A 56,407-nucleotide genomic window follows, 5' to 3' on the forward strand; every position below is an offset into this window, starting at 1 on the left:
GAGATGCTCATGAGCTGGGACATGATGAAGCGGCGTCTGCGCGAAGGCGTGGAGTTCTTCCGCTTCCTGCGCGCGCACGAGGCATGATGGACCGCGCGCGCGCGAAGGGGCGAACGGGCGGCATCGTTGCGATGGCCGTGATCGCGATCGCCGTCGTTCTGGCGGCGATCGAAATGGTTCATCTGGAGTTGCCGGGCTTCGCGCACGTGATTCCCGCTGTGCTTGCCTTCGTGTGCGCGCTATGCGCCGTGGTCGGCATTGTTTATACCTGTACGGCCAGCGCGCTGGTCGGCCGCTTCTTCGCGCGCGAAGTGGCGGTGCCGCGCGAGTTTCCGGCGGTCACGCTCGCCAAGCCGCTGCACGGCGACGAATGGCAACTGGAGCAGCATCTCGCGAGTTTCTTCGAGCAGGACTATCCTGGACAAGTCCAGTATCTCTTCGGTGTTCACGACTCCTGCGACGAAGCGCTACGCGCCGTCGATCGCTTGCGCGTGCGTTATCCCGATGCGAACATCACGGTCGTGGCCGATGCGCGACTCTACGGGCCCAACCGCAAGATCGCGAATCTCGTGAACATGCTCGAACAGGCCGAGCATGACGTGCTGTGCTTCGCCGATAGCGACGTGCACGTCGATCGAGACTATCTTCGCCATGTCGTCGGGGCGTTGCAGCAGCCCGGCGTCGGGCTCGTCACGACCGTTTATCGCGGCCTGTGCGCGCCCGGCTTCTGGCCGCGCGTGGCGGCGTCGCTCACCAACTATCATTTCCTGCCCGGCGTCGTCACGGGGCTCGCGATCGGTCGCGCGCGGCCGTGCTTCGGCCAGTCCATCGCCATGACGCGGGAGATGCTGGAGCGCATCGGCGGGCTTGCGCAGTTCTCGCATCATCTCGCCGAAGACCATGCGGTGGGCGAAGCGGTGCGCCGCGCCGGCGCCGAGGTTTCGATTCCGCCCATCCTCGTGCGCCACGCCTGCGTGGAAAACACCTTTACCAAGCTGTTCGCGCACGAGCTGCGCTGGAGCCGCACTGTTCGCGCGGCGGATCGCTCGGGGCATCTCGGCGCGGTGCTCATGCATCCGTTTGCGCTCGCCATGCTTGCCGTGGCGTTCTCGGGCGGCGCGACGCCCGCGTGGATTCTCGCCGCCGTCGCGCTGTCCGCTCGCGCGTGGCTCATCTGGCAGACCGACCGGGCGACCGGCGACAAGACGAGCAGCCTGCTATCCTTGCCCCTTTGCGAAATGGTGCAGTTCGCGATCTATGTCGCGAGCTTTTGCTCGTCAGGCGTCGTCTGGCGCGGCACGCGTTTTCGCGTTGACAGGAACGGCATGCTTTCGCCGGTACACGAGACCTGAGTTTTACGGCAGATGAGGAAGACAATGAGACGGGAGCATCCATCAGAGAGCACCCGCAGATGAAGCACATGGGACGTATCGCTGCACTGTGCGGTTTTGCGATCGCCGTGTGGCTCGTATGGCGCGATCATCCCGCCGCCGTGCTGCAACTGCTGCGAGGCGCGGGCATGGGCCTCGTGCTGGCGGCCAGCGCGCATATCCTGCCGATGTGCGCGAACGCGTGGGACTGGCGCAGCCTCATTCGCCCCGCGCAGCGCCCGACCTTCGCGACCATGCTCAAGCTCGTATGGATACGCGAGTCGATCAACGGGTTGCTGCCCGTCGCGCGTATTGGCGGCGAGATCGTGTCGTTCCGGCTGATGGGGCGCGCGGGCGTGCGGCCGGCCACGGCGGTGGCGAGCCTCGTCGTGGACACGCAGCTCACGCTCATCAGCCAGCTCGTATTCGCGCTGGTCGCGGCCGGTTATCTGCTGGAGCATTCGTCGTCCGATACGGCGCGCTTCGTGGGCCGGCTCGCGTGGGCCATCGCGGCGCTCGCGCCGGTGCTGGTGCTCTTTGCGCTCGTGCAGCATGCGCGGCCCTTCGAGCGCGCGGCGCGCACGCTCAACCATCTCACGAGCGGCAAGGTGGTCGATCTGGTGGGCAAGTCCGCGCGCGTCGATCAATCGGTCAAGCTCATCTGGCGGCAGACCGGCGTGGTCGTGCGCTATCTGCTCATCTGGCAGACGCTGCAATGCCTCGGCTATGCGCTGGAAATCTGGATCGCGCTGCGCGTGCTCGGCACGGACGCGACGTTCATGGACGCGTTCGTGATCGAAGCGCTCATCCAGATGCTGAGCAGCATCGCGTTTCTGATTCCCGCCAATCTCGGCGTGCAGGAGGGTGGCTTCGTGCTGCTCGGCGGTCTGCTGGGCTTCGATGCACCCACCTGCCTCGCACTGGCCGGTGCGCGCCGTGTGCGCGATCTGCTGTTCTATTTGCCCGGCCTCCTCGCCTGGCAGGCGGCCGAATACGGTTGGCCCTCGAAGGGACGCGCAGGCGGCGTTCAGTGAAGGCGGTGCGTGCGCTTTGCATCCGAAGCGCACGCGCCCATGACTTCATCGCCTGATTTCAATAAAAGCGCTTAAACAAAGGCAGTCCCAGGAATCATGCGCGTACAGATTGCGTCCGATCTGCACCTCGATGCATTTCAATCCCGTTTTCCGCAGCGCCCGCTGCTGGAGGCGGCCGCTGGCGCTGACCTGCTCGTGCTCGCCGGGGATATTCACATCGGCGCGGGCGCTGTGGATGCCTTTGCCGACTGGCCTGTGCCGGTCGTTTATGTGAGCGGCAATCATGAAGCGTACGGAGGCGAGTACGCGCAGGTCGTGGCCGCTATCGAGCAACGCTCGGCGGGCACCCAGGTTCACTACCTTGAACGTCGCGCGATCGCTTTCGGCGACACGCGTTTTCTTGGCTGCTGCTTGTGGACCGACTACGAGCTTTATGGCGATCGCGTTCGCAGCATGGACTATGCGCGCAAGGTGAATTCGGATCACGCTGCGATTCGCGCGCGGGGCGGCGATGCATTCGGCCCTGAAGAGGCGTTGGCCGAGCATCGGCGCGCGGTGGCCTGGCTGGAGGCGGAACTGGCGAAGCCCTTCGATGGCAAGACCGTGGTGGTGACGCACCACGGCGTGTCGCCGGACTCGATTCATCCACGCTTTGATGGCCATCCGGTCAATCCGGGCTTTCTCAGCGACCTGCGCCGCCTGCTGCCGCGTGCGGATCTCTGGATCCACGGCCACGTGCACGACTCATTCGATTATCGCCATGGCAACGCGCGCGTTATCGCCAATCCGCGTGGCTATGCGTTGAATCTCGCGTCGGCGCAAGGCGCGGAGCAATTGCAATGGGAGAACGCTGCGTTCGATCCGGCGTGTGTCGTCGAGCCGTGAGTGCCACGAGGCGACGCAAAGACGTGATGCGCTGAGCAGGGAAAGCAGGGAAGGGATGACGCGTTGACCAGAACGGCTACGCGGCGGCATGCACTGGCTTGAAGCGATGCTGCCAGTGGTGCTGATGGTGCCCATGGGCAGGATCGAACTGCCGACCTCTCCCTTACCAAGGGAGTGCTCTACCACTGAGCCACATGGGCGAAAACTGACTGGAGCGGGAGACGAGTCTCGAACTCGCGACCTCAACCTTGGCAAGGTTGCGCTCTACCAACTGAGCTACTCCCGCATGCCTGGCTCCCCGACCTGGGCTCGAACCAGGGACCTACGGATTAACAGTCCGGCGCTCTACCGACTGAGCTATCGGGGAATCAAGGAGGCCGGATTGTACAGGAGAATTTTCGGATGTACAGCTTTTTCGTGACAAATCGTTTCGCCGGCGTTTTGCGAGCGTTTTGGGTGTGCCCGGGTGGGCATGGCGATGGCCTGGAATGCTTGTTGTCGAGCGGAAAGCGGGGTGAGGAGGGAGATGCGGCCGGGCATCCGAAGGTCATGCGGAATTCCAACATTATAGTGTTAATGTCAAAATTAATAGGCCATGAGTTAGATATTTGACGGTTTACGTTGTATTACCTTTGATTTGGGGCATGCAAGATGACAACGAAGCGGCTCCCGGCTCGCTTCAACGCGAAGTATCGCTACGCACTCAACGGGAGGAGTCTGCTGATGGCGGCGGCCAATGCGTCAGGATTGTCGTACGCGATCATGTGTTCGGCGTTGGCGACGAGTTCGACCGTGCAGCCCGCCTGCTCGAATTTCGCGATTTCATCGCTCGTAGCCGTATCGGAAAGGATCACGCCTTTTGTTGCGCTCAGATTCGCAAGCGCGTTGAGCCACTCGCTCGCATTGTCATCGAGTGCGGAGCGCGCCCAGTGATAAACGGCATACGGCGACGCGACGGGAAATGGCCCCAGCCAGGCGTCATTGCCGCCTTGCGCCTTCAATTGCGCCAGGAGTTGCGAAGAGCCGCCATCAACGAATTCGTCTTCGCTCATGGCCGTGAAGGACGAGAGCATGCTGACGCCGTAATCCGTCAGACCGGGTTGACACAAAATGAGCGTGTCGACCTGTGCAGGCAAGCGCTGCGCCAGTTTCAAGGCGATGAACGCGCCGGCGCTATGACCAAACAGGCTCACCTTCGCGAGTCCTTGCCCGGTCACGAATCCAGAGAGCACGTCGGCTTGCGCATCGGACGTGTATTGGCCGTCTTCCGGCTTGTCACTGAAGCCCGATCCCATGAGATCGACGAGTAGCGATCTGGGTTTTGAATAGGCAACGGAAGCAATGACCGGTGGATAGTCGCTGCTCGAAGCGCATCCCAGTCCGTGAATATAAAGAAGCGGATCGAACGTCTCCGTCGCGGCATGGAGATCGAAATAGCGCAATACGTTGCCTCGATCGTCAACACTGAATGTATTCACACGCGCTCCCTTGCAAATGGCGAAATGTTCGTGTGGCCCCACCGACTGCGCTCGCCTTGGATCTACCTATGGAGCCACACTTTCTCTATCGTAACCGGCATCCCAACCCCGAACCTTGAGGAAGAAAAGGTCATGTCCTTCGCCGATGCCGTGAACGAGGCCGCCGCCGATACCGTGAACGAACCCGCCGCCGCGCCGTCGCAACGCACCCGTGTGCGCCGCGTGGCGCAACGCGCGCACTACGACGCGGCCACGCTGCATGCGATTCTCGACGAAGCCTATGTCTGCCATGTCGCGTTCTCCGACGAGCACGGCGTGCATTGCATCCCCACCGCATGCTGGCGCGAGGGCGATCATCTCTACATTCACGGCTCGAATGGCAGCCGCATGCTGCGGCTCGCGGCCGAAGGCGCTCAGGTGTGCGTGACCGTGACGCACCTGGATGGCCTCGTGCTCGCGCGCTCGGCCTTCAATCACTCGATGAACTATCGCTCCGCCGTGATCTACGGCGTGTTCGAGACCGTGGAAGAGGCGCACAAGGCGGCTGTGCTCGACACCTTCATGGAGCACATCGCGCCGGGCCGCAGGCACGAAGTGCGCGCGGGCAATCGCAAGGAACTGGCCGCGACCACGGTCATGCGCATCGCGCTCGCGGAATCGGTCACGAAGATCCGCACGGGCGGCCCGAAGGACGACGAAGAGGATATGGACCGCGCAGTCTGGGCGGGCGTCTTGCCCTTGACGCTTGCGCCGTTGCCGCCGGTGGCCGATTCCGCCACTCCGCAGCGGGACGCTCCCGCCTACGTGGCGGCATGGGCGAACCGTGCGCAGGGCGACGAAACCGCAGGCTAAACGGCGCCTCTCGCGCTATCGGGATTGCGCCAATTTGCGCGCGTGAAATTGTCGTGCTAATTTTTCATGAAATTTAGCCGGCATTTATTCACGGACGCGCGCATGTACGCCGAATCGACTCGCCATATCGACAGCTATTACGCACGCAACTGGCCGGGCGCGCTGCCCGAACGCTCCGCGCTGGCCGGCGACCTCGATGTCGATGTGGTGGTCGTCGGCGCGGGTTTCAGTGGTTTGCACACGGCCTTGCGGCTCGCGCTGGCGGGCCGCCGCGTGGCGGTCCTGGAGGCGAGCCGCGTGGCGTGGGCCGCGTCGGGGCGCAACGGCGGCCAGGCGCTGCCCGGCTGGTCGTGCGACATGCCGCCGTTCGAGCGGGCGCTGGGCGTGGCGGGCGCACGGGCGCTGTGGGACAGCATGCGCTGGGCGGCTGGCGAAGTGCGCGAGTTGCCGGGGCGGCACGGTTTCGATATCGACTATCGGCCGGGCAGCTTGTGGGCGGCGGTGAAGGCCGCGCGGGTCGGCATGCTCGAAGCCGCGCGCGACGAGGCGGCGCACAAGTGGGGCTACGACAGGCTGCGCTTCATTCCCGAGGCCGAGATGCCCGAATGGATCGGCAGCCGCCGTTATCGCGCGGCGCTCTACGATCCCGAGGCCGGGCATCTCGATCCGCTCAAGCTCGCGTTCGGTCTTGCCGCCGCCATCGAACGCGCGGGCGGCGCGATTTTCGAACAGAGCCGCGTGCTCGCCTGGCGCGAAACGCAAAGCGGCTATACGGTGAGCACGCGCGAGGGCGCGGTGCGCGCCGCCACGCTGGTGCTCGCCTGCAACGCCTATATCGACCGGCTCGACAGCGAACTAGCGAGCCGGGTGCTGCCGGTGGGCACCTGGCAGATCGCGACGCACCGCCTCGATCCCGATCTCGCCCACTCGCTCCTGCCACGCAACAGTTGCGTGATCGACAATCAGTTCGTGCCCGACTACTTTCGCCTGAGCCCCGATCATCGACTGCTGTTTGGCGGCGCATGCACCTATCTGGGCGGCATTCCCAAGGACATCGGCGCGGCGATCCGGCCCAGTCTCGAACGCGCATTTCCGCAGTTGCGCGGCGTCGGTTTCGAGTACGCATGGGGCGGTCATATCGACATCAGCATCCGCCGCACGCCCGATGTGGGCCACGAGCGCGATCGATACTGGTTACAGGGGTTTTCCGGTCACGGCATTCTGCCCACGCTCGCGGCGGCGCGCGCCGTGGCCGATGCCATCCTCGGCGAGACGCGCTTGCTCTCGCTCTACGAGCGCCTTCATAATCCGCGCTTTCCGGGCGGCGAGCGGCTCGCCGCGCCGCTGGAGGCGCTCGGCAAGCTGTGGTATCGCCTGCGCGACGTCGTGTGACGGAGATTCCCGCATGGACAGGCAGGACGAAATAGAAGGCCTCGCGATCCTGATTCGCGACCTGCGCAAGCACAAGAAGGTGACGCTCGCGGACCTCGCGAAAAAGATCGGGCGCTCGGTCGGCTTTCTTTCGCAGGTCGAGCGCGGTCTTTCGCAACCCACGGTGGCCGACCTCACGGCTATCGGCGAGGCGCTGCAAACGCCCACCACGTACTTCTACAGCGTGAGCATGCCGCGCGCGCTGCCCTGGGTCACGCGGCCGGGCGAGCGGCGCACGCTCTACTATGGCGGCGGCATCACGGACGTGCTGGTTTCGCCGAGCATGTCCTCGGGTTTTTCGATGCTGGAGAGCCGGCTCGACCCTGGCGCGACGAGCGGAGAGCGCCCCGTGGACGACAGCGACGAGCAGGGCGGCTTCGTGCTCGAAGGCGAGCTCACGATCTGGCTGGACGATGACGAGCCGGTGACGCTGCGCCCCAACGACAGTTTCCAGTTGCCTGCGCGCCGACGTTTTCGCTATGCCAACCTCACCGAGGAACCGGCACGCGTGCTGTGGGTGTTTACGTGAGCCGGAATGCACGGCCCTGCATCAATGATCAGCATGACTGATCAATCGTGCGGTAAGCGATGAAACGCCGTTCTGCGCGCATGGGTTCAAGGTGAGACGCGCGCGCGCCGTCCCGCGTTGCTCAATCGAAAGGCGCGATCACGCTTTCGTCAGTCGCCGTGCCGCTGGCTGGCCCCCGGCCATAAGCCAGCCACGCAAAGCGCAAAAAATTGCCTTCCCAACCGGCCCGGCGTTTTTTCCGTTAAAGGCGGTTAAAGGAATCGAGATCAAAGATTACTGCCGATTTCCGCAATTGAGCGGCTTCATCTGCACGAATCATTCCCGCGCCCAATCTACCGTAAAGCCGAAGATTTGTCGTTTTTGTGCATTTTTGCCAATTTTTTACGCGGTTTTGTCTACACACTGTCTTCGTGTTGTGCTATTCATTCGCCTTTCGCCATCACTCGGGCGAAAGGCCAAACACGCGCCGGACGGGCCGCCAACGCGTTTCCATATGCAACGCGATTTGCCTGTTTCGCGCGCGTGAGGTAGGGTATGCAGGTTTTCTCAACTCAACACAGGTAGCAGATGAACAAACAGGAACTCATTGACGCAGTCGCCGCAAGCACGGGCGAGACCAAGGCAGCCACCGGCGCAGCCATCGACGCGATCCTCGACGTCGTCACGCGTGCGGTCACCTCGGGTGATTCCGTGCAGCTCGTCGGCTTCGGCTCGTTCTCGACTGGCCAGCGTGCCGCCCGCGTGGGCCGCAACCCGGCTACGGGCGCGGAGATCCAGATTGCCGCCGCGAAGACGGTGAAGTTCACCGCTGGCAAGGCATTCAAGGACGCCGTCAACGCGTCGTGATGCAAAGTCCGCCGTCATGGCGGACGCGCGAGCCGGCGGGCCACGCTGTGGGTCACACACCGTGAGTCACGCGGTGGTCGGCTTGCCGGTGCGCGCGTCGGGCGGCGCGGCCATTGGCCGTGCAGCACCGCATCACGCCAGGGCGGTGGCCCGCATTCGGGCGAGCGGCGTCGAGCCGCTCGCCTGAGTGCGAGAGACGGGAGCGCGAGGCTCCCGGCAAGTCGGCATGGTCACATGCCAGCCGGTATTTTTTTTCCCGCCTGTCTCGCGTTCTGCGAATTACGTTCTCCAAAGCAGTTGTCCAAAGCGCTTCCATGCGCCTTCACACGTCACGCGCCGTGTCGGCTTGCATCGACGCGCGGCTGCTTTCGTTGCGGCGGCGTTTGGCCTCGTACATCGCGGCGTCGGCTTCGCGCATCATGGCCTCCACGCTCTCGCCTTCTTCGCAGGTCGCAATACCGATTGAAAAGCTCAGTTTCGGACCGCCATAGAACTGGTTGTTGAGATCAACGAGTTTCGTGATGCTGTCCGCGACCATCTCGACATTGTGCTCGTCGGCTCCGGGCATCAGCACCGCGAACTCGTCGCCGCCGATGCGCGCCGCCTGATACGGCTTCTGGATCGCCTTCGCGAGCACTTCACCCGCGCGGCGCAGCAACGCATCGCCGGCTGCGTGGCCGAGCTGGTCGTTCACCGTCTTCAGGTTGTCCATGTCGACGACGATCGCGCTCACCGGGAACGGCCCCTTGCGCTGCAACCGGTTGAGTTCGTCCACATAGAACGAGCGGTTCTTGAGCTTGGTGAGCACGTCGTGCTTGCCGAGGAATTCGAGGTACGCCTCGGCCTTCTTGCGCGCCGTGATGTCGGTGAGCGCGAGCAGCACGAGATCCCACTGTGCCTCGTGACCGGGAAACACCGAGAATTGCAGGTGCACATTGAGCTCGCTGCCGTCGAGCGCATAATTCACGACCTCGCGCTGCTGAAAGAGGCGGCCCTCCCACAGATCGAGCAACTGCTCGCGGAAATGCGGGCGCATTTCGTCGCGGAACACGTCGGGCAGGCGCGAGAGCAGCGTGGCTTTATCCGGTGCGCGGAACATGCCGAGCGTGTAGTGATTCACGTCGAGCACCTCGATCTCGCTCATGCAGCGCTCGACGAATTCGGGGTGTACGTCGGTGAAGGTGCGAAAGTCGATGATGCCTTGCTCGCGCACCTCGTTGAGCAACTCGCGAATCGCCGAGAAGTTTTCGACCCACAGCGAAACGGGCGCGTGCTCGAAAACACCGAGCGCATATTGTTCGCTCGCGTGCGCGCGATGCCGCGCCTCCTCCAGCGCCGAAACGTCTTCGATCGCCACGAGCACGCGGCTCCAGTCGGCTTCGTGTCCGGGCAGGATCACGCCGCGCAGCAGGATGTCCATGCGCCGCCCGGCGAGTGTGTAGTTCACGCTCTTGCTCTCGAAGGTGGCGTTGCCGGTCCACATCTGTTCGAGCTCGCCCACGTGGGCCTGGAACATGTCGTCGCGCAGCACCTGGGAAAGATGTGCCGCGAGTTCTTCGTAGTCGCGCGCGCCGTACAGGTCGAGCGTATGCCGGTTGACCTTGAGCACGCGGATGCAGGCGGAGCACTCGGCCACGCGGCGCGGGTCTGCTTCGAGGAACTGGCGCAGGTTGGTGACGCCCGCCGCGCGCCAGCGCTCGAAGAGCGCGCGTAGCTGGCTATAGTCTTCGAGCCACAACGAAGTGGGCGTCACGTCGAAGAAGTCGAGCAGATCGACGCCCATGTTGGCGAAACTGGCTGCGTTGGCCGGGGTGCCTTGTTGCATGTCGGTTGGATGTAAGGGAGCGGTGCGCTGCGGCGTCAGGCCGTGCGGATAACCGAATCCTGGCACACCTTGGGGCCTGTGTGAGCGTCGAGGCGGCAGATGGAGCGATGTTGCAGCGGCGCGCGCAGCCGATGAAGCGTCCAGCGATCCATTCTGGATAACGGCAGATTGCGGGCGCAACTGTAGGATGGCGGCCCGCGCCGCCTGCGCTTAGGCATGAATGCGTTCATCATCGCGCGCGTCAGCGAGGAACGGCTTTAACGGCCGCATTGGCACGCTGGTACGCTGGCACGCGCGAAGCGATCGCGCGACAGTCTGGAACGACGCTTCGCCTTCAGTCGAACGTTTCGATCGAATCGACGCGCTCCGGGTAGAACGCGAGATGCGCCTTGATCGCGGCCACCGCGGGGTGCGGCATTTCGTAGCTCCAGATCGCGTTCACCGCACGCTCGCCGCCCGGCGTGATCGAGTAATAGGACGCTTCGCCCTTGTACGGGCACCAGCTCGTGTGCGGGGTGCGGGCGAACAGCGTCATGTCCGCGTCCTCGCGCGGCACATAGAACACGGCGGGATAGTTCGCCTCGCGCAGCGTGAGCGCGCGGCGCGTGTCGGCCACGACGCGCCCGCCTGCCTTCACCACCACGCGGGCGTGCGCGGGTTCTATCGTGATCGGATGATCGGGGCCGGGAATCTTGACGGTTCGGGTGTCCATGCGTGGACTCCTTTTCGCTGGGTACCGCGTGGGCTGAACCGGCGCGCCATGCGCGAGCGGCGCGGCGCCGCCGGGTGTGCGATCCAGTTTAGGCCACGGTTCGTTTTCGCGTGCGGCGCGTCGCGGCGGCGCGCGCATAGCCGAAAACGTCATATGCAATTGCCGATTAACTGGTAGGGGAATGCGCCCCTGGCTGTTCCAATGTGCGAGCACCCGCCCGACGCACGGGCGGCGGAAGCCGCGCGATAGCGCCATATGCGCCCGCGCTGCGCGTCCTTATTCACCCGCAGCAGGATCATTGATGAGTCTCGACATTTTCTGGTTCTTGCCGACCTCGGGCGACACCCGCTACCTCGGCAAATCCGATTTCGGCCGCGCGCCGACCAACGCGTATATGCGCCAGATCGCCGTGACGGCCGAAGAACTCGGCTATGACGGCCTGCTCATTCCCACCGGCAGCAGTTGCCTCGACCCGTGGGTGACGGCGGCGAGCCTCGCGCCGGTCACGCACCGAATCAAGCTGCTCGTGGCGCTGCGCACGTCGCTGGGCGGCCCGACCGCTTCGGCGCGCCAGGCGGCCACGCTCGATCAGGCGTTGAACGGCCGCCTGCTGCTCAATGTCGTGCCGGGCGGCGACGCCACCGAGCTGGCTGCCGACGGCGTGTTCCTCGGCCACGACGAGCGCTACGAAGCCGCCGACGAGTTCCTCACCATCTGGCGCGATCTGCTGCGCGGCGAGACGGTGAACTTCGAGGGCAAGCATCTGCGCGTGGAAGGCGCGCAGAACTTCCACGCGCCGGTGCAGACGCCGTATCCGCCGCTGTACTTCGGCGGCTCGTCGCCGGCCGCGCACGAGCTGGCGGCCAGGCACGTGGATGCGTATCTCACCTGGGGCGAGCCGCCCGAGGCCGTGGCGCAAAAGTTCGCCGACATTCGCGCGCGGGCGGCGCGCCACGGCCGCACGCTCAAGCTCGGCGTGCGCCTGCATGTGATCGTGCGTGAGACCAACGAAGAAGCCTGGGCCGCCGCCGACCGACTGATCAGCAAGCTCGACGACGACGACATCCGCCGCGCCCAGGAGAACTACGCGCGCATGGATTCGGTGGGCCAGCGCCGCATGGCCGAACTGCACGGCGGCCGCCGCGACAAGCTCGAAGTCAGCCCGAACCTGTGGGCCGGCGTGGGTCTGGTGCGCGGCGGCGCGGGCACGGCGCTCGTGGGCGACCCGCAGACGGTGGCGCTGCGGCTCAAGGAATACGTCGACGCGGGCGCGGACAGCTTCGTGCTTTCCGGCTATCCGCACCTGGAAGAGGCGATCCGCTTCGCCGAGCTCGTGTTCCCGCTGCTGCCGGGCAAAAAGCCGGTGACGCTGCGCGACCAGACCTTGACTGGCGGGGCGTTCGACGTGCGCGCGCACGAGCGCGGCCAGGAGGCCGTGCGCGCCTGAGCGCCTGAGCGTACGGGCGCCGCCGCCCGTGGCTCAAAGATCGAGCACGAGTTCGGGCGTGCGCGAACGCGAAACGCAGATCATCAGGCGCTGGTTCGCCGCGCGTTCGGCTTCGTCCAGCACGAAGTCGCGATGCTCGGCCGCGCCCTCGATCAGCGGCGTTTCGCAACTGCCGCACAAGCCCTCGCGGCACGCATGCGGCAACGCGTGGCCGTGGCGCTCCAGGCACGCGAGGATCGACTCGTCGGCTTCGACCGTGCAGCGCTGGCCGCTGCGCGCGAGCACCACGGTGAACGAGGCTGGCGGCGCGTCGCCGTGCGGGGCCTCGGAGGCCGCCGCGGGCGGCGCGGCGAAGCGCTCGAAATGCACGCGCTCGCGCGCGACGCCGCGGGCCTCGGCGGCTTGCGCGACGGCGTCCATCATCGCCGCGGGGCCGCAGCAGTAGACGTGCTCATGCGCGTCGATTCCGTCGAGCCACGCCTGGAGTTGAGGGCGAGCACCTTCGTCGTCCACATGCAGACGCACACGCGCGCCGAATGTGCTCAGGAATCCCAGGTAAGCCGCGCGCTCCCGCGAACGCACCGCATAGTCGAGCGACCAGCGCGCGCCAGCACGCTCGCAGGCGCGAATCATGCTCAGGATCGGCGTGATGCCGATTCCGCCCGCAATGAAGCGGTGCGCCGCGCCCTCGCGCGCGAGCGCAAACAGCGTGCGCGGCGGCGAGACCGCGAGCCGGTCGCCTTCGCGCAGGGTCTCGTGCACATGGCGCGAGCCGCCGCGCGAGGACGCGGCGAGCCCGACGCCAAGGCAGTAGCGATGCGTCTCCACAGGATCGTTGCACAACGAGTACTGGCGCGTGAGACCGTGCGCGAGCGCGACGTCCACATGCGCGCCCGCTTCGAAAGACGGCAGCGCGCCGCCGTCCGCGCGCACGAGCTCCACGCCGAGCACGCCTTCGGCCTCGCGCGAAAGGCGCTTGACGACGACTTCGATCATTGCGTCGCTCCGCTCGCGGGCGCGGCCGCCCTGGTTTCCCCCTGCTGCGCGCGCTCGGCTTCGAGCCGCTGGTTCACGGTCCAGCGGAACTGCGAGAGCGCGCTGTCGATGCCGAACGCCATCATTTTGAAATCGGGATCGAGCGAGAGATTGCGCTGCTGCGCCGTGATGATCGCGCGGTCCTCGTCGAAGGCTTCGACGATGGCGTCATGTACGGAGCGCGTGACCTCGGGCCGGTCGATCGCGAAGTTGTGCGGCTGCGCGAAAAAGTAGTGCGTGGAGGTTTCCGTCTCCGGCGTGAGCGCCTGGCAACTGCGGAACTCGGCAGCGTCCACGCGCGCGCCTTCGCGCGCGCCGGTGCCGGTAGGCGCCATGCCCGAATCCATCAGCAGGACGCCTGGAATCGTGAAGTCGTAGATGTTCCAGCGATCGACATTGCCGGGCCAGTGCTTCACGGCGGCCGCGAAGGGGGGCGCCTTGATGTCCATGGTCCAGCGCGTGACGCGCACGCCGCCTTCGATGCGCTCCACCTTCGGCTGCACGCTCGCGTAGCTTTCGGGGCCGCCCAGCGTGCCCGGATGCACGAAGGGCAGATGCGAGAAGTCGAGCAGGTTGTCGCAGATGAGCAGGTAGTTCACGTCGTAGTGGATGTAGCCGGGCAGGCAGCGCCAGGCGGGGTCGTCCACCCAGTGCGTGTCGGGAATCGTTGCGGGGTCGGCGAGCGCCGGGTCGCCCATCCAGATCCAGATCCAGCGGTGGCGCTCGACCACGGGGTAGCTCGCCACCTTCGCCTGCGGCGGAATGCGGGCCTGCGCGGGCGCTTCCACGCACACGCCGCTCGCGTCGAACTTCAGGCCGTGATAGAGGCAGCGCACGCAGTCGCCCTCGCGGCGGCCGATCGAAAGCGGCGCGCCGCGATGGCAGCAGCGGTCTTGCAACGCGACGACATGGCCGTCCGAGCCTCGATACAGCAGCACCGGCGTGCCGATGATCGTGCGGGAAAAGAGCGCTTCGTCGGTCACTTCGTGCGACCACGCCGCCACGTACCACGTGTTGCGAATGAACATGTCGTGTCTCCGGTTTCGTTGTATTGGGCGCTGACCGGCCGGCTTGCCGCCGGTGAAAACGCTTGACCCGAAGATAGATTTCGCCTCAACATGCGTCAATCCAATGAGGCTAATGCGTTGAATGCACACCATGCATGTGCGAGATCTGGACCTGAATCTGTTGAGCGTGTTCGACGCGTTGCTGCGCGAGCGCAGCGTCACGCGCGCCGCCGCCGAAGTCGGCCTCACGCAGGGCGCGATGAGCCACGCGCTGAACCGGCTGCGCGCGTATTTCGAAGACCAGTTGTTCGTGAAGACGCCCACCGGCATGGCGCCCACGGCCAAGGCTGCGATGCTCGCGCCCGCGATCATGGAAATCATGGCGAAACTGCGCGAAGACGTGGTTTCCCAGGCGCAGTTCCACCCGCAAACGGCGCGGCGCAGCTTCACGCTGTGCATGACCGATATGGGCGAGCTGGTGTTCCTGCCGCCGCTCATGCGCCAGTTGCGCAAGTTCGCGCCGCACTGCACGCTGCGCAGCGTGCAGGTGCCGCTGCCGCAGGTGAAGGACATGCTGGCTTCGGGCGAGGCCGATCTCGCACTGGGCTCCTTTCGCACCGCGCCCGACGACCTGTTCCAGCAACTGCTTTTTCTGCACGAATTCGTGACGATGGTGAGCGTGCGCAACACGGCGGTGGGCGACACGATCACGCGCGAGCAGTTCGAAACGCTGCGCCATATCGTGGTGACGCTCGCGAGCCCCGGCGGCGCGGCTTACGACGCCGCGTTCGACGAGCACGGCATTCGCCGCAACGTGTATCTCTCCACGCCGCATTTCCTCGCCGTGCCGCTGCTCATCGACCAGCATCCCGACCTGATCGCCACGGTGCCGCTCGAACTGGGCAACGTGTTCGCGAAGCTCGGCACGGTGAAGATCGTGCCGCCGCCGGTGCCGCTGCCGCCGTTCGGCCTGCGGCAGTTCTGGCACCCGAGATTTCACGAGGATCGCGCGAACATCTGGCTGCGCCGGCTGATCAAGGAGACGTTCGAGCATTACCCCGACGTGCGCACCGACTGAGCGACCCACAGGTCCGCCCGCCCACAATTTATTCCTGTGAGTGATAATTCATTTTTATGCGTGTGAGTGATATTTACGAAATATTCGCCACAGGCATATAATCGGTTTATGCCTCACAGGAATATGCCATGAAGATCATCGTCCAGACGCCCGCCGGGCTTGGCGAGATTCTGATGTCGGCGCGCAAGGCGCGCGGCCTGACCCAGGCGCAGGCGGCGGCCCATCTCGGCATCGGCCAGCCGCGCTTGTCCGCGCTCGAAACCACGGGCGCGGCCAGCCTGTCGCTCGAACAGATGCTCGCGCTCTTCGCGCTCTACGGGCTGGAGTTCTGCGTGCAGTCGCGCGAGGCCGCGGGCGCGGCTGCGCCGGAGTGGTGACGATGGGCCGCAAATCGCATTCGAGCGCGCTTTCGATCTGGGCCAACGGCGAGCGTGTGGGCACATGGGGCGTGACGGCCGCCGGCGACACGGAACTGCGCTACGACGACGCCTGGAAGCGCTCGGCCGTGGGCCGGCCGCTCTCGCTCTCGCTGCCGTTCGGCATCGGCGACGTGCCGCTGCGTGGCGAGCGCGTCCACCATTACTTCGACAACCTCCTGCCCGACAGCCCGCAAATCCGCCGCCGCATCGCGACGCGCTTTCGCACGGATACGCTGGAGGCCTTCGACCTGCTCAAGGCGATCGGGCGCGATTGCGTGGGCGCGGTGCAACTGCTCGGCGAGGACGAAGCGCCGGGGCGTATCGACCGCATCGAAGGCGCACCGCTGAGCGAAGCCGCCGTCGAGCGGCTGCTGCTCGAAACGGCGGGGGCATTGCCGGGCGGTGCGGAGGAGAGCGACGAACTGCGTATTTCGCTTGCGGGCGCGCAGGAGAAAACGGCGCTGCTGCGCCACCGCGGCAAATGGCTGCTGCCGCGCGGCGCCACGCCCACCACGCACATTCTCAAGCTGCCGCTGGGGTTGATCGGCCATCGCAAGGTGGACTTCAATACGTCGGTAGAAAACGAATGGCTTTGCCTGGCACTGCTGAGAGCCTACGGGCTGCCAGCGTCGCAGGCGCAGATCATGACGTTCGGCGCGCAGAAAGTGCTGTGCGTGGAGCGCTTCGATCGCACGCTCTCGCGCGGCGGCGCACTTCTGCGCCTGCCGCAGGAGGACTTCTGCCAGGCGCTCGGCGTGCCGCCGCACCGCAAGTACGAGGCGCACGGCGGCCCCGGCGTGCGCGAGATCGCGGGGCTGTTGCGCCAGTCGCAGCACTCGCGCGAAGACATCGAAACCTTTCTCGCAGCGCAAATCGTTTTCTGGATGCTCGCCGCGCCGGACGGCCACGCGAAGAACTTCAGCATTCGCCTGCTGCCTGCCGGGCGCTTCCAGCTCACGCCGCTCTACGACGTGATGTCGATCTGGCCCGTGGAGGGCGACGGCGGCAACCAGTGGTCGTGGCACAAGGCGTCGCTTGCGATGGCGGTGTGGGGCAAGGCGCGCCACTACCGCATGCGCGACGTGAAGCGCGCGCATTTCGACGCCACCGCGCGGCTGTGCCATTACGGACCCGATGCGGCGCCGCTCGTCGAGCGCGTGCTCGAACGCACGCCGCACGCAATCGAAGCGGTGGCGTCCGCGTTGCCCGAAGGCTTTCCCGGGCGCGTGGCCGAACGGCTCTTCGACGGCTTGCGTTTTTCGGCGGAGCGGCTCGCGGCGCAGTGATGGTGCGAGCCCGGCCCGATGGCCCGATGGCCCTATGGCCCGGCGGCTTGATGGTCCGGGCGGCGCGGCTCAGCGCACGCAGGCGGCAAGACGCGCGATGGCGGCGTCAATGCGATGGGCTTCGATCATGCCGAAGCCGAAAGCGAGGCCTTCCAGCGCGGTGCGCGGTTCACAGGCGAATCCGGCCAGCGTTTGCACACGGATTCCCGCCTGCAACGCGGCGGCACAAAGCGTTTCCCCATCCACGGGCGCACAAAGCCCGGCCGCGAGATGCAGGCCCGCGGCGGGCGCAACGGGCCGGATCAACGCGGCGCAATGGCGCGCGAGCGCGTCGAGCAGCGCGTCGCGGCGCGCGCGGTACTGCCCGCGCATCTTGCGGATGTGCCGCACCAGATGCCCTTCGCGCATGAAGGCCGCGAGCGTGTCCTGAGCGAGCAGATTGCCGTGCCAGTCGGCGCACTGCCGCGCGGCGGCGAGCGCGTCGCGCGCCCAGTCCGGCGCGACCACATAACCCATGCGCAGCCCCGGAAACAGGCACTTCGAAAACGTGCCGACATAGCAAACGCACGCGTCGCGGTCGAGTGTTTGCAGCGCGTCGAGCGGGCGGTCGTCGTGACGGAACTCGCCGTCATAGTCGTCTTCGATCACGACGGCGCCGTGCTGGCGGGCGAATGCGAGCAGGGCGCTGCGCCGCGCCGACGACATCGGGACACCTAACGGAAACTGGTGGGAGGGCGTCACGCAGATCACGCGTGCGTCGTGCGGCAAGGCGTCGACGACGATGCCTTCGGCGTCCACGGGCACGCCCGCCATGCGCGCGCCTGCCAGCGCAAACGCGCGGCGCAGCGGCGGGTAGCCGGGATCTTCCACCGCCACCACGGTCTTGCCCGGCGTGACGAGCACGCGGGCGAGCAGATCGAACGCCTGCTGCGCGCCGGAAGTCACGACGACATCGCGCGCCTCGCAGGCCACCGCGCGCGCATAAGAAACGTGGTGCGCGATCGCCTCGCGCAACCCGGCGCGGCCTTGCGCTTGAGCGTACGTCGCCGGAGCCTTCGAAAGCCCGCGCAGTGCACGCGCCGAAAGACGCCGCCAGATGTCGAAGGCAAACGCGCGCTTGTCGGGCAAACCGAGGATGAAGTCGTATTCGAAGTTCGCGCCGGGATCGAGCCGCACCAGCGCGGGCGGCGTGCGCCAGCGCGCGTTCAGGCGCGCGTCGCCGCTCGTGGCGGCTGCTCGCACGGCGACTGCGCGAGCCGATGCCGCGCCAGGCGCCGCGACATCGGCAACATAGGTGCCGCCGCCTGGCCGCGTGACGACATAGCCTTCCGAGAGCAGCAGATCGTAGGCGGCGAGCACGGTGTTGCGCGCGACGCCGCAGGCGAGAGCGAGCCTGCGGCTGGACGGCAGGCGCAGCCCAGGCGCGAAGCGCCCTTCGACGATGGCCGCGCGCAACTGGCGATGCAGGGCGCGCAATACCTCGCGCGAACCGCGCTCCGGCAGGGCGATTTCGAGCTGCAAAACTGGTTCCATCATCTTTGCCAGATCTGGTCCTGTTCCTGGGCCGCTTCCGATTCTAGCATCGGCTCACCATCCCTCCAGACAGGAGCCGCGCCATGACTTCCACCGCAACGCCAGCCGTGCAAACGGCGCATGTCAGCCCCAACGACCCGCATCCGCGCGCCCGCGCCACCATTGCGGGCGGCACGATGGCCTACGTCGACACCGGCACGGGCGAGGCGGTCGTGCTGCTGCATGGCAACCCCACCTCGTCGCGTCTGTGGCGCAATGTCATTCCCCATTTGAGCGACGCGTATCGCTGCCTCGCCCCCGACCTCATGGGCATGGGCGATTCGAGCGCCACGCCGGGCGGCGCATGCCGCTTCACCGATCATGCGCGCTATCTCGACGCGTGGTTCGACGCCGTGCTGCCAGCCGGGCGCGTCACGCTGGTATTGCACGACTGGGGCTCGGCGCTGGGCTTTAACTGGGCACGCCGCCATCCTCAGCGCGTGAATGCGATCGCCTATATGGAGGCCATCGTGCAACCGCGCCGCTGGAGCGATTTCCCGCCCGAGCGCGCAGCGCTCTTTCGTGCGCTGCGCGGGGAGGAGGGCGAGCGCCTCGTGCGGGAAGAAAACTTCTTCGTGGAAACGGTGCTGCCGCATAGCGTGCTGCGGGCGTTGAGCGCCGAGGAAATGGACGCATGGCGCAAGCCGTTCACCTCGCGCGAATCGCGCATGACGACGCTCGTCTGGGCGCGCGAACTGCCGATAGAAGGCGAGCCAGCCGACGTTGCACATGCCGTTCAGGCTTACGGCGCCTGGCTTGCGTCGAGCGCCATGCCGAAGCTGCTGATTCGCGCGGAACCCGGCGCGTTGCTCACGGGGCGCGCGCTCGATTTTTGCCGCACCTGGCCGAACCAGCGTGAGACGACGGTGGCGGGCATCCACTATGTTCAGGAAGATTCGCCGCATGAGATCGGCGTGGCGGTGCGCGGCTTTCTCGATGCATTGGCGTAAGCGCGCATGGAGGTCAGGTCGCGCTCAATACGATAAGGATTCCGAATCAAATGGAAGTTTGATGCCCGCGCAACTATGCCTTAAGAGTATGGAATCGATACCTATTCGGTGTTGGACAGAGTGAAATGCCTGGTTCTATCCTTGGACGACCCTCGCTCAGTGTCAGCGTGCAGTAAGGCTCGCCTGATTCCTAAAACAATAGATACCACGCATTCGCCAGAGCGCGTGGCGTTTGGAGACTTTTCGTCATGACTCACCCGTCCGTCCGGTCGATTCCGGCGCTCATCGACAGAGAACGGCTTGGCGCGTTCCAGTGGCGCGTGCTCGCGCTCTGCGTCCTGATCGCGCTGCTCGACGGCTTCGATACGCAGGCGATTGCCTTTACCGGTCCCGCCATTCTCGCCGCGTTCAAGCTGCCCGCCGGTGCGCTCGCGCCGATCCTGACCGCCGGGATCATCGGCATGACGGTGGGCGCGATGACGCTGGGCCTGGTTGGCGACCGCATTGGCCGTCGGCCTGCGCTCATGATCGGCCTTGCGATCTTTGGCTGCGCGACGCTGGCCACGGCCTGGGCGACGGATCCCCAGCTCATTCTGGTGCTGCGCTTCATTGCCGGGCTCGGCATGGGCGGTTGCACGCCCGTGCTGCTCGCGCTGGCCGCCGAATACGGTCCGGCGCGTCAGCGTGGCGCCATCATGACGGGCGTGCTGCTCGGTTTGCCCGCGGGCGCGATGCTCGGCGGTCTGCTTGCCGCGCGCATGCTGCCCGTGATCGGCTGGCAGGGCATTTTCGTGGTGGGCGGCGGCGTGCCGCTGGCCGTGCTCGTGCTCGCCGCATTCCTGCTGCCCGAGTCGCTCTATTTTCAGGCGTCGCGCGGCGACGCGCGCGGGCAGCAATACGTGCACAAGACGCTCTCGAAGATCGTCTCGCAGCCGCTGCCGGCCGACGCCCGCTTCACCGTGCCCGAGGAGGCGGTGGCCAAGGCGAGCGTGGGCGCGCTGTTCCGCGAAGGCTACGCAGGCAAGACGATCGCCATCTGGGTCGTGTATCTGCTCAACTGGGTGGCGTGGTTCATGCTGCTTTCGTGGCTGCCCACGGTCCTCAAATCGGCGGGGCTGCCCGCCGCACAGGCGCCGCTCGGCACCGTGATCGTCAATGCCGTGTTCATCGTGTGCGCAATTCCGCTTTCGTTCGTTCTGCCGCGCATGAACACGCGCAATCTGCTTGGCGCGATGTTCGCATGCGGCATCGTGATCGCGCTCGGCCTGAGCTACGCGGGCACGAACTGGGCGCTCGTCTTTGCGCTCGCGGGCGCAGCGGGCTTTGGCATCGGCGGGCAGCAGATCGCGCTGAACTACCTGATCGTGGGCGCCTATCCGACCGCGCTGCGCGCCACCGCCACGGGCTGGGCGATCGGCATGGGCCGTGCGGGTGCGATTGCCGGGTCGGCCATCGGCGGCACGTTCCTCGCGTGGGGCGGCGCATCGGGCTTCTTCCTCGCGCTGGCTGTGCCGCTCGCGGGGGCCGCGCTCGCCGTGTTCAGCCTGCGTCTCGACCCGGTGAGGGGAGACGTCGCGCTTTCGTCGGGCCACTAAGCTTTAACGCTTTAGTGCGCATGACCTGTCGTTTGTCGTGACGATGTCGCAAGACATCGTCACGTTGCGAACCAGTTTCACGGCTTCTTTTTCTTCGCCGGTAGCCACAACTGCGGCTCGGCATACATCTCCTTGACCAGTTGCTTGACCAGGTCGATATAGGCCGAATTGTCGTTGACGCGATGATTCAGGATGATCGGCGAAGTCGCGTGGTCGCTGTCGATCAGGCGGTAGTGCACGTCCTGGCGGATTTGCCGCGCCGACGCCGGAATCACGCACACGCCGAACTCGGCCGCCACCAGCCCCAGCGCGGTCTGGATTTCGCGCACTTCGAGCACTTCCCCAGGCTGCACGCCGTCGCCGTGCAAGACGCTCAATACCTGATCGGCGAAACCGGGGCGCGGCTCCTTCGGATAAACAATCAGCTTTTGTCCCGCCAGTTCCTCGATGGGAATCGGCGTCGACTCCTTCGCCATGGGGGAGCCGACCGGCACCACCACGGCGAGCGGCTCCTCGCGCAGCACGATACCCGCCACGTTCGGGTCGCTGTGGCGCACGCGGCCGAAACCGATGTCGATACGGCCCTCCTTGAGCGCCTGAATCTGCTGCACCGACATGAGCTCGACCATCTGGATGTCGAGTTCCGGGGCATGCTCGCGCAGCTTGCGCATCAACGTCGGCAGTCCTGAATACAGCACCGAGGCGACAAAACCGATCGAAAGCACCGTGCGCTGGTGCAGTCCCACATGCTTCGCAGCCGTTTGCATTTGCTCGACGCGCCCGAGTATCTGCATGGCCTGCTCGTAGACCAGGCGGCCCGCGTCGGTCGTGCGCACGGGGCGCGTGTTGCGAATCAGCAGAGGCACGCCAATTTCCTGTTCGAGCAATTGAATTTGCCGGCTCAGTGGCGGTTGCGCGATGCGCAGTTGCTCGGCGGCGCGAGTGAAATTGCGCTCGCGGACAACGGCAACGAAGTAACGAAGCTGGCGAAGGTCCATGTTCCGGTCCCAATAGAAACGACAAAATCTTGATACTTGGAGAATATGATGCGCCGCAATATCGGTCAATTCATAGGCGCTTGCGCTGCTTCCATATTATAAAGGTATGGAAGTGGACACAAATAGTATTGGACTGCCCGAATGGCCGACGTGTATAAAACCACCATATCTTCTTTACTCACGCAGCATTCGACATGACCACCGTAACGATCGATCGCATCGAAACCCGGCTTGTAGATTTGCCGACGATTCGCCCTCACAAGCTCTCCGTCGCGACGATGTACGGGCAAACCCTGATGCTGGTGAAGGTGTATTGCAGCGACGGCGTCGTCGGCATTGGTGAAGGCACGACGATTGCCGGCATGGCCTACGGCCCGGAAAGCCCCGAGGCCATGAAGCTTGCGATCGACGCGTACTTCGCCCCGGCGATGATTGGCAAGGACGCCACGCAAATTCAGGCGCTCATGGCGCATCTGGGCAAGCTGGTCAAGGTCAATCATTTCGCCAAGTGCGCCGTGGAAACCGCGCTGCTCGACGCCCAGGGCAAACGCCTTGGCGTGCCGGTGAGCGAACTGCTGGGCGGCCGCCGCCGCGAGCGCCTGCCGGTTGCGTGGACGCTCGCCTCGGGCGACACGGCGAAGGACATTGCCGAAGCGGAATCGATGCTCGAGGTGCGCCGCCACAAGATCTTCAAGCTGAAGATCGGCGCGAAGGAACTCAAGACCGATATTCGCCACGTAGCCGAAATCAAGAAGGCCGTGGGTGAGCGCGCCGCGGTGCGGGTGGACGTCAACATGGCCTGGAGCGAGACGCAGGCCGCCTGGGCGATCCCGGCGCTGGCCGACGCGGGCTGCGAACTGGTGGAGCAGCCGGTGGCGTCCGCCGCCGCGCTTGCGCGCCTCATGCGCCGTTTCCCCGTGGCGCTGATGGCCGACGAAATCCTCCAGGGCCCGGACAGCGCGTTCGAAATCGCGAAGAACGCGGGCGCCGACGTGTTCGCCATCAAGATCGAGCAAAGCGGTGGCCTGTTCGCCGCGCAACGCGTGGCCGCGATTGCCGACGCCGCAGGGATCGAACTCTACGGCGGCACGATGCTGGAGGGCGCGTTCAGCACGATCGCCTCCGCGCATCTGTTCGCGAGTTTCGCCAACCTGCAATGGGGCACCGAACTGTTCGGGCCGCTCCTGATCACCGAGGAAATTCTGACCACGCCGCTCGATTACAGCGATTTCGAACTGACCGTGCCGAACGGCCCCGGCCTGGGAATCGAACTGGACGAAGCGAAGGTGAAGCGTTTCACCCGCGATGGTCTGATGAAGGTAACGAAGTAATCCGCACACCGCCAGGACACTAAAGGACGTTGACGATGCTTTTCCACGTACGAATGGATGTGAATATCCCGCTCGACATGCCCGCCGATGTCGCCAATGAAATCAAGGCGCGCGAGAAGGCGTATTCACAGGATCTGCAACGCAGCGGCAAGTGGCGTCATATCTGGCGTCTTGCGGGCGAGTATGCGAACTACAGCATTTTCGATGTGGAGAGCAATGCGGAGCTGCACGACATTCTGACCGCGTTGCCGCTCTTTCCGTACATGAAAATTTCGGTCACGCCGTTGTGTCGTCACCCGTCGTCGATTCGGGACAGCGACGCCTGAACTCACTTCCCCTCAATACAAGGAGACAGTCATCATGAGCGCAAAAGTATTCCAAACCAAAGAAGTGCAGGATCTGCTGAAGGCCGCCGCCAACCTCGACGGCAGCACCGGCAACGCCCGCTTCCAGCAGGTCGTGTATCGCCTGCTGGGCGATCTGTTCAAGGCCATCGACGATCTCGACATCACGCCCGATGAAATCTGGGCCGGCGTGAACTATCTGAACAAGCTCGGCCAGGACGGCGAAGCGGCGCTGCTCGCCGCGGGCGTCGGCCTGGAGAAGTACCTCGACATCCGTATGGACGCCGAAGACAAGGCAGTCGGCCTCGAAGGCGGTACGCCGCGCACGATCGAAGGCCCGCTGTATGTCGCGGGCGCACCGGTTCGCGAGAGCCTCTCGCGCATCGACATCAATCCCGACGCGGATGCGGGCCCCCTCGTCATTCACGGCACCGTGACCGGCCTGGACGGCAAGCCCATTGCCGGCGCCGTGGTGGAATGCTGGCACGCGAACTCGAAGGGCTTTTACTCGCACTTCGACCCGACCGGCGCACAGGACGACTTCAACCTGCGCGGCGCGGTGAAAACGGGCGCCGACGGCAAGTATGAATTCCGCACGCTCATGCCCGTGGGCTACGGCTGCCCGCCGCACGGTGCCACGCAGCAACTGCTCAACGGCCTGGGCCGTCACGGCAACCGTCCGGCGCACGTGCACTTCTTCGTCACCGCCGAAGACACCCGCAAGCTGACCACCCAGTTCAATATCGAAGGCGACCCGCTGATCTGGGACGACTTCGCCTACGCGACCCGCGAAGAACTGATTCCGCCCGTGGTTGAAAAGACCGGTGGCGCGGCGCTGGGCCTGAAGGCCGACGCGTACAAGGACATCGAGTTCAACTTCACGCTCACCCCGCTGGTCCAGGGCAAGGACAACCAGCTCGTCTCCCGCCTGCGCGCTTCGGCCACGGCATAACTGTTCGAGGTAGCGGCGGCACACCGACATCGCCGCTACCTGATTCACCCTTCCCAGCCGGATTAACCATTCGATACCGATGCAAGGACTCCGTACAGCGTGTGGGGTATGCATAGGAGAGCTAACATGTCAGCCATCATCGACAAAGCCAGTGACCTGGATCACCTGCTGTCCACCGCCGTGCAGGACGACAAGCAAAACGGTGTATTCCGTTGCCGCCGCGACATCTTCACGAACACCGATCTGTTCGAACTGGAGATGAAGTATGTCTTCGAGAAGAACTGGGTCTACCTGGCACATGAAAGCCAGATTCCCGACAACAACGATTACTACACCACGTGGCTTGGCCGCCAGCCCATCGTCATTACCCGCGACAAGACCGGCGAACTTCATGCCGTGATCAATGCCTGCGCGCACAAGGGCGCCATGCTGTGCCGTCGCAAGCACGGCAACAAGGGTAGCTTCACCTGTCCGTTCCACGGCTGGACGTTCTCCAACACCGGCAAGCTGCTGAAGGTGAAGGACGAAAAGACCACCGAATATCCGGTGCAGTTCAACAAGCAGGGTTCGCACGACCTGAAGAAGGTCGCTCGCTTCGAGAGTTACCGCGGCTTCCTGTTCGGCAGCCTCAATGCGGACGTGCAACCGCTTTCCGACTACCTCGGCGAAACGAAGACCATCATCGACCAGATCGTCGATCAGTCGCCCAACGGCCTCGAAGTGCTGCGCGGCAACTCCTCGTACATCTACGACGGCAACTGGAAGATGCAGATGGAGAACGGTTGCGACGGCTACCACGTCAGCACCGTGCACTGGAATTACGCGGCAACGATGGGCCGCCGCAAGGAAGACGGCACTCAGGCCGTGGACGCCAATAGCTGGAGCAAGTCGGTCGCGGGCGTGTACGGTTTCGATCACGGCCATATCCTGCTGTGGACCAACACGATGAACCCGGAAGTGCGCCCGGTCTACAAGCATCGCGACGAAATCAAGGCGCGCGTGGGCGACGTGCAGGCGGAGTTCATCGTCAACCAGACGCGCAACCTCTGCGTGTACCCGAACGTGTTCCTGATGGACCAGTTCAGCACGCAGATTCGCGTGGTGCGCCCGATCAGCGTGGACAAGACCGAAGTGAACATTTTCTGCTTCGCGCCGAAGGGCGAGAGCGCGGAAGATCGCGCCACGCGCATTCGCCAGTACGAGGACTTCTTCAACGTCTCGGGCATGGGCACGGCCGACGACCTCGAAGAGTTCCGCGCCTGCCAGGCCGGTTATGCGGGCACGACGGCCATGTGGAACGATCTCTCGCGCGGCGCGCCGCTGTGGGTTGACGGCGCGGACGCGAACGCGACGAAGATGGGGCTCAAGCCGGTCATTTCCGGCGAGCGCAGTGAAGACGAAGGCCTGTTCGTGGTCCAGCACGAGTACTGGGTGAATGTGATGCGCGACGCGCTCAAGCAGGAACAGGCGGGAGCACAGGCATGAGCCACGATTACCAGACAATCTGCGCTACGCTGTACCGCGAAGCGCGCCTGCTCGACGACCGCCAGTGGGAAGAATGGCTCGCGTGCTATGCCGAGGACGTCACCTACTGGATGCCGGCATGGGACGACGACGACCAGCTCACCGACGACCACGAGAGCCAGATCTCGCTGATGTACTACCCCGATCGCGGCGGCCTGGAAGACCGCGTGTTCCGCATCAAGACCGAGCGCAGCGGCGCGTCGATGCCGGAGCCGCGCACGGCCCACAACGTCACGAACGTGGAAGTGCTGGCCGAGCGGGGCGAGGAAGTGGATGTGCGCTACAACTTCCACACGCTCAGCCATCGTTACAAGGTCACGGACCACTTCTTCGGCACGATGTTCGTCACGCTGCGCCAGGCGGGCGACGGTTATTTGATCGCGTACAAGAAGATCGCGCTGAAGAACGACTATATCCGGCAGGTGCTCGACGTCTATCACGTTTGAAGTCGAGCGTACGTTTCAACATGGGAAAGAAGGAGACACCATGTCCAGCTACAAGATTGCACTGAATTTCGAGGACGGTGTTACCCGTTTCATCGACTGCAAGGCGGGTGAGAAGGTTCTCGACGCGGCGTTCCGCGCGAGGATCAACCTGCCGATGGATTGCTCCGACGGCGTGTGCGGCACCTGCAAGTGCCGCGCCGAAAGCGGCAGCTACGACCTGGGCGAAGACTATATCGAAGACGCGCTGACCGAGGACGAAAAGGAAAGCGGCCTCGTGCTCACCTGCCAGATGGTGCCCGAAAGCGATTGCGTGATCGCGATTCCCGCATCGTCCACGGTGTGCAAGACAGCGCAAAGCAAGTTCGCCGCCACGGTCGCGAAGGTCGAGCAGCACAACGACGCCGCCGTCGTGCTCGAACTCGACGTGGACACAGCCGGGCCGGCGTTCCTGCCGGGCCAGTATGTCAACATCGACGTGCCGGGCAGCGGCCAGCATCGCTCGTATTCGTTCTCGTCCGCGCCGGGTGAAGGGAAGATCGGATTCCTCATCAAGAAGATTCCCGGCGGCGTGATGAGCACCTGGCTCGAATCCGCGCAACCGGGCACGAAGCTGGAACTGACGGGGCCGCTCGGCAGTTTCTATCTGCGCGACGTGCAGCGTCCGCTGCTGTTCCTCGCGGGCGGCACGGGTCTCGCTCCGTTCCTCTCGATGCTGGAAGTGCTCGCGCGCACGAATTCGGAGCAGAAGGTGCACCTGATTTACGGCGTAACGCGCGATCTCGACCTGGTGCTCGTGGAGGCCATCGAAGCCTACGCCGCGAAACTGCCGAATTTCAGCTTCGCCACCGTGGTGGCCGACGCGGATTCGAATCACGCGCGCAAGGGCTGGGTCACGCAGCATATCCCGGCCGACGCCCTCAACGACGGCGACGTCGATGTGTACCTGTGCGGACCGCCCCCGATGGTGGATGCCGTGCGCAAGTACTTCGACGACGAAGGCGTGAAGCCCAACAGCTTCCACTACGAGAAGTTCACCCCCAACGTCGTTCCCAAGGCGGCATGACCATGCAACGATTCGCAGGGAAAGTCGTGGTCGTCACCGGCGCGGCGCAGGGCATCGGCCGTGGCGTGGCGCTGCGTGCGGCCGCCGAGGGCGGCAAGGTGGTGTTCGTCGATCGCGCCGACTTCGTGGCCGAAGTGGCCGCCGAGGCGCAGGGCGCGGAAACGGCGGGTTTCATCGCCGACCTCGAGACCTATGAAGGCGCGAAAGCGACGATGGATTTCGCGGTGCAGAAGTTCGGCGGCATCGACATTCTGATCAACGGCGTGGGCGGCGCGATCCGCATGCGTCCGTTCGCCGAATTCGAGCCCGCGCAGATCGACGCGGAAATCCGCCGCTCGCTCATGCCCACGCTCTACACGTGCCATGCGGTGTTGCCGCATCTGCTCGCGCGTGGCGGCGGCACCATTGTCAATATTTCGTCGAACGCCACGCGCGGCATTCGCCGCGTACCGTATTCGGCGGCCAAGGGCGGTGTGAACGCGATCACGCAGTCGCTGGCGATGGAATACGCGGAGCACAATATCCGCGTAGTGGCCACGGCGCCAGGCGGAACCAGCGCGCCCGCGCGCCGCGTTCCGCGCAATGCGGCGGGCGACAGCGAGCAGGAAAAGGCATGGATGAGCGAGGCGGTTCATCAGGTTACCGAATCGACGTTTTTCAAGCGCTACGGCACCCTCGACGAACAGATCGCGCCGATCCTGTTTCTCGCCTCGGATGAGGCGAGTTACATCACCGGTTCGGTGTTGCCGGTCGCCGGCGGCGACACGGGCTGATTCATGAAAGCCTGGAACCCGTTGTTGAAAGACGCTTCGCTGCCGGCCATCGTCGCGGGTGCCATCGCCACGCTGATTTCATTTGCGGGCCCGCTCGTGCTCGTGTTTCAGGCCGCGCAGGGCATGCCGCATGCGCTGCTGGAATCGTGGGTGTGGACGATCTCGATCGGCTCCGGTTTCCTCGGTATCGTGCTGTCGCTGCGATACAAGGTGCCGGTGGTCATCGCATGGTCGGCGCCGGGCTCCGCACTGCTCATCACCTTGCTGCCGACGGTGAGCTTTCCCGAGGCCGTTGGCGCCTATCTGGTCGCCGGTGTGGCGACGTTCGTGATCGGCGTGAGCGGAACCTTCGACAAGATTGTTTCGCGGCTGCCCGCCGGCATTTCGGCGGCGATGCTGGCCGGCATCCTGTTCGGCTTCGCGGCGAAGATGTTCGTCGTGCTGCCCGCGCAACCGCTCCTCGTCGGCGCGATGTTCGTGGCGTTCTTCATCGGCCGTCGCTGCTTCCCGCGTTACGCGGTGGTGGGCGTGCTCGTGGTCGGCGCGCTCGTCGCCGTGCTGGGCGGCAAGCTCACCGGTCACGTTCCTGCGTTGCAGTTCACCGTGCCCGCCTGGACCACGCCGCGCTTCGACTGGCAAGCCATCGTCAATATCGGCCTGCCGTTGATGGTGGTCGCGCTGACCGGGCAGTGGGTGCCCGGCATGGCGGTGTTGCGCAACAGCGGCTACCGCGAGCCTTCGGCGGGGCCGCTCATCGCGTGGTCGTCAGCGGTTTCCGCCGTGCTTGCGCCGTTCGGATGCCATGGCCTGAACCTCGCGGCCATCACCGCCGCGATCTGCACCGGCCACGAGGCGCACGCCGATCCCGCCAGGCGCTACGTCGCGGGCGTTTCCGGCGGCATCGTGTATCTCGTGCTCGGCTGCATGGCGGCCACGGTGCTCTCGCTGTTCGCGATGTTGCCAAAGGAACTGATCGCCGCGCTCGCGGGCCTTGCCTTGTTTCCGACCATCGCCAACGCGCTCGCCGGTTCGATGAGCGACGTAAAGGACCGCGACGCCGCTCTGGTCACCTTTATCGTTTCCGCCTCGGGCATGTCGCTGTTCGGATTGGGCGCCGCGTTCTGGGGGCTGTTGTTCGGTCTCGCCGCGCATGCGCTCTTGCAGTGGAAATTTTCCCGCCGGGCGAGCAGCGCATTGCGTGCGTCGCCGGAAACGAAACCTTGATAAACAGAATCGATTAAAAACTGGAGACACCATCATGACGGATCGCGAAGCCATTGTTCCCGAGGGCATGGAAGCGGTTTACGAGAAAATCCGCTACGCGCCCGCGCTCAAGGTCGGCAAGACGATCTACGTTTCCGGGCAGATTGGCCGTGACAAGGCCATGCAACTCGTGGAAGATCGTGAAGCGCAAATCGTACAGGCGTTCGAGAACCTGAAAGCCGTGCTTGCGGCCGCGGGTGCGTCGCTGAGCGATGTGGTGGATCTCACAACGTTCCATACGGATATGCGCGATCTGCCGCTGTTCATGCAGGTGCGGGACCGTTATCTGGATGCGCATCCTCTGCCGGCGTGGACGGCCGTCGGCGCACACATGCTGGGCGGCCAGGCGGGCTACATCGTCGAGATCAAGGCGGTAGCCGTATTGCCGGAGTAAGCACGCCCGTCAACGAATCGATCAAGGAGGCGAGGGTGACTAGCGAAGTCCGTGAGCAGGCCGCACGCGCGGTCGCATGCGTGCTGCCGGATCGGGCCAACGATCTGGCGCGGCTGCAAATTCTCGTGAGCGACGGCGAGCCCGTCGTCACGGTCATCGGGAAATACAACCACGGCAAGAGCAGCCTGCTCAACGCACTGATCGGGCGCGACGCCTTTGCGGTATCGGACAAGCGCGAAACCGTGACGATGTCGGACAGCGTTCATCTCGGGGTGCGCTGGCTCGATGCGCCGGGCCTGGATGCGGACGTGGGCAACGAGGACGACCGCCAGGCCTTGCAGGCCGCCTGGCTGAAATCGGATATCCGCTTGTTCGTGCATGCGGCCAAGGAAGGCGAACTGGATTCGGCGGAACTCGCGCTCCTGGCCGACCTGCACGCCGACGGCAAGCGCACGGAGCGGCAAACCCTGTTCGTGCTCTCGCAAGTGGACCAGTTGGGCGACGAGAGCGAAATCCATAAAGTCGGCAGTGCGATTGGCGAGCAGATGCCGGGCATCGTGCTCAATGCCGCTTCGTCCACGCGCCATCGAAAGGGCGTGGAGGGCGGCAAGCAACTGCTGCTGGAAAAGAGCGGCATTCCCGCGCTGCACACGGCGCTGCATTCGGTGCTCGGGCGCGTGCCGCAAGCGCGGGTGCACGAGACGGCGCTGCTGTTTCGCGAGATCCGCGCAGATCTGCGCCAGCTAAGCGCAGCGCAGCACGATTCACTCGAAGGCCTGCGGCGGACGCAGCAGCAACAGCTGCACGACTTCGCGCAGGGACTGAAGGCCGTTATCGCCAAGGTGGGCGGTGACATTGCCGCGATGTTGAGCGCGCTTGGCGAGGATTACGCCGCCGTGCCGGACACTGATAAGGATGCCTATGCAATCACGGCAGGGAAGGTGGAGCGCGCGCATATCCAGATTGCCTACTCGCGCGCCTGCATCGAAATGGACGGCTTTCTTGCCGGGCACGGCGTGATCGGCTTGCCCGCGGAGCAGCAAACGGTGGCGCGCAGCCTCAATTCGGTGATGATTGCCGTAATGGGTGTGTCGGTGAAGTTCCGCAAAGACCTGCACAAGATGTTCTGCGAAGCGGCCGGGCGCGAGCGCATGCAGCGCGAATTCACGCACTATTACGAATTGAGCGACGACAGGCAGGCGTTGGCCGAGCAGATTGCGCAGACGCAAGCCGCCATCGTCGCATCGGACTCGGCGTTGACGGCAATGCACACCCTGGAAGCCAGCGCATGAAGGCGGACGCGAGCCAGGAGCAGCGCTTCATCGCGGAGGTCGACGCGTTCGAGTTTGTCGCACGCGATGTCGAACCCATCCTGCATGCGCTGGACGCCTGGCTTGCCGATCTGGCCGGCCGCCTGCGCGACAATGCGCTGACCTGTACAGGCCTGAAGGCGCAGGCCGAGCCGGCCACACGCGCGGACGCGATCAACGCGTTGATGCAGGCCAGCACGCAGGCGTGGCCCCGGCAGTGGGCCGATCTTGCGCCCGCCCAGGCGCTGGCCGATGCGTTCGCCGACAAGGCATTGCTGCTGGTATTCGGCAAATTCAACGCGGGCAAGAGTTCATTCTGCAATTTCCTCGCCGACCGCTTCGCCGCGCATGGCAGTGCGGTGGACTATTTCCACCTTGAAGCCGGGCGCATCGTCGAGTCGCCGGAACGGTTCAAGGAAGGCGCGACCGAGACCACGTCGCGCCTGCAAGGCGTGCGACCCGGCGACAAACTCGTGTTGCTCGACACGCCCGGATTGCATTCGATGACGCCGGAAAACGCAGCGCTGACCCAGCGCTTCATCGACAGCGCGGACGGCGTTTTGTGGCTGACCAGTTCGACTTCTCCCGGGCAAGTTCAGGAACTTGAAGACCTCGGCCGCGAGTTGCATCGCAACAAGCCGCTACTGCCGGTCTTGACGCGCAGCGACGCCTACGAAGAAGACGAAGTGAATGGCGAACTCGTCAAGGTCCTGTGCAACAAGAGCGCGCACAACCGCGCGCAACAGGAAGCCGACGTCAATGCGCGGGCCCGCGAAAAGCTCGTGGCGATGGGGGTGAATCCCGCGTTGCTGAAGCCGCCGGTTTCAATCTCCGCACACGTGGCGCGCGAACAGGGTCAAACGCCGGTGGCCATGACGGAGGCCGGATTCGAGCGGCTTTACGGTGCGCTGCTCGATATCATCGAACCGACGCTCGCCTACAAGCGGCGCAAGATGGCCGAAATCCTGCTGCACCATCTTGAAGAGAATGTGCTGGGCGTGCTGTGCGAAGCGGTGCTGCCGCGACTGGCCGAGCTAGGCGCGGCATCGCAAGCCGCACTCGATCGCCTGGAACAGCAGGAAGAGGAGGTTGCCAACGCCGTGTGGCGCGGCGTCATGCCCACGCTGCCAGGCTTGCTTGAAAAGCACTCGGCAACGCGCGACGTGAACGCGATCTGCAATGCGCTCACGCAATCGATATCCGAAACGTTTTCGCGCGAAGCGAATGCGCGGCTGGCTGACTACGTCATCACGCCAGATGCCTCGCTCGCGCCATTTTCACTCGATAGCGACGCGAATTTCGAAGACATCGTGGTCGATTGCACCGGTGCGGACGGGCCGCAACGCGAGGTTGTGGGTGTCGATTATGCGCGCCTGCACGCGGCGCTGGGCGACGCGATCCAGAAGCATCTGCGGCGTCTTTCGCGCGATTCGGTGGAGCAGTGCGCCGCCGCGATCAGGCGTTTGGTGCAAGCCGCCACGCAACTGGAAATCGCTCTGCAATCCAGCGAGCGCGACTTGCTGGATTTGAAGTGCAAACTTCGTTCGGATTCCATTGAATAAGCGCCGCACCTCGCGCAATGCGGTTCGCGATAAAGCGCCCGTAAAAGAATCAACCCTCGCAGCAAGCCGACTTTCACGTCGATTCTCACGGTGAATAATCGGTTTTTCTCATCGACTTAAATGCGCGAATTTGAAAGCATTATGTAATTTCATTCGCGCCATTTGAGTCCTGCATATTCCGTGTCGCCCGTCGAGCCTTGCTCACGGCGGTTGTGCCATTCACGCCACGGCGTCTGCATTTCAACACCATTTTTATTTTCAGCCCCCTATGATGCGGGTGTTCGATTCACGCCGCACTCGTCACACGACGTTCCCTCCGTCATTGCGATTTCAACACCGATGAATTGCGTAACCCGCAATAATCGTCGGCGGGTATTTATTTGCCTTTGAAATCCGCACCGGAATGGAATGCCGTACGTTGCATATGCACACAGATGGTGCCGGCCGCCTGAATTTGATGCATTGATTTTGACGCACTAACCCACCGCTTGATTCCGGAGCCTACAAACATGAAAAAATCGCTACTCGCCGCGGCACTCTTGAGCGCATTCGCCGTCTCGGCGCACGCGCAAAGCAGCGTGACCCTCTACGGCCTGATCGATACCGGCCTCGTCTACACGAACAACCAGTTCGGCCATAGCAACTGGCAGATGAACTCCAGCTCCACGCAAAACACGGTGTTCGGTCTCAAGGGTTCGGAAGATCTGGGCGGCGGCCTCCATGCGGTCTTCAAGCTGGAACAAGGTTTTCTGCTGAATAATGGCGCGCAGGCGTTCTCCGGTCTCGGCTTCGGTTCCCAGGCCTGGGTCGGCCTGCAAAGCGACCCGTACGGCACGGTCACGTTCGGCCGCCAGTTCGACGTGATGAACGACCTCGTGGGCCCGCTCACGGCCGAGTTCAACACGTGGGGCGGCAGCCTCGCCGCACACCCGTTCGAGAACGACAACCTCGCCGCGAACTCGGTGGTCATCAACAATTCGGTCAAGTACGCAAGCCCGACCTGGTACGGCGTGACGTTCGAGACGATGTACTCCTTCAGCAACAAGGCCGGCGACTTCGCGAACAACCGTTCGTATGGCTTTGCGGTGTCCTATAACCAGGGCCCGCTTAACCTCGCGGCCGGCTACCTGCAATTCAACAACGCCGGCAACGGCAGCGGCGCTGCCACCACCAGCGACACCACCGCGAACTTCGTGGCGGAACGTCAGCGCGTCTGGTCGCTCGGCGGCAACTACACGTACGGCCCGGCCACGGTCGGCCTCGTCTGGAGCCACTCGCAGATCGACAACGTGTCGGGCGTGTACTCGTTCGGCACGGGCACCTATCTCGGCTCGAGCGACAACTCGGCGGGTTCGCTCGCGGGCTCGCTGCGCCTCGACAACTTCGAAGCCAACGTGAAATACGCGCTCACGCCGGCATGGAGCGTTTCGGGCGCGTACACGTACACGCACGGCGCGTACAACGGCACGAACCCCGGCTGGAACACGGCGATGCTGCAAACGGACTACGCCATCAGCAAGCGCACCGACTTCTATCTGGAAGGCGTGTACCAGAACGTGCACGGCGCGCCGGAAGGCTCGGTGCTCTCGCACGCGATGATCAACACGCTCTCGCCGTCGTCGACCGACACGCAGGTCGCCGTCACGGTGGGCATGCGTCACGCGTTCTAAGCGGGTTCGAACCAGCCGGTTCGAAAGCGTCTTTTCAACTGGCTGACGCCGGCGGGCATCTGTCCCCGCCGGACGTCTCTTCATGCGCGGCGGCTCTCCACACCGGTGGAGGCCCGCCGCGCAGTCACATCTGGCATCTCCATCATCCTTCCCTCATCCAGATAGTTGAAATTTTCAACTATTTGACTATACTGGCGACCATTGCGGAGGCTGCGGACTGGCCTGTCGGCCGTCGTGTGGCTTCACGACTCTTGGGAGCGCGCGTTTGTACTCCGATTTCCTCACATTCAGGCTCGACCAGACCAGCGCGCTGCTGATGGAGCGGGCCAACGCCGTTTATCGCGAGCGCTGGGATCTCGACGTGCGCGCCATGCGCGTGCTGCGCCTCATTCGCGGCGAGCCGGGCATTACGCCCAAGGCCGTGTCGCAGCGCGCGCTCATCGAAAAAACACTGCTCTCGAAAACGCTCGCGGAACTCGAATCGCGCGGCTTGATCGGTCGCGGCACGCACGCGTCGGACCGGCGCAGCGTGGCGTTGCGCGCGACGCCCGAGGGCGTGAAAGTGGCGAATGCCTCGGAAAAAGCGGGCTCGAAGCTCGAATCGGAACTCGCGGCCGTGCTCACCGACCGCGAGCGCGAGACGCTCGACGCGCTGCTCGCCAAGCTCGCGCAAAGCCTGATCGAAGGCGCTTGAAGCGGTTTGAAATTGCCTGAAGCCGAGTGAGGCCGATTGAATTCGGCGCTTTGCACATTGAAATACGCATGAAGGAGTCGTCCATGCCAAACCTCGTCGAAACCCTGGCGCCCGCCATAGGCGCGCTGCTGCCCGAGCTCGAATCGCTCTACCAGGACCTGCACGCGCATCCCGAACTGTCGATGCAGGAGTTCCGCACCGCCGCGCTCGTGGCCGATCGAATGGAAAAGCTCGGCTACGAGGTCACGCGCGAAGTGGGCGTGACGGGCGTCGTGGCGGTGTTGCGCAACGGCGAGGGGCCGGTCGTGATGCTGCGCGCCGACATGGACGCGCTGCCCGTGACCGAGGCCACCGGCCTGCCTTATGCGAGCACCGTGACGGCGAAAGACGAAGAGGGCGTGCAGGTGGGCGTGGCGCACGCGTGCGGCCACGACATGCACGTAACCTGGCTGCTCGGCGCGGCGCAACTCATGGCGGCGCATCGCGACGCGTGGAGCGGCACGCTGCTCGCCGTGTTCCAGCCCGGCGAGGAAGTGGGGCGCGGCGCGCGCAGCATGATCGACGACGGCATGACCACGCGTTTTCCTAAGCCCGATGTGATCCTCGGCCAGCACGTCATGGTGGGTCCGGCGGGCACGGTGGGCTATCGCAGCGGTACGATCCTTTCGGCCGGCGACAGTCTCAAGGTGAAACTCTTCGGGCGCGGCTCGCACGGCTCGCAGCCGCAGACCTCGATCGACCCAGTCATCATGGCGGCTTCCACCACGCTGCGGCTCCAGACGATCGTCTCGCGCGAAATCTCGCCGCGCGAGAGCGCGGTGCTCACGGTGGGCGCGCTCCAGGCGGGCACAAAGGAAAACATCATCCCCGACGACGCCACGCTCAAGCTGAACATGCGCACGTTCGACGACGATGTGCGCGAATACATGCTCGGTGCGATCCGGCGCATTTGCTGCGCGGAATGTGCGGCCTCGAACGCACCGCGCGAGCCGGAATTCACGACGCTTTCGAGCTATCCGCTCACGGTCAACGACGACGCCACGACGGCGCGTCTGCGCAAGGCCTTCGAAGCCTGGTTCGGCGAGCGTGCCTACGAGACGCAACCGGCCGCCGCGAGCGAGGACTTCAGCGTGTTCGGCCGCGTATGGGGCGTGCCATACGCGTTCTGGTTCGTCGGTGGTACGGACCCCGAAGTTTATGCCACGGCGAAGGCGGCCAAAAAGCTCAACGAAATCCCGAGCAATCATTCGCCGATGTTCGCGCCGGTGCTCGAACCCACGTTGCGCACCGGCCTCGAAGCGATGTTGTGCGCGGCCGCCGCATGGCTCGGCCGCGAAAGCGAGGCGGCGTGAGTGCGGAGCTGGGCGCGCACGTCGGCGCGCATATCAACGCCCACGCGGCCTATACGTTCCTCGATCTGGTTGGCACCTTCGCGTTTGCAATCTCCGGGGCCGTGGCCGCGCGGCAGCGGCGGCTCGACCTCTTCGGCATCATCGTGGTGAGCTTCATGGTGGCTTGCGGCGGCGGCATTATCCGCGACCTGTGCATCGGCGCGGTTCCGCCTGCGGGACTGGCGAACTGGGCCTATCTCGCGGTGTCGGTGCTGGCCGCGGCGCTCACCATCGCCGCCTATCCGCAGGTGCGGCGGTTGCGTCACCCTGTGCTGCTGTTCGATGCGATCGGCCTCGGGCTTTTCGCCGTCGCGGGCGCGCAGAAGGCGCTTGCCTATAGCCAGAGCGCCGAGCCCGCGATCATCCTCGGCATCGTGAGCGCGGTGGGCGGCGGCGTGATGCGCGACGTGCTGCTCTCGCGCGTGCCGGCCATTCTCGATCGCGAGATTTACGCATCGGCTGCGCTCCTTGGCGCGGCCGTGCAGGTGGGGCTGACCTATGTGGGCTGGTCGCCGTTCTGGACGCCCTGGATCGCGGTGATTTCCTGCGTGGCGTTGCGGCTTGCCTCGCTGTATTACGGCTGGCGCCTGCCGGTGTTCCATACCGTGCGGGCCGCGCCCGTGCCGCAAGCGCCCGCAGGCGAGGCTGCGAATCTCGCAGAGAAGGCGGATTCCCGGCGCGACGCGCGCTAGTCGCGATAACAGGGGCAAACGCGGGAATTCAACCGCCGCGAGCCGGCGTGTCGAATGCAATCTCGCTTGCCGGCCGCGCGCTGATCTTCGGGCCGAAGCTGCTGATGTTGGACAGCGTGGCGTTGTGATGCGCCCGGATCGCCGCCGCGCTCGCGTGCGGCTTGTCATGTGTGGTGTGGGCGTCCGCAGCGAGCGTGACGGTGAGACCGTTCGCGGCGGCGCGTCGCGTCGTCGTGTCGACGCAGAACTCGCTGGCATACCCGCAGATCACGACGTGCGTGACCGCATGAGCGGCGAGCAGGGCGCCCAGATGGGTGTTGAGAAAGGAGTCGGGCGTCCGCTTGGCGACAACGTGATCGCGCGGCTCGATGTTCAGTTGCGTCGATAACGCCCACGCTTCGGTGCCGTGCACGAGTTCGCTGTCGTCCTCGTGCTGGATCAGCACGACCGGCGCTCCCGCTTGCCTTGCGCGCTGCATCAGCGCGTTGATGTTGGCGCTGACCATAGCGGCGTCGCCGGGCAGAGGTTCGGTGTTCACGAGGGCTTGCTGGAAGTCGATTACGAGCAACGCGGTTGTCATGGCGATCGTCCATCGAAAGCGGCAATTCTAGCGCGGCAGGCCGTTTGCGCGTGCCTGCGCGCCACATCCGGCGTGCGATCTACCCATTGTTTGAGCCATACCGTGTTTTCGCACCATGCCACGCGCAGCGCGCGTGGCGATTCATGCGAGCATGCGCTCAGTCAATCTGGAGAACAGCATGCATCCGACCGCCATGCAGAATTGCCGCGATTTTTTCCGGTGCTACGCGCCGCACATCGAGAGGGGCGATGAGCCCGTCAAGGTGATCGAAATCGGCAGCCAGGACGTCAATGGCTCGCTGCGCAGCGTTTGTCCCGAAGGTTTTGCCTACACAGGCGTCGATTTCGTGGAGGGGCGCGGCGTCGATGTAGTATTGCAGGACCCCTATGCATTGCCGTTCGCCGATGCAAGCGCCGACATCGTGCTCGCAAGCTCCGTGTTCGAGCACTCGGAAATGTTCTGGCTGCTGTTTCTCGAAGTCATGCGCATTATCAAGCCCGGCGGTCTGTTCTATCTGAACGTACCGTCGAATGGCGATTTTCATCGCTGGCCGGTGGACTGCTGGCGCTTCTACCCGGACAGCGGCAATGCGCTGGTGACCTGGGCCAGGCGCAACGGCATGCGTCCGGCTCTGCTCGAATCGTATACGAGCTTGCAGCATGACGATCAGTGGAACGACTTCGTCGCCGTGTTCCTCAAGGACGAGCAGTTCATCGGGCGCTTTGCGGGCCGCATTCTTCAGCACAAGCGCGACTTCCTCAACGGTATCGTTGCCGGTGATCCCGCTTCGTTTCGCAACTACTCGGAGATGCCGCAGGACCGCATCGAACTGCGCGCCATCCGCGAGGCGCGCGGCTGAAACAGCGCGCCGATTACCGCATTTCCCCGCCTTGCCCACGTCACGCATGCGATGCGTCATGCATGGTGCAGCGCGGCACGCAATGTGCCGCGCCGTCCAGCCAGAAAGCGGCATTTCCCGCGAAGCGCTATGCTTTTTTAAGTGCGCGATGCGCCCGGCAAGGGCTCCATGCCTCCGTGGCCCGATGAGCACCCGGCTGGCGCGCCCGTTTGTCTGACCTTATCGCACGTTATTGCACGTTATCGCACGTTCTTCGCCCCGGCACAGACCGGATCGAGCAAGAAGACTCCACCAGGGAGCTGACGTGAAAACGACTCTGGGCGCTGTGGCGCTGCTCGCCGCCAGTTCGGCCGTGTGGGCGCAATCGAGTGTCACGATGTACGGCCGCCTGGACGGCGGCGTCGAATACCTCAATCACATCGCGAACGGCAACGGCGGCAGTTCGAGCCGCTGGAGCGCCGAAGGCGGCGACTGGGGCACCAGCATGTTCGGGCTCAAGGGCACCGAAGACCTCGGCGGCGGCAGCGCCGCGATCTTCGACCTCGAAACCGCGGTGCAGATCATGAACGGCACCACAGGCGGCGGGCGGCTCTGGTCGCGCCGCGCGTACGTCGGCATCAAGAACGAGACGTGGGGGCAACTGCAAGCCGGTCGTAATCTTTTCATCGACAGCGACGGCGTGTGGGAATTCGATCCCTTCGTGCAGCAGGCGGTGTCGTCGGCCTCGCTCGTGCGCGGGCGCAACTGGCAGCAAACGAGCAACAACATCGAGTACCACAGCCCCGTGTGGAAGGGCTTCGATGTGCAGGGCCAGTACTCGTTCGGCAACCAGCCGGGCAACTTCAACGCAGGGGCCGAAGGCGAGTTCGGCCGCTCGGACGGCATCATGCTCACGTATCACTCGCCGCTGTTCGACATGCGCGGCATTTACGACGAGTTGCGCGATTCGAGCGGACGTTTCTCCAACATCTTCACGGCCTCGCGCGAGTACTTCGTGGGCGGCAACCTGCGCGTGCAGAAGTTCAAGATCCAGGCCGCGTACACGCATTATTCGGCGCCCGACTCGCCGCCGGGCGTGTCCGATACCGCCGACCACTACTGGCTCGGCGCGACCTGCCAGGCCACGCCGAAATGGGCCGTGACGGCCGCGGGCTTCTATATCCACGTGGGCGAGGGCGGCGGCGACGTCTCGCACGACCCGGCGAGCCACGCCATGCTCTACGCGCTCGGCACCACCTATAACCTGAGCGCGCGCACGTTCCTTTACGCAACCGTCGCGTACGTGGACAACAGCAAGAACGGCACGTTCTCGGTGTTCGCCACGCCGCGCGATTCGAGCAATCCGACCAGCCCGCTGCCCGGCGAATCGCAGACGGGCGCCTACGTGGGCATGATGCACGTGTTCTGAGGCTGCGCTTTTTCCGCCATCGCAGAAGGCATTCTTCGAGGAAGGTTGAGATCATGGCCAGACAATCGAAACCGCTGGGCATCATCGGCGTCATCTCCGTGCTGTTCACGCTGCTCACCGCGGTCTACCTGATGGTTGGCGGCGCGTGGCTCGTTTCGCTGGGCGGTTCGCCGTATTACGTCGTGACCGGCGTCGTGCTGCTGATCTTCGCCTGGCTGCTGTGGCGGGCCAGTCCCAAGGCTTTCGTGCTCTATGCGCTGGTGCTGATCGGCACGGCGGTCTGGGGGCTCTGGGAATCGGGCAGCGACTTCTGGGCGCTCGTGCCGCGCTCGGGCGTGCTGGTGGTGTTCGGCGTGTGGCTGCTGCTGCTCATGAGCTGGCATCTGGAGCCGCCGCGCAAGTTCGGCGTGCTGTCGCTTTTCGTCGGGCTCGTGGTGTGGGGCGGTGTGCTCGCCTTTGCGCATTTCAACGACCCGCAGCAGATCAACGGCACGCTGGCCGAGTCGCGCGGCACGCCCGCGCCGAACGCGGAGGGCATTCAGCCTTCCGAGTGGCCCGCCTATGGCCGCGACCAGCAAGGCACGCGCTATTCGCCGTTACAGCAGATCACGCCCGAGAACGTGCACGACCTCCAGGTGGCCTGGACCTTCCGCACAGGCGACATGAAGGGGCCCAACGATCCGGTCGAGATCACCAGCGAAGTCACGCCGATCAAGATCGGCGACCTCCTGTACCTGTGCTCGCCCCACCAGATCCTCTTCGCGCTCAGCGCGCAAACGGGCGAGCTCAAGTGGAAGTTCGATCCGAAGCTCCAGGCCGATCCGTCGTTCCAGCACGTGACTTGCCGGGGCGTGTCGTTTGTCGATCTGTCGACAAATGCGGCGGATGCGCAGAACACGGCGAACGTTGCGGGCGCAACGGCCGCATCGGGCGTCGAGGCCGCCGCCCCCGCCAGCGACCCCGCGCCCGCCGCTCAAACCACCGCGCAAGCCGCCAACGGCGCATGCACGCGCCGCATCCTCCTGCCCGTGAACGACGGCCATCTCTACGCGCTCGACGCGCTCACGGGCGAGCGCTGTGCGGGCTTCGCCAACAACGGCGACCTCGACCTGCAACACGCCATGCCCGTGACCACGCCCGGCATGTACGAGCCGACTTCGCCGCCCATCGTCACGAGCAAGGTGATCGTGGTGGCGGGCGCGGTCGAGGACAACTTCTCGAACCGCGAACCGTCCGGCGTGATTCGCGGCTTCGACGTGCGCACGGGCGAGCTGCTCTGGGCGTTCGATCCGGGCGCGGCGGACCCGAACAAGATTCCGGGCCCCGGCGAGCACTACGTGTGGAATTCGCCGAACTCGTGGGCGCCGGCCGCCTACGATCCGAAGCTCGACATCGTGTATCTGCCGATGGGCGTGAAGACGCCGGATATCTGGGGCGGCGACCGCACGCCCGACCTGGAGCGCTACGCGACCGGCCTGCTCGCGCTGCACGCCTCCACGGGCAAGCTCGCATGGTTCTACCAGACGGTGCACCACGACCTGTGGGACATGGACCAGCCCTCGCAGCCCACGCTCGCTGACATCACCGACAAGGACGGCAAGACCGTGCCGGTGGTGTACGCCCCCGCGAAGACCGGCAATCTCTTCGTGCTCGACCGCCGCACCGGCGCGCTGGTCGTGCCCGCGCCCGAAATGCCGGTGCCGCAGGGCGCCGCGCCCGGCGATCATGTCGCGCCCACGCAGCCGTTCTCGCAGCTCACGTTCCGCCCGTCGAAGGACCTCACCGACGCCGACATGTGGGGCGCCACGATGTACGACCAGCTGGTGTGCCGCGTGATGTTCCACAAGCTGCGCTATGAAGGCACGTTCACGCCGCCCTCGCTGCAAGGCACGCTGGTGTTCCCCGGCAATCTCGGCATGTTCGAGTGGGGCGGTCTGGCCATCGACACGGACCGCCAGGTCGCGGTTGCGAACCCCATCGCGCTGCCGTTCGTTTCGCGCCTGATTCCGCGCGGGCCGGGCAACCCGCAGGAGCCGCAGCCGGGCGCGAAGGGCAGCGGCACGGAGGCGGGCATCCAGCCGCAATACGGCGTGCCTTTTGGCGTGACGCTCAACCCGTTCCTCTCGCCGTTCGGCCTGCCGTGCAAGCAGCCCGCGTGGGGCTACATCTCGGCCGTGGACCTCAAGACCAACGAGATCATATGGAAAAAGCGCATCGGCACGGTGCGTGACAGCTCGCCGCTGCCGCTGCCGTTCCGCCTGGGCATGCCGATGCTGGGCGGCCCGATGGTGACGGCGGGCGGCGTGATCTTCATCGGCGCGACCGCCGACAACTACCTGCGCGCGTTCAACGTGAACAACGGCGATCTGCTCTGGCAGGCGCGCTTGCCCGCGGGCGGACAGGCCACGCCGATGACGTACTCGATCAACGGCCGCCAGTTCGTCGTGATCGCGGCGGGCGGGCACGGTTCGTTCGGCACGAAGCTCGGCGACTACGTGATTGCCTACGCACTGCCGCAGCAATAAGCGGCGCGCGGCCGCCTGGCTTTGCCTCGCGGCCGCGGTTCCCGTATTCTTCTGGCTGCGGCGCCCTTTCGCATGACGGTCGCCGCGCCTGACGCATGCGCCGCACCGCCCGTGCGCTTCATTCGTGCTTCCCACATGATCCCAACATTGCGCGCAGCGCGCGCCTGGGCGGTCTTGTCGCTCGCCCTGTTGCACACGATGAGCGCGCATGCGCAAAGCTCGGTCACGCTATACGGGGCGCTGGACACGAGCATCGAAGTCACCAATCCCGGCGCGGGCTGGGTCGCGCGCATGGACTCGGGCGCCTATCGCGGTTCGCGCTTCGGCATGCGCGGCGCGGAAGACCTGGGCGGCGGCATCAAGATCCTGTTCGAGCTCGAAAATGGCTTCGGCTCGGCCGACGGCACCCTGGCCGTGGCCAACACGATCTTCAACCGCCAGGCATGGATCGGCGTGGGCACCCCCTGGGGCACGGTGCGCGTGGGGCGGCAATACTCGCCGATCTACATCCCCTTCAAGGGACAGCTCGACGCGTTCGGCGCGGGCACCATCGCCTCGGGCCTCGACAATCTTTCGAAGATCACGCCATACGAATCGAATGCGATCACGTATCTGTCGCCCGAGATCTACGGCTTTTCCACCACGTTGATGGCCGCGTTGCGCGACCCCGGCACGGACGGCAACGGCCTTGCCGGCGCCATCGGCACGTTCGAATGGCGACACGGGCCGTTCCGCATTTCATACGCCCACCAGCAGCAAAACGGCGATGCCGCATTGCGCGCGAACCTGGGCGGCGTGTCGTACGTATTTGGCGAGGTGACCGGCTTTCTCGCCTATTTCAACGGCGACGGCGGCACGCCGCGCTATCACAACGACGGCGTTTCGGTGTCGGCGCGTTACGACGTCACCGCGCGCTTTCGCGCGTCGCTCGGCTACACGTGGTTGCGCGACCGCTCGGGCGGCGACAACGACGCCGACCAGTTCAGCGCCGCCTGCGAGTACGATCTCTCGAAGCGCGTGCTGCTCTATGCCAGTGCGGGCTGGCTGCGCAATCATGGCGAGGCGACCTTCACGCTGCGCGGCGTGAACGTCACGGGCCTGCCGCCGTCCTGGCCGGGCGCGCCCGTGCGCGGCGTGCAATTCGGCATGATCGACCGCTTCTAGGCGCCGTTCTTGTAGACTCATTCGCAGCAGCGCGTGCCGGAGGGAGCGTGAAGCATTGCCTTGCCCCGATTGTCGCGACGAATGAGGCGGCCGCGCAGGCGGACGGTGCGCCATGAGGCTGCGCGCGCTGCCGCATTTCTCGCCGCTGCGCGTGTTCTTCTTCACGCTGGCACTGGGCGCGGCTACGGGCGTGGACTTCGTCGCTTCGTCGATGATGGGCATTGCGGGCACCCACATACGCGGCGGCGTGCACGCCTCGCCCGAGGACTTTCTCTGGAGCATGACCTCGTACGCGGCGATGGCGAGCGTCGTGAACCTGATGCTCGGGCGCATTGCGCGGCACGCGAGCTACCGCACCTTCACCGTCACCGGGCTCGTGATCGCGGCCCTCGGCTCGCTGCTGTGCGCGCTGAGCGAAACGCCGCTGGAACTCACGATCGCCCGCGCCGTGCAGGGCTTCGGCGCGGGCGGGCTGTTCGCGGCCTCGCGCATCCTCATCCAGCTCGTGGCCGCGCGCGACGAGCGGCCGCCGCTCTTCATCGGCTTCAATATCGGCTCGCTCGGGCTCTCCGCCGTCACGCCGTGGCTCGCGGCCGAACTGGTCGAAAGCGCGGCGTGGCAAATGGTCTTCGTGATCCAGGTGGTGCTCGCGCTCGGCGTGCTCGTGCTGGTGCTGCTCACTTACCCGCGCCGCGTGGAGCCGAGCGGCGGCATCTGGCAGATCGACATCGACCCCATGGACTGGTCGGTGGTGATTCTCTTCGGTCTCGGCGCGATGGTGCTCATGCACGGCCTGGGCGACCTGCGTTTCTACGAGTTCGCAAGCTCGCCCTCGGTCGCGCTCACGCCGCTCGCCGGCTTTTTGCTGATCGGCGCGGCATTCGCGCGGCTGCATCGCGAGCCGAATCTCTGGCTCAATCCCCAGGCGCTGCTCGGACGGCGCTACCTGGTCGGCATCCTGTTCTACGCGATCTACTACTTTCTCAACGGGCTCTGGAACTACCTGATCCCCACACTCCTGCAAACCGGCTTCGGTTTCGGTTTTCAGGTCACGGGCGAAGTGCTCACGTGGGCCTCGACGCTGAGCCTGATGGCGATGCTGTGCTTTTCGACGATCGCGCCCAAGGTGTTCGGGCGCCGCCGCTATATCGCCCTTGGCTACGTGATGTTCGCTGCCGCGTTGCTGATGCTCTCGCTGCGCACCATGAGCGGCGTGTCGATGACGGTGATCCTGCCCGCGCTCTTTCTGCAAGGGCTCACAGTGCCGTTCGTGATGGCGCAGGTCGCGGGCATGACGTTCGCCGAGTTCGCGGAAGACGATTTTCAGCATGCCTATGCATTCAAGAACATCGTGCGGCAAATCGCGACCGCAAGCGGAACCGGTGCGGCGAGCCTGTGGCTGCAATACGGCGAAGCCATCGCGCGCACGCGACTCGTGGAGCGCATGACGCTGTTCGACCTGGGCGGCATGCCGTCGATGGAGGAACTCTCGCGCATGGGCGCGATGCTCGAGACCCAGGCCACGCTCGTGGCGAGCGCGAATCTGCTTTCCTGGCTCGCCATCTTCTGCGCCGCGGTGGCGTTCGCCGCGCTGGTGATTCGCTGGCGCCGCGCGACGCAATAGGGCGGCGCGTGCCGCAAGCCGCCCCGCGTGGCGCACGGACAACGGCGCGGCAGAGCGACCGCTTGTGCCCGGCAACGCACGTTGCTATCATGCGCCTTTCATTCCTTCCAGCCGGACTCCCGCCAAAGTGGATAACTAAGCTCTCCCCAAAAAATGTTTTCGCGCCAGCACATGGGCAAGCCATGCATGCCGCGCGAATGGTTTCACACATTCGGGAGAAGCTTATGGCTCGAGTCACGCCCAACGCGGCGCTCGTCGCGCTTCATCACATTTCATTCCGGTTCGATGGCGGCACCACGCTATTCGAGTCGCTGAGCCTCGTGTTCGACGGCGTGCCGACCGGCATCGTCGGGCGCAATGGCGTCGGCAAAAGCATGCTCGCGCAACTGATCGCCGGGCGCATCGCGCCGACCGCCGGCGCGATCGAGCGGCACGTGCGTGTCGCATATGCGGCGCAGCAGCACTTCAACGCGCTGGACGACACGCGAACCGTCGCGCAGGCGGCCGGGCTCGATGCGCCGCTCGCCGCGCTCGCGCGGCTCGCGAACGGTGCGGCGCAAATCCAGGACTTCGACCTGATCGGCGAGCGCTGGGATCTCGTCGAGCGCCTGCGCGCGGCGCTCGACGACGCGGGGCTCGATCATGTGGAGTCCGATACATTGACGCGCTCGCTGAGCGGCGGCGAACTGGCGCGCGTCGTGCTGATCGGCGCGCTGCTCGCGGACGCAGGCCTCCTCGTGCTCGACGAGCCGACCAATCACCTGGACGCGCCGGGCCGCGCATGGCTGCGCGGCGCGCTCGCCAGCTGGCGCGGCGGCCTCGTCATCGTCAGCCACGACCGCGCGTTGCTGGGCGACATGCAGCGCATCGTGGAAGTCACGCCGCAGGGCGTGTGCGCGTACGGCGGCAACTATGCGAGCTACCGCGCACAACGCGACGCGCAGGAGGAGGCCGCCAGAAGCGCGCTCGGCCACGCGCGCGCCGAGCGCGCGCGCGTGGCGCGCAGGCTTGCGCGCGAGCACGACACGATTCAGCGCCACGCCGCGGGCTCGCTGCGTGACGCGAAAACCGCCAATCTGTCGTCGATGGCAAAGGAGAGCCTCAAGGGCGGCGCGCGCAATATCATGGGACGGGTGCGCTGCGAGCAGCGCGAGCGCAAGGCCACGCTCGATCAGCAGGTAACGGAAGCGGCCGCGCGCGTGAGCGCCGATGCGCCCGTGCTCGTCGCGCTGCCAGGCGCCGAGGTCAGCGCGCGCCGCCAGTTGTTCGCGCTCGAAGCGGTGCGCTTGCCGTGGCTCGCGCAAGAGAGCCCGGCGGCGACGCTCGACTGGTCGCCGTGCGGCCCCGTGCGCGTGGCGCTCACCGGCCCGAACGGTTGCGGAAAATCGACGCTGCTGCGCCTGCTCGCGGGGCAACTGGAACCGCGCGCGGGGATCAGTGCCACCCATGTCCGCAGCGCGTATCTCGACCAGAAGCTCGAACTCCTCGACCCGGAGCGCTCGATCGTCGAGCAACTCGGGCTGCTCGACACTCCGCTCGCCGAAGGGGAATTGCGCAGCCGCCTCGCCCTGCTGCAACTCGACGCCGCGCGCGTGACGCAACCGGTGCGCCTGCTGAGCGGCGGCGAGCGCCTGAAGGCCGCGCTCGCGTGCGCGCTGTGGCGCGGCATGCCCGCGCAACTGCTGCTGCTCGACGAGCCGACCAATCACCTCGACCTGGAGTCGGTGCTCGCGGTCGAAGCGGCGCTTGCCGATTTCCCCGGCGCGCTGATCGTGGCCTCGCACGACACGGCATTCATCGCGGCGCTCGCGCCGACGCACACCATGCAATGGAGTCGGGAAGGCTGGCGCTACGAGCCCGTTGCGTGATCGATCAGCATACCGAAGCGTTGGCGCACCGCGTGTGCATCAAGGCACGAGCGGCGGATCGAGGCGCGCGAAGGCCGCCTGGCGGCGATACGGAAAGTGCGGATAGGGCGCATCGACGCGGCTCGCGTCATCCAGTCGCGCGACCTGCTCCGCGTCGAGCGACCAGCCCACCGCGCCCAGGTTGTCGCGCAACTGCTGCTCGTTGCGCGCGCCCACGATCACCGAAGCGACCGTGGGCCGCTGCAAGAGCCAGTTGAGCGCGATCTGCGGGACGGACCTGCCTGTTTCGGCGGCAATGGCGTCGAGCGCGTCCACGACGCGATAAAGGCGCTCCGCCTCCACGGGCGGTCCGAACGAAGCCGTTTCGTGCAGCCGGCTGCTTGCGGGCAGCGCGGCCCCGCGACGAATCTTGCCGGTCAGGCGGCCCCAGCCCAGCGGGCTCCACACCAGCGCGCCCAGGCCTTGATCCGCGCCGAGCGGCATCAGGTCCCACTCGTAATCGCGCCCGACGAGCGAGTAATACACCTGGTTCGCGACATAGCGCGACCAGCCGTGCCGCTCGGCGATCGCCAGCGACTTCATGATCTGCCAGCCCGCGAAGTTGGATACGCCGAGATAGCGCACCTTGCCCGCGCGCACGAAATCGTCGAGCGTGGAGAGCGTTTCTTCGATGGGCGTGAGCGCGTCGAAGGCGTGAAGTTGCAGGATGTCGATATAGTCCGTGCGCAAGCGCGTGAGCGCGTCGTCCACGGCGCGTATCAAGCGGGCGCGTGAAGCGCCGGCGTCGTGCGGACCGTCGCCCATCGGCAGGCCGGTCTTGGTGGAGATGAGCACGCGATCGCGGCGGCCTTGCAGCGCGGCGCCGAGCACGCTTTCAGAGGCGCCATGCGAATAGACATCGGCGGTGTCGAACAGCGTGACGCCGGCGTCGAGGCAGATATCGACGATGCGCCGGGCGTCGTCGGCGTTCGTCGCGCCCCATGCGCCAAAGAGCGGCCCCGAGCCGCCGAAGGTCGCCGCGCCGAAGCTCAGCACGGGGACTTTGAGGCCGGAACGACCAAGCGAGCGATATTCCATCTTCTTCTCCATGAGCGTTGATGTGCCGCGCAAAGCGCATTCACAAGCCCATGTTGACTCATGCGAAAGCCGCGATGAAGATGGCAAAATGGCAGATCGCTCATGCAAAAATGGAATAGGCATGGATACGATTCGTTCGATGCGCGTCTTCGCGCGCGCCGTGGAACTGGGCAGCCTTTCGGCCGTGGCGCGCGAGATGGGCGCGACGCAGCCCACCGTCAGCAAGATCGTCGCGGGTCTGGAGGCGGAACTGGGCGCGCGTCTGCTCACCCGCACGACCACCACGCTTGCGCCCACCGAGGCGGGCGCGCGCTTTTACCGGCGCGCGCGCGAACTGCTCGAAGCCTTCGACGAAGCCGCCGCCGACGTGAAGGGCTCGCAGGAGCGGCCCGAAGGCCGCCTGCGCGTCGCCGCGCCGGTCAGCTTTGGCGTGCTGCATCTAAACCGGCTCGTGCACGAATTCATGACGCGGTACCCCGGCATCGAAGTGGATCTGATGCTCAACGATCGCTTCGTCGATCCGGTGGCGGAGGGCGTGGACGTGACCTTGCGCATTGGGCGCGACCTGCCGCCTGATGTGATCGCGCGGCCCGTGGCCGAGTCGCGGCGCAGGATCGTGGCCGCCCCCGCGTTGCTGCGCGACGGCCCCAAAATCCGCCAACCCGACGACCTTGCAAAGCATGCATACCTCCACTACGCGTCGCCCGCGAATGCGCAGCCGCTCGAATTGCGTCATCGCGACGGGCGCGTGGCGAGTGTCGCGGTTCGCGGGCGCTACCGCATCAACAATTCGCTGGCGATACGCGAAAGCCTGCTCGCGGGCGCCGGGCTGACGCTCGCGCCCGACTGGCTGGTGGGCGACCTGCTCGCGCACGGGCGGCTCGAAACGGTTTTGCCGGCGTGGTCGGCCCGCCCACACGAGTTGTTCCTGCTGTTTGCCCCAGGACGTTACCGGCCCGCGCGGGCGCGCCTTTTCATCGAGTTTCTGGGCACGCGGCTCCTCGCGGCCGACGGGCTGTACTGGCAGGCGAGCGAAAGGGCGCAGTGCAAGGAGGGCGTAGCTCCGCGCGGGTGAATTGGCAACGAGCCGGAAACACCTTGTAATTTTCGGGCTCTCTACCTTTCAAATGAAAACGAGTATCATTACCGTTCGTAATATTTGGATGCGGTTTGGGCTGTGATACCGGGATTTCGGCAGAAGCAAGGATGAGAGCAACGACAGGGGAGATGGCGGCACTCGACGCGCAGCAGCACAGGCGCGCGTACTGGCTGCGCCAGTTGAGGCAGTGGCACTGGATCAGCTCGGCGCTGTGCCTCGTCGGCATGCTGCTGTTCGCGCTGACCGGCTTCACGTTGAACCATGCCGCGCAAATCGAGGCGCATCCACACGTCGAGCGGCGCAGCGCCACCGCGCCCGCGCCGTTGGTCGCGGCGCTCGGGCGCACCGCGCATGGCGACAAGGGGCCGGTGCCGCCCGCGTTGGCGGCCTGGCTCGCGAGCACATGGGACCTCGATACCGCCGGCCGCGTGGCCGAGTGGTCCCGCGACGATATCTATGTCGCGTTGCCGCGCCCCGGCGGCGACGCCTGGGTGAGCGTCGATTTCGGCAGCGGCGAAGCGCAGTACGAACTGACCACGCGCGGCTGGATCGCCTATCTCAACGACCTGCACAAGGGGCGCAACGCGGGAGCGGCCTGGAGCGTGTTCCTCGACGTGTTCGCCGCCGCGTGCGTGATCTTCAGCGTCACGGGACTCTTCCTGCTCAAGCTGCACGCACGCGGGCGCGTGGCGACCTGGCCGCTCGTGGGCTTGGGCTTCGTCGCGCCGCTGCTGCTCGCCATCCTGTTCATTCACTGACTATTCAGCGCCATTTTCTTCGTTACTTTTCACTACTTCAGGAACCGTTTGCCATGCGCCGACTGATTGCCGTCACGCTCACCGGGATGGCCGCCGGCCCGCTCGCGGGCCAGGCTGTTGCCGCCGAATTGACCGTCAACATCGATATCCCGCGTCTCGACGTCGCCGAATATCACCGTCCGTATCTTTCGATGTGGGTCGAGCGCGCCGATCAAACGCCCGTGACGACGCTTGCCGTCTGGTACGACCAGAACAAGAAGAACGGCGAGGGCACCAAGTGGCTCAAGGACATGCGCCAGTGGTGGCGCAAGGCGGGCCGCGACATGCAGTTTCCGGCCGACGGCGTGTCTGGCGCGACGCGCGCGCCGGGCGAGCAGGTCGTGACCTTCACCGACGGCAAGGCGCCTCTCGGCAAGCTGCCGGCGGGCGAGTATCAACTGGTGGTGGAAGCCGCGCGCGAAGTGGGCGGCCGCGAACTGGTGCGCGTGCCCTTCGTATGGCCGCCGACGGGCGCGAAGTCCGCGCAGGCAAAGGGCGAGCACGAACTGGGTACGGTCACGGTGAGCGTCAAACCCTGATCGTCAATTCATCAGTTATCCCGATCTTTTATTTCACGCCGATCCTGAGAATCAAGACCATGAAAATTTCCGCTGCCAGGCTCTCCCTCAAGGCTTCCGCGCTGGCGCTCGCCGCGCTGCTGCCGCTCGCCGCCCACGCGCACCGCCTGTGGCTGCTGCCCTCGGCCACCGTGCTTTCGGGCAACGACCCGTGGGTGACCGTCGACGCCGCCGTGTCCAACGACCTGTTTTACTTTGACCACTTTCCGCTGAAGCTCGACGGCCTCGCCGTGACCGCGCCCGACGGGACGGCCGCGAAGCCCGAGAACGAGAGCACGGGCCGCTATCGCAGCGTGTTCGACGTGCATCTGACCCAGGACGGCACGTATCGCATCGCCATCGACAATCGCGCGGTGTTCGCCTCGTACACGCTGAACGGCGAAAAGAAGCGCTGGCGCGGCAACGTCGATGCGCTCGCGCAGGCGCTGCCCGCGAACGCGCAGGACGTGGACGTGACCGAAACGGACGTGCGCGTCGAGTCGTTCGTCACGCGCGGCAAGCCCAGCACGGCCACGCTCAAGCCCTCGGGCCACGGCCTCGAACTGGCGCCGCTCACGCACCCGAACGATCTCGTCGCGGGCACGGATGCGGGCTTTCGCCTGCTGATCGACGGCAAGCCGGCCTCGAACGTCAAGGTGTCCGTGGTGCCGGGCGGCAGCCGCTACCGCGACCAGCCGGGCGACACGACGCTCACCACCGACGCGGACGGCAAGTTCAACGTGAAATGGCCGAACCCCGGCATGTATTACCTCGAAGCCGAGGTGCGCGACGACCACACGTCGATCAAGCAGGCGAAGAACCGCCGCGCGGCCTATGCCGCCACGCTTGAAGTGTTGCCGCAATAAGCGCCGGAGCCGGAACGATCAGCATGGGGTTCACTGCTTCCGAAGCGGCAACGCGCGCCGACACGCGCCCGGCCGGCCCGCGCGTGCTCGTTCCCGGCCGCCTCGACGCGAACGCGCTCGCGCCGCTGCGCGAAGGGCGCATCGCCTCGTTCGCGGGCGAGACCATGGGCACCACCTGGACCGTGCTGTGCGTGCTGCCGCCCGGCGACGTGGGTGATGCGCCCACCGCGAAACAGTACGTGCTCGAAGCCGCGATTCGCGCCGTGCTAGACGCCGTGGTCGCGCAGATGAGCAACTGGCGCGCGGACTCGGACATCAGCCGCTTCAATCGCGCGGCGGCGGGCGCCTGGGTGGCGCTGCCGTCCGCGTGCTTCGAAGTGGTACAGGCGGCGCTGGCTGTCGCGCGCGAAAGCGGCGGCGCGTACGATCCGAGCGCCGGGCCGCTCGTCGACCTGTGGGGCTTTGGCCCACAGCCACGCCGCGCGGGCCCGCCTTCCCAGGCGGAAGTCGAAGCGGCCCGCGCACGCTGCGGCTGGAGACGCATCGAAGCCGACACCAATACCTTGCGCGTGCAACAACCCGGTGGAAACAGTCTCGACCTGTGCGCCATCGCCAAAGGCTATGCGGTCGATGCCGTGAGCGCCGTGCTGGCCTCCTACGGCGTGGCGCACCGGCTCGTGGAGATCGGCGGAGAGCTGCGCGGGGAAGGGGTGAAGCCCGACGGCATGCCGTGGTGGGTGGAACTGGAAACGCCGCCGCTCGACGATACGGACGCTCGCGCGCCCGGCAAGCCTTCAAGCGCCCCGACGATCGACCTCATCGCCTTGCATGGCCTCGCGGTCGCGACCTCGGGCGACTACCGGCGCTACTACCTCGACGCAGGGGCCGTGCGCCGCGCGCATACGATCGACCCGCGCAGCGGCTACCCGGCCAGCCACGCGCTGGCGAGCGTAACCGTGCTGCACCGCGAGTGCATGCTTGCGGACGCGTGGTCCACCGCGTTGACCGTGCTCGGCCCGCAAGCGGGCATGGCGCTCGCGCAGCGCAAGGGCATCGCCGCGCGCTTTCTCGCACGTACGGCCACGGGTTTTCGCGAGAGCGTCAGCCCGGCGTATGCGGACATGCTCGAATGAAAGCACGAGCCTTGATTAGCGCGCCGTGCGTGGCATGGACGCTCGCGCTCGCAAGCGCGGCGCTCGCGTGGTGGAGCCCGCTGCGTCTCGTTAGCGCTGCGTTCGTGCTGCTCGCGTACTGCGCGGCTTGCGTGGCGCTCGTTGCGCAACACCGGCGGCGCGCGCGCGGCGTCGCATCGCAGACGGCGCGCGACGATCTCATCCTCATCGCGTACGCGAGTCAGACGGGCTTCGCGGAGCAACTCGCCAAAGAAAGCGCCGCTCACCTCGAAGCGGGCGGAACGCGCACGCGTGTGGCATCGCTCGGCGCGCTCAGTGTCGCCGACTTAGCCGCGCATACGCGTGCGCTTTTCGTCGTCAGCACGACGGGAGAGGGCGAAGCGCCCGACCAGGCAGCGCCGTTCGTGCGCCATGCGCTGCGCGCGCACGGCATGAGGGACACGCTCGCGACACTGCGTTTCGGCGTGCTGGCGCTCGGCGACCGCCGCTATCGGGATTACTGTGCATTCGGCCACCGATTGTCAGCATGGCTAATCGACAGGCGGGCGCAGCCGATGTTCGAGACGATCGAAGTGAATAACGGCGCCGCCGCCGCGCTGCATGCCTGGCAAGCGCAACTCGCGGGCCTATGCAACGGCGTGACGCAAGCTGCGTGGAGCGCGCAGCCCGACAGCGTATGGACGCTGGACACGCGTACGCTGCTCAACCCCGGCAGCGCCGGTGCGGGGGCTTATCACCTCGGCCTGCTTGCGCCGAATGAGGCGGCACTCGACTGGCGCGCGGGCGACATCGCCGAAATCCAGCCGCGGCATGCGCGCGCCACGGTGCAGCGCTGGCTCGATGCGCACGGGCTGGACGGCGCGACGAACGTGCATTGCGAAAGCGCACCGGTGCAATTTGCCGACGCGCTCGCCACGCGCTGCCTGCCCGATGTCGAAACGACCCGGCAAAGCGCTCAAGCGTGGATCGACAGGCTGCAACCGCTGGCGCGCCGCAGCTACTCGATCGCCTCGGTGCCGGCTGATGGCCGGCTCGAACTGCTCGTGCGCCAGGCGCGTTGGGACGATTGCGGCGCGCCCGGCGGCCACAGGCTCGGCCTGGCCTCGGGCTGGCTGACCGAACATGCCGGGCAGGGCGAGGCCATCACGCTGCGCGTGCGGCCCAATCGGGCCTTCCACGCGCCCGGTGACGACCGCCCGCTGATCCTGATCGGCAACGGCACCGGACTGGCCGGGTTGCGCGCGCACCTGAAATCGCGCGTGCGCGAGGGGCACGCGCGCAACTGGCTGATCTTCGGCGAGCGCAACGCGGCCCATGATGCGTTCTATCGCGAAGAAATCGAGCACTGGCGCGCGGGCGGCTTTATCGAGCGTCTCGATCAAGTGTGGTCACGCGACGGCGGCGAACTGCGTTACGTGCAGGACGCGCTGCTTGCCGCGAGAACGCGCCTCCTGCAATGGATCGACGAAGGCGCGTCGATCTACGTCTGCGGCAGTTCGAAGGGCATGGCGCCCGCCGTGCACGAAACGCTCGCACGAGTGTTGGGGCAAGCGCGACTCGACGCGCTCACGCTCGAAGCGCGTTACCGGCGCGATGTCTACTGAGCCCGATGCACCGAAGTTATTCGGATTGCAAAATATTTCGATGTGATCGTATTCAGATGCGATACATCATCGCGGCCTGCGCCACCCGATACCAGCGGTATTTATCGGTCTTTTCGGCGAGCTTTTGTTCCTCGTCCTGAATGTCATCCGGGCCGACGAAAAGCTGATAAATCTCCAGGGCGCCGTACGTCACATGCGGGTGCCCATAAACGACGCCGAGATCGAACGTGAAACCGATGCCGAGCGTCGGCTTTTTGTGTCCGTAACCGCCGTCGAAATAGGGCATCACATGGGGGAACGACGCCTTCGCGGGCGACGCGCCACCGAATGCGGGCACGTAAGGATTGCCGATCTTGACGTTGCCGTCCGCATTGGGGACGGCGGTTGCCGTCAGCGTGCCGCTGTTCAAGAGCGTGCCGCCCGTCAGATAGCGTTCCTGCGCCCGCACGTCTGCGGCGCCCGCTGCGCAAGCGAGGACAGTAAGTCCTGCCGCCGCGCGATATATCGTCATACTAATCGAATTCACTGCTGATCTCCTGAAATCCGAAAGCGACCTCAATTCCTGCTTGCCGATGTTCATGACTTTACGATCGGCGCTCGCCAATCAATCGGGCGAGTTGCGAGGACTTGTGCGGTCAAATCGCCGCTGTTGCTTTTGTCGATTCGACCCTTCGTTTATCCAAAGGCAACGCAGAGGCGCTCGATCGGCACGGCGATAAGGATGCAGATGGAAAACGCGAGTCCGAACGTGAACGCTACCGACGTGGTCGCGCCGCACCACGCAACGAAGCGGTGCGTGTCGTGCTTTTCATGCGAGGCATAGACGATTTTTCGCCAGGCGCGTCCGGCGGCGTAGGCAATGGCGAGCGCGATCAGGAACGCGCACGCCGAGGCGATGGCAAGAAACGAGAGCATGCCGCGCCACGTCGGAGCGGCATTTTGCGCAACGGCGTCGGTGCAGGCCGAGGAAAGCAAGGTGACGCCTAGCGCCAGATGCAGCAGCCACACGAGCGGCACGGCGCACAAGCCGAGCCACACGGCGGCGCGCTGCGCACGCGTGGGCACCGGACGCCGGCTCGCGCCGGCGGGTTGCGGGGATGGAGGAGCAGACGTCATGGAGCCTCCTGGGCGCGTCACGGGCTGGTGGCGCAGGAGGTGTGCCTGGTGAACGCTTGCTGGCTTTGGAGAGAGCGGATTTCAGGCGTGCGCGGCCCGCTCCAGCACTTCGCGCGCGGCACGGCTGAGGACTTCCTCTGACCACTGATTCACGCTTTCTCCAGAGACCGCGGCCGCAATGCCACTCAGCCCGCAAGAGAAGGGATTCGTTTGCTGTGGCTCAGCGTTCAGCGTAGTTTTTATTATTTTACATAACACAAATTAGCGAACTTTTTTGTGTTACGGCTTTTTTGAAATGTCCGGTTCTGGCTCATTAGAAATGTCCGATTTCTGCCCTAGTTGACGCGCACGCTCGCGTGAGGCGTCGACCAG

General features: G+C 65.3%; 52 protein-coding genes and 3 tRNA genes. 41 read left to right on the forward strand and 14 right to left on the reverse strand.

The window, feature by feature from the left end:
• Positions 1-86: 86 nt before the first annotated feature.
• The 3 genes from hpnI to C7401_RS42265 all read left to right on the forward strand — a co-directional run bounded on the left by hpnI (position 87) and on the right by C7401_RS42265 (position 3,289).
• A complete protein-coding gene (hpnI, locus tag C7401_RS42255; RefSeq protein WP_112178007.1) occupies positions 87-1,352 on the forward strand; it encodes a bacteriohopanetetrol glucosamine biosynthesis glycosyltransferase HpnI in 1,266 nt (421 codons plus the stop codon).
• A gap of 59 nt (positions 1,353-1,411) precedes the next feature.
• Entirely contained in the window at positions 1,412-2,404 is a 993-nt protein-coding gene (locus tag C7401_RS42260; protein ID WP_112178008.1) for a lysylphosphatidylglycerol synthase domain-containing protein, read from the forward strand.
• A gap of 96 nt (positions 2,405-2,500) precedes the next feature.
• Complete coding sequence (locus C7401_RS42265) at positions 2,501-3,289, forward strand: metallophosphoesterase (RefSeq protein ID WP_112178009.1); 789 nt, start codon at positions 2,501-2,503, stop codon at positions 3,287-3,289.
• A gap of 125 nt (positions 3,290-3,414) precedes the next feature.
• Here C7401_RS42265 and C7401_RS42270 read toward each other — a convergent pair.
• The 4 genes from C7401_RS42270 to C7401_RS42285 form a co-directional block, all read right to left on the reverse strand.
• Positions 3,415-3,489 (reverse strand) — tRNA-Thr (locus C7401_RS42270).
• Positions 3,490-3,499: 10 nt separating this feature from the next.
• Positions 3,500-3,575 (reverse strand) — tRNA-Gly (locus C7401_RS42275).
• A 5-nt stretch (positions 3,576-3,580) separates the two neighbouring features.
• A tRNA-Asn gene (locus C7401_RS42280) sits at positions 3,581-3,656 on the reverse strand.
• A gap of 328 nt (positions 3,657-3,984) precedes the next feature.
• Positions 3,985-4,767: an alpha/beta fold hydrolase gene (locus C7401_RS42285; protein WP_258397458.1), complete on the reverse strand. Its 783-nt coding sequence runs from the start codon at positions 4,765-4,767 to the stop codon at positions 3,985-3,987.
• Positions 4,768-4,899: 132 nt separating this feature from the next.
• On the opposite strand from C7401_RS42285, the gene C7401_RS42290 reads away from it, so the two are divergent.
• The 5 genes from C7401_RS42290 to C7401_RS45885 all read left to right on the forward strand — a co-directional run bounded on the left by C7401_RS42290 (position 4,900) and on the right by C7401_RS45885 (position 8,612).
• Positions 4,900-5,619, forward strand: coding sequence for a pyridoxamine 5'-phosphate oxidase family protein (locus C7401_RS42290; protein WP_112178011.1), 720 nt, complete (start codon positions 4,900-4,902; stop codon positions 5,617-5,619).
• 102 nt (positions 5,620-5,721) lie between these two features.
• Positions 5,722-7,011 (forward strand): NAD(P)/FAD-dependent oxidoreductase, encoded by a 1,290-nt coding sequence (locus tag C7401_RS42295; RefSeq protein ID WP_112178012.1) that lies wholly within the window; start codon positions 5,722-5,724, stop codon positions 7,009-7,011.
• A gap of 13 nt (positions 7,012-7,024) precedes the next feature.
• Positions 7,025-7,579 carry a helix-turn-helix domain-containing protein gene (locus tag C7401_RS42300; RefSeq protein ID WP_112178013.1) on the forward strand — a complete coding sequence of 185 codons (555 nt, stop codon included), beginning with the start codon at positions 7,025-7,027 and terminating at the stop codon, positions 7,577-7,579.
• A 567-nt stretch (positions 7,580-8,146) separates the two neighbouring features.
• Positions 8,147-8,425 carry an HU family DNA-binding protein gene (locus tag C7401_RS42305; protein WP_028207645.1) on the forward strand — a complete coding sequence of 93 codons (279 nt, stop codon included), beginning with the start codon at positions 8,147-8,149 and terminating at the stop codon, positions 8,423-8,425.
• A 61-nt stretch (positions 8,426-8,486) separates the two neighbouring features.
• Positions 8,487-8,612, forward strand: a complete 126-nt coding sequence (locus C7401_RS45885; RefSeq protein ID WP_258397459.1) for a hypothetical protein — start codon at positions 8,487-8,489, stop codon at positions 8,610-8,612.
• Between the two features lie 135 nt (positions 8,613-8,747).
• Here the strand turns inward: C7401_RS45885 and C7401_RS42310 are convergent, their stop codons facing one another.
• Together C7401_RS42310 and C7401_RS42315 are read right to left on the reverse strand one after the other, a co-directional pair.
• A complete protein-coding gene (locus C7401_RS42310; protein WP_224040069.1) occupies positions 8,748-10,250 on the reverse strand; it encodes a sensor domain-containing diguanylate cyclase in 1,503 nt (500 codons plus the stop codon).
• A gap of 334 nt (positions 10,251-10,584) precedes the next feature.
• Positions 10,585-10,962, reverse strand: a complete 378-nt coding sequence (locus tag C7401_RS42315; protein WP_112178015.1) for a DUF427 domain-containing protein — start codon at positions 10,960-10,962, stop codon at positions 10,585-10,587.
• A 301-nt stretch (positions 10,963-11,263) separates the two neighbouring features.
• On the opposite strand from C7401_RS42315, the gene ssuD reads away from it, so the two are divergent.
• Positions 11,264-12,409 carry an FMNH2-dependent alkanesulfonate monooxygenase gene (ssuD, locus tag C7401_RS42320; protein ID WP_112178016.1) on the forward strand — a complete coding sequence of 382 codons (1,146 nt, stop codon included), beginning with the start codon at positions 11,264-11,266 and terminating at the stop codon, positions 12,407-12,409.
• A 33-nt stretch (positions 12,410-12,442) separates the two neighbouring features.
• Here ssuD and C7401_RS42325 read toward each other — a convergent pair whose 3' ends face one another.
• Positions 12,443-13,405, reverse strand: a complete 963-nt coding sequence (locus C7401_RS42325; protein ID WP_112178017.1) for a PDR/VanB family oxidoreductase — start codon at positions 13,403-13,405, stop codon at positions 12,443-12,445.
• Positions 13,402-14,472, reverse strand: coding sequence for an aromatic ring-hydroxylating dioxygenase subunit alpha (locus tag C7401_RS42330; protein ID WP_112178018.1), 1,071 nt, complete (start codon positions 14,470-14,472; stop codon positions 13,402-13,404). Before C7401_RS42330 ends, C7401_RS42325 begins: the two co-directional genes overlap by 4 nt.
• A gap of 121 nt (positions 14,473-14,593) precedes the next feature.
• Between C7401_RS42330 and C7401_RS42335 the strand changes: the two genes are divergently transcribed.
• From C7401_RS42335 to C7401_RS42345, 3 genes are all read left to right on the forward strand, one after another.
• The gene (locus C7401_RS42335) at positions 14,594-15,529 is read left to right on the forward strand and encodes a LysR family transcriptional regulator (RefSeq protein WP_112178019.1); all 936 of its coding nucleotides are present in this window, start codon (positions 14,594-14,596) and stop codon (positions 15,527-15,529) included.
• 128 nt (positions 15,530-15,657) lie between these two features.
• Positions 15,658-15,906, forward strand: coding sequence for a helix-turn-helix domain-containing protein (locus C7401_RS42340; protein ID WP_112178020.1), 249 nt, complete (start codon positions 15,658-15,660; stop codon positions 15,904-15,906).
• 2 nt (positions 15,907-15,908) lie between these two features.
• Positions 15,909-17,234 carry a type II toxin-antitoxin system HipA family toxin gene (locus tag C7401_RS42345; protein WP_112178021.1) on the forward strand — a complete coding sequence of 442 codons (1,326 nt, stop codon included), beginning with the start codon at positions 15,909-15,911 and terminating at the stop codon, positions 17,232-17,234.
• Between the two features lie 69 nt (positions 17,235-17,303).
• Here C7401_RS42345 and pdxR read toward each other — a convergent pair whose 3' ends face one another.
• Positions 17,304-18,770, reverse strand: a complete 1,467-nt coding sequence (gene pdxR / locus C7401_RS42350; RefSeq protein ID WP_258397460.1) for a MocR-like pyridoxine biosynthesis transcription factor PdxR — start codon at positions 18,768-18,770, stop codon at positions 17,304-17,306.
• An 80-nt stretch (positions 18,771-18,850) separates the two neighbouring features.
• On the opposite strand from pdxR, the gene C7401_RS42355 reads away from it, so the two are divergent.
• Positions 18,851-19,756: a haloalkane dehalogenase gene (locus C7401_RS42355; RefSeq protein ID WP_112178022.1), complete on the forward strand. Its 906-nt coding sequence runs from the start codon at positions 18,851-18,853 to the stop codon at positions 19,754-19,756.
• Between the two features lie 248 nt (positions 19,757-20,004).
• Positions 20,005-21,351, forward strand: a complete 1,347-nt coding sequence (locus tag C7401_RS42360; RefSeq protein WP_112178023.1) for an MFS transporter — start codon at positions 20,005-20,007, stop codon at positions 21,349-21,351.
• A 77-nt stretch (positions 21,352-21,428) separates the two neighbouring features.
• On the opposite strand, the gene C7401_RS42365 is transcribed toward C7401_RS42360, so the two are convergent.
• The gene (locus C7401_RS42365) at positions 21,429-22,349 is read right to left on the reverse strand and encodes a LysR family transcriptional regulator (RefSeq protein ID WP_112178024.1); all 921 of its coding nucleotides are present in this window, start codon (positions 22,347-22,349) and stop codon (positions 21,429-21,431) included.
• A gap of 194 nt (positions 22,350-22,543) precedes the next feature.
• Between C7401_RS42365 and C7401_RS42370 the strand changes: the two genes are divergently transcribed.
• The 15 genes from C7401_RS42370 (at position 22,544) to C7401_RS42440 (ending at position 37,758) form a co-directional block, all read left to right on the forward strand.
• Positions 22,544-23,680, forward strand: a complete 1,137-nt coding sequence (locus tag C7401_RS42370; protein ID WP_112178025.1) for a muconate/chloromuconate family cycloisomerase — start codon at positions 22,544-22,546, stop codon at positions 23,678-23,680.
• A 35-nt stretch (positions 23,681-23,715) separates the two neighbouring features.
• Positions 23,716-24,006, forward strand: coding sequence for a muconolactone Delta-isomerase (gene catC / locus C7401_RS42375; RefSeq protein ID WP_112178052.1), 291 nt, complete (start codon positions 23,716-23,718; stop codon positions 24,004-24,006).
• A 34-nt stretch (positions 24,007-24,040) separates the two neighbouring features.
• Positions 24,041-24,976 carry a catechol 1,2-dioxygenase gene (gene catA, locus C7401_RS42380; protein ID WP_112178026.1) on the forward strand — a complete coding sequence of 312 codons (936 nt, stop codon included), beginning with the start codon at positions 24,041-24,043 and terminating at the stop codon, positions 24,974-24,976.
• A 126-nt stretch (positions 24,977-25,102) separates the two neighbouring features.
• The gene (locus C7401_RS42385) at positions 25,103-26,461 is read left to right on the forward strand and encodes a Rieske 2Fe-2S domain-containing protein (protein ID WP_112178027.1); all 1,359 of its coding nucleotides are present in this window, start codon (positions 25,103-25,105) and stop codon (positions 26,459-26,461) included.
• Complete coding sequence (benB, locus tag C7401_RS42390) at positions 26,458-26,946, forward strand: benzoate 1,2-dioxygenase small subunit (RefSeq protein ID WP_112178028.1); 489 nt, start codon at positions 26,458-26,460, stop codon at positions 26,944-26,946. The genes C7401_RS42385 and benB overlap by 4 nt, the downstream gene beginning before the upstream one ends.
• Positions 26,947-26,986: 40 nt before the next feature.
• Positions 26,987-28,009: a benzoate 1,2-dioxygenase electron transfer component BenC gene (benC, locus tag C7401_RS42395; RefSeq protein ID WP_112178029.1), complete on the forward strand. Its 1,023-nt coding sequence runs from the start codon at positions 26,987-26,989 to the stop codon at positions 28,007-28,009.
• Positions 28,006-28,782 (forward strand): benzoate diol dehydrogenase BenD, encoded by a 777-nt coding sequence (benD, locus tag C7401_RS42400; protein WP_112178030.1) that lies wholly within the window; start codon positions 28,006-28,008, stop codon positions 28,780-28,782. Before benC ends, benD begins: the two co-directional genes overlap by 4 nt.
• A 3-nt stretch (positions 28,783-28,785) precedes the next feature.
• A complete protein-coding gene (locus C7401_RS42405) occupies positions 28,786-30,006 on the forward strand; it encodes a benzoate/H(+) symporter BenE family transporter (RefSeq protein ID WP_112178031.1) in 1,221 nt (406 codons plus the stop codon).
• A 34-nt stretch (positions 30,007-30,040) separates the two neighbouring features.
• Positions 30,041-30,439 carry a RidA family protein gene (locus C7401_RS42410; protein ID WP_112178032.1) on the forward strand — a complete coding sequence of 133 codons (399 nt, stop codon included), beginning with the start codon at positions 30,041-30,043 and terminating at the stop codon, positions 30,437-30,439.
• A gap of 35 nt (positions 30,440-30,474) precedes the next feature.
• A complete protein-coding gene (locus C7401_RS42415; RefSeq protein WP_112178033.1) occupies positions 30,475-31,731 on the forward strand; it encodes a GTPase in 1,257 nt (418 codons plus the stop codon).
• A complete protein-coding gene (locus C7401_RS42420) occupies positions 31,728-33,311 on the forward strand; it encodes a dynamin family protein (RefSeq protein ID WP_112178034.1) in 1,584 nt (527 codons plus the stop codon). The genes C7401_RS42415 and C7401_RS42420 overlap by 4 nt, the downstream gene beginning before the upstream one ends.
• Before the next feature lie 509 nt (positions 33,312-33,820).
• Positions 33,821-34,981 carry a porin gene (locus tag C7401_RS42425; RefSeq protein ID WP_112178035.1) on the forward strand — a complete coding sequence of 387 codons (1,161 nt, stop codon included), beginning with the start codon at positions 33,821-33,823 and terminating at the stop codon, positions 34,979-34,981.
• Positions 34,982-35,246: 265 nt separating this feature from the next.
• The gene (locus tag C7401_RS42430) at positions 35,247-35,675 is read left to right on the forward strand and encodes a MarR family winged helix-turn-helix transcriptional regulator (RefSeq protein WP_112178036.1); all 429 of its coding nucleotides are present in this window, start codon (positions 35,247-35,249) and stop codon (positions 35,673-35,675) included.
• Positions 35,676-35,758: 83 nt separating this feature from the next.
• Positions 35,759-37,027, forward strand: a complete 1,269-nt coding sequence (locus C7401_RS42435; protein WP_112178053.1) for a M20 family metallopeptidase — start codon at positions 35,759-35,761, stop codon at positions 37,025-37,027.
• A gap of 32 nt (positions 37,028-37,059) precedes the next feature.
• Positions 37,060-37,758, forward strand: coding sequence for a trimeric intracellular cation channel family protein (locus tag C7401_RS42440; RefSeq protein WP_112178054.1), 699 nt, complete (start codon positions 37,060-37,062; stop codon positions 37,756-37,758).
• Positions 37,759-37,786: 28 nt separating this feature from the next.
• Here the strand turns inward: C7401_RS42440 and C7401_RS42445 are convergent, their stop codons facing one another.
• On the reverse strand, positions 37,787-38,338 hold the full coding sequence (locus tag C7401_RS42445; protein ID WP_112178037.1) for a cysteine hydrolase family protein: 552 nt from the start codon (positions 38,336-38,338) through the stop codon (positions 37,787-37,789).
• A 178-nt stretch (positions 38,339-38,516) separates the two neighbouring features.
• Between C7401_RS42445 and C7401_RS42450 the strand changes: the two genes are divergently transcribed.
• The 6 genes from C7401_RS42450 (at position 38,517) to C7401_RS42475 (ending at position 47,786) form a co-directional block, all read left to right on the forward strand.
• On the forward strand, positions 38,517-39,197 hold the full coding sequence (locus C7401_RS42450) for a methyltransferase domain-containing protein (RefSeq protein WP_112178055.1): 681 nt from the start codon (positions 38,517-38,519) through the stop codon (positions 39,195-39,197).
• A gap of 304 nt (positions 39,198-39,501) precedes the next feature.
• A complete protein-coding gene (locus C7401_RS42455) occupies positions 39,502-40,605 on the forward strand; it encodes a porin (RefSeq protein ID WP_112178038.1) in 1,104 nt (367 codons plus the stop codon).
• Between the two features lie 53 nt (positions 40,606-40,658).
• On the forward strand, positions 40,659-43,130 hold the full coding sequence (locus C7401_RS42460; protein ID WP_112178039.1) for a glucose/quinate/shikimate family membrane-bound PQQ-dependent dehydrogenase: 2,472 nt from the start codon (positions 40,659-40,661) through the stop codon (positions 43,128-43,130).
• 135 nt (positions 43,131-43,265) lie between these two features.
• The gene (locus tag C7401_RS42465; RefSeq protein ID WP_112178056.1) at positions 43,266-44,294 is read left to right on the forward strand and encodes a porin; all 1,029 of its coding nucleotides are present in this window, start codon (positions 43,266-43,268) and stop codon (positions 44,292-44,294) included.
• A 112-nt stretch (positions 44,295-44,406) separates the two neighbouring features.
• Positions 44,407-45,918 (forward strand): MFS transporter, encoded by a 1,512-nt coding sequence (locus tag C7401_RS42470; RefSeq protein ID WP_112178040.1) that lies wholly within the window; start codon positions 44,407-44,409, stop codon positions 45,916-45,918.
• Between the two features lie 224 nt (positions 45,919-46,142).
• Entirely contained in the window at positions 46,143-47,786 is a 1,644-nt protein-coding gene (locus C7401_RS42475) for an ABC-F family ATP-binding cassette domain-containing protein (protein WP_112178041.1), read from the forward strand.
• A 39-nt stretch (positions 47,787-47,825) separates the two neighbouring features.
• Here the strand turns inward: C7401_RS42475 and C7401_RS42480 are convergent, their stop codons facing one another.
• Positions 47,826-48,863 (reverse strand): aldo/keto reductase, encoded by a 1,038-nt coding sequence (locus tag C7401_RS42480; RefSeq protein ID WP_112178042.1) that lies wholly within the window; start codon positions 48,861-48,863, stop codon positions 47,826-47,828.
• Between the two features lie 121 nt (positions 48,864-48,984).
• Between C7401_RS42480 and C7401_RS42485 the strand changes: the two genes are divergently transcribed.
• The 6 genes from C7401_RS42485 to C7401_RS42510 all read left to right on the forward strand — a co-directional run bounded on the left by C7401_RS42485 (position 48,985) and on the right by C7401_RS42510 (position 54,919).
• Complete coding sequence (locus tag C7401_RS42485) at positions 48,985-49,938, forward strand: LysR family transcriptional regulator (protein ID WP_112178043.1); 954 nt, start codon at positions 48,985-48,987, stop codon at positions 49,936-49,938.
• A 131-nt stretch (positions 49,939-50,069) separates the two neighbouring features.
• On the forward strand, positions 50,070-50,720 hold the full coding sequence (locus C7401_RS42490) for a PepSY-associated TM helix domain-containing protein (RefSeq protein WP_258397461.1): 651 nt from the start codon (positions 50,070-50,072) through the stop codon (positions 50,718-50,720).
• A 53-nt stretch (positions 50,721-50,773) separates the two neighbouring features.
• On the forward strand, positions 50,774-51,298 hold the full coding sequence (locus C7401_RS42495) for a DUF2271 domain-containing protein (protein ID WP_112178045.1): 525 nt from the start codon (positions 50,774-50,776) through the stop codon (positions 51,296-51,298).
• A gap of 59 nt (positions 51,299-51,357) precedes the next feature.
• A complete protein-coding gene (locus C7401_RS42500) occupies positions 51,358-52,182 on the forward strand; it encodes a DUF4198 domain-containing protein (RefSeq protein ID WP_112178046.1) in 825 nt (274 codons plus the stop codon).
• Between the two features lie 23 nt (positions 52,183-52,205).
• Positions 52,206-53,315: an FAD:protein FMN transferase gene (locus C7401_RS42505; protein WP_112178047.1), complete on the forward strand. Its 1,110-nt coding sequence runs from the start codon at positions 52,206-52,208 to the stop codon at positions 53,313-53,315.
• The gene (locus C7401_RS42510) at positions 53,312-54,919 is read left to right on the forward strand and encodes a sulfite reductase subunit alpha (RefSeq protein ID WP_112178048.1); all 1,608 of its coding nucleotides are present in this window, start codon (positions 53,312-53,314) and stop codon (positions 54,917-54,919) included. Before C7401_RS42505 ends, C7401_RS42510 begins: the two co-directional genes overlap by 4 nt.
• A gap of 52 nt (positions 54,920-54,971) precedes the next feature.
• Here the strand turns inward: C7401_RS42510 and C7401_RS42515 are convergent, their stop codons facing one another.
• The gene (locus tag C7401_RS42515; protein WP_146758091.1) at positions 54,972-55,499 is read right to left on the reverse strand and encodes a hypothetical protein; all 528 of its coding nucleotides are present in this window, start codon (positions 55,497-55,499) and stop codon (positions 54,972-54,974) included.
• Positions 55,500-55,594: 95 nt separating this feature from the next.
• Complete coding sequence (locus C7401_RS42520) at positions 55,595-56,035, reverse strand: hypothetical protein (protein ID WP_146758092.1); 441 nt, start codon at positions 56,033-56,035, stop codon at positions 55,595-55,597.
• Between the last annotated feature and the right edge of the window lie 372 nt (positions 56,036-56,407).

Source organism: Paraburkholderia unamae (genome assembly GCF_003268775.1).
In the GTDB taxonomy this organism is placed as follows: Bacteria; Pseudomonadota; Gammaproteobacteria; order Burkholderiales; family Burkholderiaceae; genus Paraburkholderia; species Paraburkholderia unamae.

Coding starts and splice junctions, on each gene's coding strand:
- C7401_RS42480 (WP_112178042.1), bottom strand. CDS start 48,863: ATGGAATATCGCTCGCTTGGTCGTTCCGGCCTCAAAGTCCCCGTGCTG.
- C7401_RS42265 (WP_112178009.1), top strand. CDS start 2,501: ATGCGCGTACAGATTGCGTCCGATCTGCACCTCGATGCATTTCAATCC.
- C7401_RS42365 (WP_112178024.1), bottom strand. CDS start 22,349: ATGGACCTTCGCCAGCTTCGTTACTTCGTTGCCGTTGTCCGCGAGCGC.
- C7401_RS42325 (WP_112178017.1), bottom strand. CDS start 13,405: ATGATCGAAGTCGTCGTCAAGCGCCTTTCGCGCGAGGCCGAAGGCGTG.
- pdxR (WP_258397460.1), bottom strand. CDS start 18,770: ATGATGGAACCAGTTTTGCAGCTCGAAATCGCCCTGCCGGAGCGCGGT.
- C7401_RS42420 (WP_112178034.1), top strand. CDS start 31,728: ATGAAGGCGGACGCGAGCCAGGAGCAGCGCTTCATCGCGGAGGTCGAC.
- C7401_RS42460 (WP_112178039.1), top strand. CDS start 40,659: ATGGCCAGACAATCGAAACCGCTGGGCATCATCGGCGTCATCTCCGTG.
- C7401_RS42435 (WP_112178053.1), top strand. CDS start 35,759: ATGCCAAACCTCGTCGAAACCCTGGCGCCCGCCATAGGCGCGCTGCTG.
- C7401_RS42300 (WP_112178013.1), top strand. CDS start 7,025: ATGGACAGGCAGGACGAAATAGAAGGCCTCGCGATCCTGATTCGCGAC.
- C7401_RS42345 (WP_112178021.1), top strand. CDS start 15,909: ATGGGCCGCAAATCGCATTCGAGCGCGCTTTCGATCTGGGCCAACGGC.
- C7401_RS42410 (WP_112178032.1), top strand. CDS start 30,041: ATGACGGATCGCGAAGCCATTGTTCCCGAGGGCATGGAAGCGGTTTAC.
- benC (WP_112178029.1), top strand. CDS start 26,987: ATGTCCAGCTACAAGATTGCACTGAATTTCGAGGACGGTGTTACCCGT.
- C7401_RS42520 (WP_146758092.1), bottom strand. CDS start 56,035: ATGACGTCTGCTCCTCCATCCCCGCAACCCGCCGGCGCGAGCCGGCGT.
- C7401_RS42340 (WP_112178020.1), top strand. CDS start 15,658: ATGAAGATCATCGTCCAGACGCCCGCCGGGCTTGGCGAGATTCTGATG.
- C7401_RS42330 (WP_112178018.1), bottom strand. CDS start 14,472: ATGTTCATTCGCAACACGTGGTACGTGGCGGCGTGGTCGCACGAAGTG.
- C7401_RS42465 (WP_112178056.1), top strand. CDS start 43,266: ATGATCCCAACATTGCGCGCAGCGCGCGCCTGGGCGGTCTTGTCGCTC.
- C7401_RS42490 (WP_258397461.1), top strand. CDS start 50,070: ATGAGAGCAACGACAGGGGAGATGGCGGCACTCGACGCGCAGCAGCAC.
- C7401_RS42475 (WP_112178041.1), top strand. CDS start 46,143: ATGGCTCGAGTCACGCCCAACGCGGCGCTCGTCGCGCTTCATCACATT.
- C7401_RS42310 (WP_224040069.1), bottom strand. CDS start 10,250: ATGCAACAAGGCACCCCGGCCAACGCAGCCAGTTTCGCCAACATGGGC.
- C7401_RS42515 (WP_146758091.1), bottom strand. CDS start 55,499: ATGAACATCGGCAAGCAGGAATTGAGGTCGCTTTCGGATTTCAGGAGA.
- C7401_RS42370 (WP_112178025.1), top strand. CDS start 22,544: ATGACCACCGTAACGATCGATCGCATCGAAACCCGGCTTGTAGATTTG.
- C7401_RS42335 (WP_112178019.1), top strand. CDS start 14,594: ATGCACACCATGCATGTGCGAGATCTGGACCTGAATCTGTTGAGCGTG.
- hpnI (WP_112178007.1), top strand. CDS start 87: ATGGACCGCGCGCGCGCGAAGGGGCGAACGGGCGGCATCGTTGCGATG.
- catA (WP_112178026.1), top strand. CDS start 24,041: ATGAGCGCAAAAGTATTCCAAACCAAAGAAGTGCAGGATCTGCTGAAG.
- C7401_RS42305 (WP_028207645.1), top strand. CDS start 8,147: ATGAACAAACAGGAACTCATTGACGCAGTCGCCGCAAGCACGGGCGAG.
- benB (WP_112178028.1), top strand. CDS start 26,458: ATGAGCCACGATTACCAGACAATCTGCGCTACGCTGTACCGCGAAGCG.
- benD (WP_112178030.1), top strand. CDS start 28,006: ATGACCATGCAACGATTCGCAGGGAAAGTCGTGGTCGTCACCGGCGCG.
- C7401_RS42485 (WP_112178043.1), top strand. CDS start 48,985: ATGGATACGATTCGTTCGATGCGCGTCTTCGCGCGCGCCGTGGAACTG.
- C7401_RS42405 (WP_112178031.1), top strand. CDS start 28,786: ATGAAAGCCTGGAACCCGTTGTTGAAAGACGCTTCGCTGCCGGCCATC.
- C7401_RS42295 (WP_112178012.1), top strand. CDS start 5,722: ATGTACGCCGAATCGACTCGCCATATCGACAGCTATTACGCACGCAAC.
- C7401_RS42495 (WP_112178045.1), top strand. CDS start 50,774: ATGCGCCGACTGATTGCCGTCACGCTCACCGGGATGGCCGCCGGCCCG.
- C7401_RS42355 (WP_112178022.1), top strand. CDS start 18,851: ATGACTTCCACCGCAACGCCAGCCGTGCAAACGGCGCATGTCAGCCCC.
- C7401_RS42290 (WP_112178011.1), top strand. CDS start 4,900: ATGTCCTTCGCCGATGCCGTGAACGAGGCCGCCGCCGATACCGTGAAC.
- catC (WP_112178052.1), top strand. CDS start 23,716: ATGCTTTTCCACGTACGAATGGATGTGAATATCCCGCTCGACATGCCC.
- C7401_RS42505 (WP_112178047.1), top strand. CDS start 52,206: ATGGGGTTCACTGCTTCCGAAGCGGCAACGCGCGCCGACACGCGCCCG.
- C7401_RS42470 (WP_112178040.1), top strand. CDS start 44,407: ATGAGGCTGCGCGCGCTGCCGCATTTCTCGCCGCTGCGCGTGTTCTTC.
- C7401_RS42450 (WP_112178055.1), top strand. CDS start 38,517: ATGCATCCGACCGCCATGCAGAATTGCCGCGATTTTTTCCGGTGCTAC.
- ssuD (WP_112178016.1), top strand. CDS start 11,264: ATGAGTCTCGACATTTTCTGGTTCTTGCCGACCTCGGGCGACACCCGC.
- C7401_RS42425 (WP_112178035.1), top strand. CDS start 33,821: ATGAAAAAATCGCTACTCGCCGCGGCACTCTTGAGCGCATTCGCCGTC.
- C7401_RS42445 (WP_112178037.1), bottom strand. CDS start 38,338: ATGACAACCGCGTTGCTCGTAATCGACTTCCAGCAAGCCCTCGTGAAC.
- C7401_RS42510 (WP_112178048.1), top strand. CDS start 53,312: ATGAAAGCACGAGCCTTGATTAGCGCGCCGTGCGTGGCATGGACGCTC.
- C7401_RS42360 (WP_112178023.1), top strand. CDS start 20,005: ATGACTCACCCGTCCGTCCGGTCGATTCCGGCGCTCATCGACAGAGAA.
- C7401_RS42500 (WP_112178046.1), top strand. CDS start 51,358: ATGAAAATTTCCGCTGCCAGGCTCTCCCTCAAGGCTTCCGCGCTGGCG.
- C7401_RS42260 (WP_112178008.1), top strand. CDS start 1,412: ATGAAGCACATGGGACGTATCGCTGCACTGTGCGGTTTTGCGATCGCC.
- C7401_RS42315 (WP_112178015.1), bottom strand. CDS start 10,962: ATGGACACCCGAACCGTCAAGATTCCCGGCCCCGATCATCCGATCACG.
- C7401_RS42385 (WP_112178027.1), top strand. CDS start 25,103: ATGTCAGCCATCATCGACAAAGCCAGTGACCTGGATCACCTGCTGTCC.